The sequence below is a fragment of the Streptomyces sp. NPDC050528 genome (assembly GCF_044457795.1).
GTDB lineage: Bacteria > Actinomycetota > Actinomycetes > Streptomycetales > Streptomycetaceae > Streptomyces.
This window is the reverse complement of sequence record NZ_JBITHH010000007.1, coordinates 547892-605396: the sequence shown is the minus strand read 5'-3', so window position 1 is coordinate 605396 and position 57505 is coordinate 547892. Positions and strand designations below refer to the sequence as shown.

Below are 57505 nucleotides of genomic sequence, written 5' to 3'. Positions count from 1 at the left end.
CGGTCAGACGCAGATGCCCACGCTCTCCCCGGAGGCGCAGGCCGCCGTCGACGCGCTGCCGTTGGGCTCGGCGCTGCTGGTGGTGCGGCGTGGTCCGAACTCGGGCAGCCGCTTCCTGTTGGACGGCGAGCTGACCACGGCCGGTCGTCATCCGCAGAGCGACATCTTCCTGGACGACGTGACGGTCTCGCGCCGCCATGTGGAGTTCCGGCGCTCTCCCGATGGTTCGTTCACGGTCGCCGACGTCGGCAGCCTGAACGGCACGTACGTCAACCGCGAGCGCATCGACTCGGTCTCGCTGGCCAACGGTGACGAGGTACAGATCGGCAAGTACCGGCTGGTGTTCTACGCGAGCCAGCGGGGTTACTGACCCTCCCTCGGACTGGGTCCGGGGGATTCCCCCAGGAAGGTCCATGCTTCAAACACCGAGCGGCGGTGCCGGGCACGGTACCGCCGCCGCGGACAGTGGGTTGATGAGCATCGGCACGGTGCTGACCGTGCTGCGCGACGAGTTCCCCGAAGTCACCATCTCCAAGATCCGTTTCCTGGAGTCGGAGGGCCTCGTCGAGCCACAGCGGACCCCTTCCGGGTACCGCAAGTTCAGCCCTGCCGACGTCGAGCGCCTCGGCCATGTCCTGAGGATGCAGCGGGACCACTATCTGCCGCTCAAGGTGATCCGTGAGCATCTCGACGCCATGGAGCGCGGCGAGGCGGCGCCCCTGCCCACCGTGGGGCGTCAGCGGGACGGCGAGGTCGTCCTGGAGCCCGTGGAGGGGCCCACGGCGGCCCGGATCGGGCGGGCCGAGCTGCTGGCCGCCGTAGGCATCGGTGAGCAGGAGCTCGACGAGTGGGAGTCGTACGGACTCATCGCGCCGCTTCCCGACGGGGTTTACGACGCGGAAGCCGTCACCGTGGCCGGACTTGTCCTCGAACTCGGGCGGTTCGGGATCGAGCCGCGGCATCTGCGCGCCATGAAGGCGGCCGCGGACCGTGAGGCCGGGCTCGTCGACCAGGTGGTGGCCCCGCTCAAGCGCCACCGCAATCCGCAGACCAGGGCCCACGCGGAGGCCCGTACGAAGGAACTGGCGGGGCTCACGGTGAAGCTGCACGCGGCTCTGGTGCAGACCGCGCTCGGCGTGCGCCTGCCCTGAGACGGGCGGTCCCGGGGCTGCCTGATCGGTCACCCGTTCTCGGCCCGACTACCCAAACGTCCCGGGCACGGCCTAGGGTTGCTGTGTGAACGAGCTCGATGTCGTAGGTGTCCGGGTCGAAATGCCCTCCAACCAACCGATCGTGCTCCTGCGTGAAGTGGGAGGCGACCGCTACCTCCCCATCTGGATCGGGCCCGGGGAGGCGACGGCGATCGCCTTCGCGCAGCAGGGCATGGCCCCCGCACGACCGCTGACCCACGACCTGTTCAAGGACGTGCTGGAGGCCGTCGGCCAGGAGCTGACCGAAGTGCGCATCACGGATCTGCGGGAGGGCGTCTTCTACGCGGAGCTGGTCTTCGCCAGCGGCGTCGAGGTGAGCGCCCGGCCGTCCGACGCCATAGCGCTGGCACTGCGCACCGGGACGCCGATCTACGGCAGTGACGGTGTCCTCGACGACGCGGGCATCGCGATCCCCGACGAGCAGGAGGACGAGGTGGAGAAGTTCCGCGAGTTCCTCGACCAGATCTCGCCCGAGGACTTCGGCACCAACAGCCAGTGAGTCGACGGACGGCGAGAAAATGCTGGCATTTGCCACCGGCGAGTGAGAGCGTCCTGCGGCTCTTCACGAGCGCATTCGGCTAGCCTTTCCCCGCGGTGGGGCACGGGAAACCACTCCTGGGGTGATTATCACTCGGCGTGCCGAGTGTGGCGATCGTTGACGCACCCCTGGTGACTGCCTACCGTCGAGAAGGCAGGTCAAGGACGGAGGTCGGCGTGAGAAGCAGCGGCGACGGTACGGCTGGGGGTGCCCCGGAACGCAGTTTCGGGGACAGAGGTCCGTACCCGCTTCACGGCAGTACGGCCGATCGCATTCCGCAGCGGCCGGCGGCAGTGCCGAGCAGCGGAGGGGCGACGTCCATGGCGTCCGAGGAGATCGGCTACCGGGGGCCTACGGCCTGTGCGGCGGCCGGCATCACCTATCGGCAACTGGACTACTGGGCGCGCACCGGGCTCGTCGAGCCCAGCGTGCGGCCCGCACACGGGTCGGGGACACAGCGGCTCTACAGCTTCCGGGACGTGGTCGTCCTGAAGATCGTCAAGCGGTTCCTCGACACGGGGGTGTCGCTGCAGAACATCCGTAGCGCCGTCCTGCACCTGAGGGAGTGCGGTTTCCGCGATCTGGAGCGCATGACGCTGATGAGCGACGGCGCCACGGTCTACGAGTGCACCTCGCCGGACGAGGTCCACGCGCTGCTCCAGGGCGGCCAGGGCGTCTTCGGGATCGCCGTGGGAGTCGTGTGGCGGGACGTGGAGAGCGCCCTGTCGCAGCTGCACGGGGAGCGCATCGACACCGGCGAGACGCTCGTCGGGGTCAACCCCGCCGACGAACTGGCCAGGCGGCGCAACCGGGCCGTCTGAGGCCCTCGTAGGAGCCGTAGCGGGGCATTGTCAGTGGCGTAGGGCAGCATCGGAGATGTGAGAACCGCGCCCACGATCCTGCATCTCGACATGGATGCCTTCTTCGCCTCGGCGGAGCAGGCGTCCAAGCCGAGCCTGCGCGGGAAGGCCGTCGTCGTGGGCGGGCTCGGGCCGCGTGGGGTGGTGGCCACCGCGTCGTACGAGGCGCGGGTCTTCGGGGTGAATTCGGCGATGCCCATGGCCCAGGCGCGCCGGCTCGCTCCGAACGCCGCGTATCTCGTGCCGCGCTTCGGGTTCTACCGGTCGATCAGCGAGCAGGTGATGGGGCTGCTGCGGGCGTTGTCGCCGCTGGTGGAACCGCTCAGCCTGGACGAGGCGTTCGTCGACCTGGAGGCCGGGGGAGCGGCCTGGGACGCCGAGTCCGCGCAGCTGACCGGGGCGCGGCTGCGGGCCGACATACGGGCGGTCACGGGGCTCACGGGGTCGGTGGGTCTCGCCGCCTCCAAGATGATCGCGAAGATCGCCTCCGAGCGCGCCAAACCGGACGGGCTCGTGATGATCGAGCCCGGGACCGAGCGGACACTGCTGGGGCCGTTGTCGGTGCGCACGCTGCCGGGGGTCGGGCCGGCTACGGGTGACCATCTGCGGCGGGCCGGGATCACCACGGTCGACGAGATCGCCGAGGCGGGCGAGGACGAACTCGTACGACTGGTCGGCAAGGCGCACGGGCACGCCCTGTACGCGATGGCACTGGCGCACGACGAGCGGCCCGTGGTCGCCGAGCGGGAGACCAAGTCGGTGTCGGTCGAGGACACGTACGACGTGGACATCCACGACCGGATCCGGGTGGGGCTGGAGGTGCAGCGGCTGGCCGACCGGTGTGTACGGCGGCTGCGCGCTGCCGGGCTGTCGGGGCGGACCATCGTGCTGAAGGTGCGGCGGTACGACTTCTCGACGCTGACCCGGTCCGAGACGCTGCGTGGGCCCACGGACGATCCGGGGGTGGTGCGGGAGGCGGCGGCACGGTTGCTGGACTCCGTGGACACGACGGGTGGCGTACGGCTGCTCGGGGTGGGGGTCTCGGGGCTGGCCGACTACACACAGGAGGATCTGTTCGCGCAGGCCGCGGGAGAGCCCGTCCTTCTTGACGAGGAGCACACGGAGGAGGAGCCGGGTGAGGAGCCGGCGGCGCCCGTGGAGCGGCGCTGGCCCGCGGGGCACGATGTGCGTCATGCCGGGTTCGGGCATGGGTGGGTGCAGGGGAGCGGGCTGGGGCGGGTCACCGTCCGGTTTGAGACGCCGGAGGACGTCGGGCCGGGGCGGGTGCGGACGTTCCGGACCGACGATCCGGAGTTGGAGCCGGCGGAACCGTTGCCGTTGGTGACACGGGGGGCGGGGGGCTTGCCTGGGGCGCCTGTGCCGTTGGTGGCGCCGGGCTTCGGTGTTCCGTCGGGTGAGTCGCCGGTGTTGGTGGAGTCGAGTCCCGGTGTTCCACAGGCCGAGCCGCCGTCATCCGACGCGTCCCGTAACGGCCTCACGCCTACTGCGCCCACGCCGTTGGTGGCGACTCACCCCGATGCCCCGTCTGCCGCCTACTCGCCGTCGGAGGCTCGAAGACCCGGCGATGACGAGGGCCCCAGTGACGACCCGGATCAGGTGTCGTCCGATCCCGCCAGTTTGCCGAAGTCGTGGTCCGGGAGGGACGGGGGTGGGGCCACGTCGAGGCCGTAGTGGTGGTAGAGCTGGAGTTCCTGGTCGGGGGAGAGGTGGCGGCCCACTCCGAAGTCGGGGGCGTCCTTGATCAGGGAGCGGTCGAAGGGGATGTGCAGGGTGCCTTCGATCAGTTCGCTGGGCTCCAGGGGGACGAAGGCGTCTCTGGAGAACAGGCCGGTGCGTATGGCCGCCCACTCCGGTACGCCGGTCGCGTCGTCGAGGTAGACCTCGTCGATCGTGCCGATCTTGGCGCCGGTGCGGTCGAACGCCTTGCGGCCGATCAGGTTGCGCGGATCGATATCGGTCTGCACGGGCCCTCCTCCTGGTCGCAACTCATCCGTAGACACTACAAAAGAGCACATTCAGGCCGGTGGCCACTCGAAAGCCCGGCTCCAGTGCTCGCTGGTAGGCTGGCCAGCGGCTGCTGACCCCGCGCGGGAGAGTCCTCCAGACTTCATCGGAGGCGCCGAAGGAGCAACTCCTCCCCGGAATCTCTCAGGCTCACGTACCGCACGGACGAGGTCACTCTGGAAAGCAGGGCGGGTACCGACGAAGGCACTCGCTCTCACCGACGGTGAAAACCGGGTTCCTTCGGGATGCCCGGTGAAGCTCTCAGGTTGAGATGACAGAGGGGGAGGCCGTCCGGGCACCCCACAGCCGTGGTGTCCCTCGAAGGTCGTGTCTGACCAGGAGGCCTCCGCAATGACCGCCCCTCGCATTCCGCTCTCCGAGCTCGAACAGGGCATTCCGTTCGAGCAGCGTCACATCGGCCCCGACCAGGAGGCGCGGGCCAAGATGCTCGCGCAGGTCGGCTACGGCTCGCTCGACGAGCTCACGGCCGCCGCCGTCCCGGACGTGATCAAGAACGCCGACTCCCTCGACCTGCCGGGCGCCCGCACCGAGGCCGAGGTGCTGGCCGAACTGCGCTCCCTCGCGGACCGCAACGAGGTCCTCGGTTCCATGATCGGCCTCGGGTACTACGGGACCTTCACCCCGCCCGTCATCCTGCGCAACGTGATGGAGAACCCGGCTTGGTACACGGCCTACACGCCGTATCAGCCGGAGATCTCCCAGGGGCGGCTCGAAGCGCTGCTGAACTTCCAGACCATGGTCGCCGACCTCACCGGGCTGCCCACCTCCGGTGCCTCCCTGCTCGACGAGGGCACGGCCGCCGCGGAGGCCGTGGCGCTGTCGCGGCGTATGGGCAAGAACAAGAAGGGGCTGTTCCTGGTCGACGCGGACGCGCTGCCGCAGACCATCGCCGTGATCGAGACCCGTGCCGAGCCGGCCGGTGTCGAGGTCGTCGTCGCCGACCTCAGCGAGGGTATCCCGGCGGACATCGCCGAGCGCGAGATCAACGGCGTGCTCGTGCAGTACCCGGGTGCCTCCGGCGCCGTACGCGACATCAAGCCGTTGATCGAGCAGGCGCACGGGCTGGGCGCGCTGGTGACCGTCGCCGCCGATCTGCTCGCGCTGACGCTGCTGAAGTCGCCGGGTGAGTTGGGGGCGGACATCGCGGTCGGTACGACGCAGCGGTTCGGGGTGCCGATGGGCTTCGGCGGGCCGCACGCCGGATACATGGCCGTGCACGAGAAGTTCGCGCGCAGCCTGCCGGGGCGGCTCGTGGGCGTGTCCGTGGATGCCGACGGGCACAAGGCCTACCGGCTTGCTCTGCAGACGCGTGAGCAGCACATCCGTCGGGAGAAGGCCACCAGCAACATCTGTACCGCCCAGGTGCTTCTCGCGGTGATGGCCGGGATGTACGCCGTTTATCACGGGCCCGAGGGGCTCAAGGGCATCGCGCGGCGGACGCATCGGTACGCCACGATCCTTGCTGCCGGGCTCGCTGGTGGTGGTGTCGAGGTCGTGCACGGGGGCTACTTCGACACGCTGACTGTGCGGGTTCCGGGACGGGCCGCCGAGGTTGTCGCCGCCGCACGCGAGGACGGGGTCAACCTGCATCTCGTGGATGCCGACCAGGTGTCCATCGCCTGCGACGAGACCACGACCCGTGACCAACTGGCCGCCGTATGGACCGCGTTCGGGGTCGACGGGGACATCGAGGCGCTGGACGTGTCGGCCGAGGACACGTTGCCCGCCGGGTTGCTGCGTAGCGATGCCTTCCTTACGCACCCTGTCTTCCGGGACCACCGTTCCGAGACCGCGATGCTGCGGTATCTGCGGCGGCTCGCCGACCGGGACTACGCGCTCGACCGGGGCATGATTCCGCTGGGTTCCTGCACGATGAAGCTCAACGCGACCACCGAGATGGAGCCGGTGACCTGGCCCGAGTTCGGGCAGTTGCACCCGTTCGCGCCGGCCGAGCAGGCGCAGGGGTACCTCACGCTCATCCGGGAGTTGGAGGAGCGGCTTGCCGAGGTCACCGGGTACGACAAGGTGTCGTTGCAGCCGAATGCGGGTTCGCAGGGCGAGTTGGCCGGGTTGCTTGCTGTTCGTGGGTATCACCGGGCCAATGGGGACGAGCAGCGGACTGTGTGTCTGATTCCGTCGTCCGCGCATGGGACCAACGCCGCGAGCGCTGTGATGGCCGGGATGAAGGTCGTCGTCGTGAAGACCGCCGAGGACGGTGAGATCGACGTCGAGGATCTGCGGGCGAAGATCGAGCAGTACCGTGACGAGTTGTCGGTGCTGATGATCACGTACCCGTCCACGCACGGTGTGTTCGAGGAGCATGTCGCCGACATCTGTGCGCAGGTGCACGAGGCGGGTGGGCAGGTCTACGTCGACGGGGCCAACCTCAACGCCCTTGTGGGGCTTGCGAAGCCGGGGCATTTCGGTGGGGACGTCTCGCATCTGAATCTGCACAAGACGTTCTGCATTCCGCATGGTGGTGGCGGGCCGGGGGTCGGGCCTGTGGGTGTGCGGGCGCATCTGGCGCCGTATCTGCCCAACCATCCGTTGCAGCCTGCGGCTGGGCCGGAGACGGGAGTTGGGCCTATCTCGGCGGCGCCCTGGGGTTCCGCGGGGATTCTGCCGATCTCTTGGGCTTACGTTCGGCTCATGGGTGGGGAGGGGTTGAAGCGGGCTACGCAGGTGGCTGTGCTCAGCGCCAACTACATTGCCAAGCGGCTTGAGCCTCACTACCCCGTGCTCTACACCGGGCCGGGTGGGCTTGTCGCGCACGAGTGCATCATCGATCTGCGGCCGATCAGCAAGGCGACGGGTGTCAGTGTTGACGACATCGCGAAGCGGCTCATCGACTACGGGTTCCATGCGCCGACGATGTCGTTCCCGGTGGCCGGGACGTTGATGATCGAGCCGACGGAGTCCGAGGACCTGATCGAGCTGGATCGGTTCTGCGAGGCGATGATTGCGATTCGGGGGGAGATCGAGAAGGTCGGGGTGGGGGAGTGGCCGAGCGAGGACAACCCGTTGCGGAACGCTCCGCATACGGCGGCTGCGCTTGGTGGGGAGTGGGAGCACGCGTATACGCGTGAGGAGGCGGTGTTCCCGGCGGGGGTTTCCGTTGCCGATAAGTACTGGCCGCCGGTTCGTCGGATTGACCAGGCGTTTGGGGACCGGAATCTGGTGTGTTCTTGCCCGCCGTTGGATGCTTACGAGGACTGAGTGGTCCGCTGGTAGGTCGGACTTTGGGCGCGGGTGCGTTGTGGCTGGTCGCGCCCCGCGGCGGAGCCGCTAATCGATACAGCCCCGCGCCGCTTTGGGGGCGCTCCAGCTCAGGCCGGATAGGCGTGTGTCTGGGTTGCCTTTACCGTTGCCCAGATCAACGCGCCCTGGTGTAGGTCCAGTTCGGCGGCTGCGACTGTCGTTAGGTCGGCGGTCAGGGGGAGTTCGCCGGTTAGGGCTGCGCGGATCTGGTCGCCGTGGGATTCGAGGCCCGCTACCTCGCAGTGCCAGAGGTTGCGGGCGCTGGGGGTGGTGGGGCGGGCGCCGTAGAGAGTTACGGCGCTTGGTGGGAACGCTACGAAGACCTCGCCCTGGAGGTTCTCCGTGGTGGTGATCGTGGGGCCCGTGTCCAGCGTGACCGTGTGGCCGGCTGCTTGGCCCTTGTAGAGGTTGAGGCCTACCAGTTGGGCGATGTAGTCCGTGCGCGGGTGGCGGGCGATGTCGGCGGGGGTGCCCTCCTGGACGATCGTGCCCTGTTCGATCACGACCAGGCGGTCGGCCAGCACCATGGCGTCCAGGGGGTCGTGGGTGACCAGGACCGCCACCGCCTCGAACTCGGCCAGGTGGCGGCGGAGTTGGGCTCTTACGTCCAGGCGGGTGCGGGCGTCCAGGGCTGCCAGGGGTTCGTCGAGGAGGAGTAGGCGCGGGCGGGTTGCCAACGCCCTTGCCACGGCCACGCGTTGGGCCTGGCCGCCGGAGAGTCTGCGGGGTTTGGCGCTCGCGTGCTCGGCGAGGCCCATCCTGTTCAGCCACTCGGCGGCCACCGCGCGGGACTCCGCCTTTGTCGCGCCCTGGCAGCGTGGGCCGAAGGCGACGTTGTCGAGTGCTGTGAGGTGGGGGAACAGCAAGTAGTCCTGGAAGACGACTCCCACCGGGCGGGACTCCGGTGGTGTTCGGTGCAACTCCTCGCCGTCCAGATGTAGATGACCGTCCGTCAAGTTTGCCAGGCCCGCGAGTGCGCGTAGCGCTGTCGTCTTGCCGGCGCCGTTCGGGCCGAGCAGGGCTACTACGTCTCCCGGGGCGGCCGTCAGTTCCACGTCCAGGCGGAACGTGCCGTGGTCCACGACGAGATGGGCGTCGAGGCCCTGGGTGCCGGGGAGTTCGGGGTCGTAGGGCTCGGTGTCGGTCATGACGGGCGCGTCCAGGGGGCTGATGTGCGGGCGGTCGTACGGGAGTTGGTCATGACGTGGTCATCCAGCGGTCCCGTAGGCCTGCCAGGACCGCGATCGAGACGGCGAGGAGGACCAGGCTCAGGGCGATGGCCGCCTCGGGGTCGTTCTGGAGGGCCAAGTAGACCGCGAGCGGCATGGTTTGGGTGCGGCCCGGGAAGTTGCCGGCGAAAGTGATCGTCGCGCCGAACTCGCCCAGTGCGCGGGCCCAGGCCAGGACCGAGCCCGCCGCGATGCCCGGGGCGATCAGGGGGAGCGTGACCCGGCGGAACGCCGTGAAGCGGGAGGCGCCGAGAGTTTGGGCCGCCTCCTCGTAGCGGGGGTCCGCGGCGCGCAGGGTGCCCTCCACGCTGATGACCAGGAACGGCATCGCCACGAACGCCTCAGCCACCACCACGCCCGTCGTCGTGAAGGGGAGGGTGATGCCGAACCAGGAGTCCAGCCATTGGCCTACGACGCCGTTGCGGCCGAGGGCCAGGAGCAAGGCCACGCCTCCTACCACCGGGGGCAGGACCAGGGGAAGTGTCACCAGGGCGCGGAGGAAGCCTCGGCCGGGGAACTCCGTGCGGGCCAGGACCCAGGCCAGTGGGACGCCCAGGACCAGGCTCACGATCGTCGCCGCCGTCGCACTGAACAGGGAGAGTTGGAGTGCTTGCCAGACCTCTGTGCTCGTCAGCTGGGACGGGAGGGAGCGCCACGGGGCTCGTACCAGCAAGGCGATCAGGGGGAGGAGCAGGAACGCCAGCCCTACCAGCGCGGGGACCAGGAGGGGGAGCGGCACCCCGCGCCCCGTCATCCGGACACGGCGACGCCGCGGACCGCCCTTGAGGGTTTCGGCCGCGGCGTCGGAGGTGTCTGGCTGGGTCACGGCTTGAGGAAGCCTGCCGCGGACAGCACCTTCTGGCCCTCTGCGGACTGCACCAGCGCGATGAACGCCTTGGCGGCGACGGCGTTGGGCGCGTTCTTGAGGAGGACGATCGGGTAGTCGTTGATGGCGTTGGCGGACTCGGGGAACTCCACGCCCTGGACCTTGCTGCCGGCGGCGTTCACATCGGTCTTGTAGACAACCGCCGCGTCGGCCTCCTTCAGCTCCACCTTCGTCAGAGCGCTCTTGACATCCGCCTCGTACGACACCGGGGTGAGCTTCAACTTGCTTGCCGTCAGCGCCTTTTGGGCCGCCGCACCGCACGGCACCGTCTTGTCGCAGAGCACGACCTTCAGGGAGGACTTCGTGAGGTCCTTCAGGGAGGTCACCTTGTCGGGGTTGCCCGGCAGGGTGGCGATCTCCAGCTGGTTGCGGACGAACGTGGCCGGTGTGCCGACCGCGTCCTTCTTGTCCGTCACGATCGCCATGGTCTTCGGGCTCGCGGCGGCGAACACGTCGGCCGGGGCGCCGCCGGTGATGCTCGCGGCGAGGGTGTCGCTGCCGCCGAAGTTGAAGGTGACCTTGGTGCCCGGGTGCGCCGACTCGAACTCCTTGCCCAGGGTCGTGAACGACTCCTGGAGCGAGGCGGCGGCGAACACGGTGACGGTGCCGGACATCTTCGGGGACGCGGACGCCGAGGAGTCGGACTTCGAGGAGGACGAGTCGTCGCTGGAGGAGCAGGCGCTCAGGGCCAGCAGCGCGGCGGCTCCCGCACCGGCCACCTGCAGGGTCCGGCGGGTCCGACGCGCGGAACGGGTCATCACGGTTCTACTCCTCTGGTCTCTTCATGAAAGGGGCTCATGAAAGGGGTTGTCGCGCCCTGGGACGACCGCAACGGCCGTGCCGCGATGATACTGCCGCATTTGCAAGGCATAAGTCTCCTGTCGCATCGCATGAGCTGCACTATTCGCTTGCGGTCCGCGCATGTGCGTTTGTACGGGAGTGCCGTCCGGGTACCACATTCCGGGAGGTGATGGCTCGTGACGCTCGCGCAGCTCGACCTGACCGGGGACCTGGCCCGCCCCGCCCGGCTGACCGTGCCCGACCTGTTCGACTGGCCGCTGCACCGGGTGCGGGTCAGCTTCGAGTGCGCCACCAGCGGCACCCAGGTGCACCGCTTCGCCGGCCCTCGTCTCTACGACGTCCTGTCTTCGGCCGGTCCCGGCTTCGACCCCGTCCGCCGCAAGGACCGGCTGCGTTTCCTCATCGCGGTCAGCGGTGCGGACGGGCACCACGCGCTGCTGTCCTGGGCCGAGATCGACCCCGACTTCGCTCATGCCCCTGTTCTGCTCGCTGTCAGCATCGACGACACCCCGCTCGACCGTGCCGGTCCGCAACTGGTGCTTCCGCAGGACCGTTGCGGGGCCCGGCACATCAGCGGGATCAGGGCGATACGCGTGGACGGGGGGTATGCGGCGAGTCGGCCAGTGCCCGCCACACCCGGTCTCGGGTCAGCGGAAGTTCGGTGAAGCGGACGCCCGTCGCATCCCGCAGCGCGTTGGCGAAGGCGGGCGCGACCGGGTTGAAGGGGCTCTCGCTCATCGACTTGGCGCCCAACGGCCCGATGGCGTCCGCCGTTTCCATGAAATGGACCTCGGTGCGCGGCACGTCCGCGTACTGCGGGAGCCGGTAGCGGCGGAAGGCCGCTGTTTCCACCGCGCCCCGCTCGTCGATACGGACGTTCTCGAAGAGCGTCGCGCCGAGCGCCTGGGCGACCCCGCCCTCGACCTGTCCCCGGCACTGCATCGGGTTCATCACCTTGCCCGCGTCGGCCGCGTGCACGCTGCGCAGGATGCGGATCTCGCCCGTGTCCGGGTCCACGGCGACCCGGAACCACTGCGCGTTGAAGGCGACCGAGCGGGGCGTCCCGCCGAAGTGTCCGTCGGCGGTGAACTCCACCCCGACCGCCGCACCCGCCGCGTGCAGCTCCTTCAGGGTGAGACGGCCGCCCGGGTGCAATACGGCTTCCTCGGCCAACGTGCACTCGGTGCGCGGGAGTTGGAGGTGGACGGCGGCGAAGTCCAGCAGCTGGTCGGCGAGGGCGCGGGAGGCGCGGAGGGTGGCCTTGCCCGCCACGACTGTGCCCGTGGAGGCGAAGGCGCCCGTGTCGTGCCGTACGACATCCGTGTCGGACTGGCGGATGGTGATGCGGTCGACGGTGGTGGCGAGTTCGCCGGCCGCTATCTGGCGGTGGACCGTGGTGGTTCCGTTGCCGAACTCGGCTGTGCCTACGGCGAGATCGAAGCCGCCGTCGGGCAGGAGGCTCGCCTTCGCGTCGGCGATGTGGCCGCCGGGCGGGCCGGTCGCGATCATCGCCAACGCCGTGCCCTCGCCCACCAGCCAGCCGTCCGGGGGGAGTTGGGTCACCGGCTCCGCCTGCGCTCGGCGGACGATGGCGAGGCACTGGTCGAGGCCGTAGCTCGCGATGTGCAGGTCCTCCTCCTCGCCGCCGGGGGAGAGCATCGGCTCGCCGGGGCCGATGATGTTCTTCGCCTTGAACTCCAAGGGGTCCAGGTTGAGTTGCCGGGCGAGTTCGTCGAGGGCCGACTCCACGGCGAACATCACCTGGCCGAGGCCGTAGCCCCGGAAGGCGCCCGCCGGGACGGTGTGCGTGTAGACGGAGAAGGCGTCGACCTTCTTGTGCGGGGCGCGGTAGACGGCCATCGACTCGCCGACGCTGTGGAAGATGACGGCGGGGCCGTGGTTGCCGTAGGCGCCGGTGTAGGAGACAACTCGTAGTTGGAGTGCGGTGAGTTGGCCGTCTCGGTGGGCGCCCGCCTTCACGTTGATCGTGAAGGGGTGGCGAGTCGTCGCGCCGTAGAACTGTTCCGCGCGGGTGTACTCCAGTTTCACCGGGCGGCGCAGGCGCAGGACTGCCAGGGCGACGATGTCCTCGACGAGCATCTCCTGCTTGCCGCCGAAGCCGCCGCCGACCCGGCCGGCGACGACCCGGACCTGTTCCTCGGGGAGGTCGTAGAGCGCGCAGAGGGCGCGGCGGGTGAGGAACGGGGTCTGTGAACTGGTGCGTACCGTCAGCCTGTTGTCCTCGTCGAACCATGCCACAGCGCCGTGGGTCTCCAGGCTCGCGTGCTGGACGCGCTGGGTGCGGTACGTGTCCTCGTAGATCGCGTCGGCCTCCGCGAAGCCCGTCTCCACGCTGCCGATCTCGCCGTGTGCCTCGCCCACGACGTTGCTCTGCGGGCGTGAAATGCGGGCCGTCGCAGCGTCTTTGTCGTGGACGACCGGGGCGCCGGGGCGCATCGCCTCCTCCGGGTCGAGGACCGACGGGAGGATCTTGTACGTCATCTCGATGCGTCGGCAGCCCTCCTCGGCGGCCGCCTCGCTGTCGGCGACGACGGCGGCTACGCGTTGGCCGATGTAGCGGACCGTGTCGTCGAGGACGCGGGTGTCGTCCGGGTCCTCGGTGGGGTGTTCGTGGCGGGCCGTGGAGAAGTGGCGTTCCGGGGCGTCGTAGTGGGTGAACACTGCTTGTACGCCCGGGACTTGGAGGGCCGCCGTAGTGTCGATCGCGGTGATACGGGCGTGGGCGTGCGGGGAGCGGAGGAGCTTCATGTGGAGCAGGCCCGGCACGTCGATGTCGAAGGTGTAGCGGGCCGTGCCCGTCACCACCTGGGGGCCTGCCGGGGCGGGGAGGTTGCGGCCCACTGCCTCGCCCGCGCCCGGTGCCTCGGCGTGGCAGACGCCTCGTACCGCGTCCTCGATGGCGCGGTAGCCGGTGCAGCGGCAGAGGTTGCCCTTGAACGCCCTGGGGAGGTCGGTGAGTTGGTCCTCGTTCAGGGCGGCTGTCGTCATCAGGAAGCCGGCTGTGCAGAAGCCGCACTGGAAGCCCTGCGCGTCCAGGAACTTCCTTTGGACCGGGTGGAGTTCACCGTCCTCGGCGGCCAACCCCTCGACTGTCGTGACGGATCGGCCGTCGGCGCGGAAGGCCGGGTAGAGGCAGCTGTGCACCGGTTCGCCGTCCACGTGGACCGTGCAGGCGCCGCAGTCGCCCGCGTCGCAGCCCTTCTTCACGCCGAACCAGCCGCGCTCGCGGAGGTACGTGCGCAGACACTGACCCGGGCGGGGTTCCTCGGCGAAGGACCGGCCGTTGACCTCGATCTTCATGCTGCCGTCTCTCCCAGCTCCCGGCGGATCTCCTCCGCGTAGTGGAACGTCATGTGCGCCCGCCATTCCGGCAGCCCGTGGATGTCGTCGAACCAGTCGTCGTCCGCTACGGCGGAGGCGATCGCCGTGCGGAGTTCCTCGGCCGTCGGTGGGAGCGGGAACCACAGGCGGAACGGACGGACCGTCGACGCCGTGATCCCCAGCGCGAGTGAGCCGTCCAGTGGGTCCAGGGTGCCGATGACCAGGACTCCGGAGCGGCCGAGGCCGTAGAGGGAAGCCTGGCGGAACGCCGTACGGGAGGTGAGTGCGCGGGTCGGGACCGTGATCGAGCGGAGGAGTTCGCCGTCGGCCAGGTCTTTGCGGCCTGCGCCGGTCACGAAGTCGGCGATGCGGATTCGGCGTCGTACGCCGTCCTGGGACAGGAGGAGGCACTCGGCGTCCAGGGCGGCCGTCAGGGAGATCATCGGGCCCGCGGGGAGGGCGTTGCAGAGGTTGCCGCCGACCGTCGCCATGTTCCAGATCTTGAAGGAGGCGAGGAAGGCGCGGCAGCACTGCTCGAAGAGTGGGGCCGCGGGCGTCGTCAACTCCTTCGTGAAACGGGAGAGTTGGGCGATCGTGCAGGTCGCGGCGATCTCCAGGGAACCGTCCGGGTGGTGCTCGACGGGGGTCCAGCCGGTGCGGCTCAGGTCCACCAGGCGGCGCAGGTGCGGTTGCGGCTCGGAGAAGAGATACGTGCCGCCGCCGAGCCAGGCGTCGCCCGGCCGCCAGGGTGTCGGCTGCCGGGCGTCGAGGATCTCGGCCACCGCGTTCAGGTCCATGACCGCCAGTGAAGCAACGCGGAGCCGGTCGGGACGACTGGTTCACAGCACGGAAACGCCGATGTTCCCGGGCCTGATCCTGGAGGATCAACCAAGAGGCGTTTCGGGCGATTGGTCTTGCACTTACCATGCAATCACTCGCATTCACCTGGCGAATGCGAGATACGAGGAGCCGGAACCATGCACGTCGAACACCTTCTTCAGGACGAGTCACTCGGCCTGCGCCTGCTGTGGGCCGAGGACGCCCAGCTGGCCCGGGAGATCAGCGGAGTGACCGTGACCGACCTGGAGGACCCCGCGCGTTTTGTGCGGCGGGACGAGGTCGTGCTGAGCGGGCTCGTGTGGTGGTCGGCCGAGGACGGGCCCGCGCGGGCCGAGCGGTTCGTGTCCGCGCTGCGTGGTGCGGGGGCCGCCGCGCTGCTCGCCGGGGAGGAGACGCACGGCTCGGTGCCGGACGATCTCGTCGAGGCGTGTGTGCGGCACGGGGTGCCGGTGGCCGCCGTGCCGGCGCACATCATGTTCCGCGCGATCACCGACACGGTGTACCTCGGGCGGTGGGGCGAGTTGAGCCGTCGGCACCCGCTGCCGGAGAACGTGCGGGGGCGGCTGAGCCGGATGGCCGCGCAGGGGGCGGGGCCGGAAGCCATCGTCGCGACCGCTTTCGCTCACCTCGAACGGGCCGTCGCGTATGTCCTCACGCCCTCCGGGCGGATGGTCGCGGCGACGCCGGTGGCCTCCGCGATACCGGTGGAGAAGGCGGCCGGGCTGCTGGGGGAGGCCGTGCCCGTGGATGCCGACGGGGTCTCGCCGTACGAGCGTTGGCACCTCTACCTTCCCGACCCCGACGACGCGCCGCCGCGCATGGTGCACGAGTTGGCCTCCGTTCTCGGGCGTTGTCAGGAGGCGCGGGTGCGGGCGCGGGCCGAAGAGCGGCAGACGGCCGATGAGTTGGGGGCGTTGCTCGCTGTGCCGGGTGTCGATGGTGCGGCTGTGGTGGCTGCGCTACGGGCCTGTGGGTTGCCGGACGACGGGCCGTACCGGGTGCTTGTCGCGGAGACCGGGGCGCGGCGGGCGGGGCTGGGGGAGGGGGCGTTGGCGGAGGTCGTCGCGCATGCGGTGCCGGGCGGTACGGCGGTCGCGGGTGCTGTGGGGAGGTTGCCGGACGGGGTCGCGTTCGCGGTTGTGGCCGGAGGCGCCGAGGCCGACGCGCTGCACGAGGTGTGGCCGCTCGTCGCCGGGGCCGAACCGGCCGTGCCGCTCTACGGCGGGACCGGCGCACCCGTCGACACCGCTCAGGCGCTCAACGGGGCGTTGGCGGAGGCGCGTTACGCGCTCGCCTCGGCGCGGAGCACCGCTGCTGCGGGTGGCTCCGTGCTCACCGATGCCGCGACGCTCACGGGACTCGACGCGCTGCTCACCGGTGTTCCGGCCGAGGTCCGTACCGCCTACAGCCGGACCGTGCTGGGTGAACTGCGGTCCAACGCCGTGCTGTTGGAGACCCTGGAGACCTTCCTCGCCTGTGACGGTTCCTGGGCGCGGACGGCGGAGGCGCTGCATCTGCACGTCAACTCCGTGCACTACCGCATCGGGCGCATCGAGCACTTCACCGGCCGTGACCTCTCCCGCCTCTACGACCGCCTCGACCTGTGGGCGGCCCTGTTGTGCCGGACGGACAGCGCCTAACCTGCACGTTCAGTGGTCCAACATGCCAGGTTCCGCCATGCCAGGTTCCACCATTCCAGGGGAGGTCGGGCGTGCTGCTGCGTCAGCTGGAGTACCTGGTCGCGCTCGCCCGTGAGCGGCACTTCGCGCGCGCCGCGGCGGCCTGCTACGTCTCGCAGCCCTCGCTGTCGGCGGCGATCCGGCGCCTGGAGCACGAGTTGGACGTGCCGATCGTGCGACGCGGCAGACGGTACGAGGGGCTGACCCCGGAGGGTGAGGTGGTGCTGGCCTGGGCGCACCGCATCCTGGCCGAACGGGACGCGCTGCACCAGGAGTTGTCCGCGTTGCGGGGTGGACTGACCGGCACGCTGCGGCTCGGTGTGGTGCCGACCGCGCTGCCCGCCGCCTCCCTCCTCACCACCCCGTTCTGCGTACGGCATCCCCGGGCCAAGGTCGCCCTGGAGTCGCTGTCGTCCGTCGGCATCACGCAGGGGCTCGCCGAGTTCGAGCTGGACGCGGCGATGACGTACCTGGACGACGACACCCTGCGCAACGTCCGCCGCCTCCCGCTCTACGAGGAGCGGTATGTCCTCCTCACGCCCGTCGACGGGCCACTTGCCGGTGTCTCCAAGGCCAGTTGGGCCCAGGCGGCGACCCTTCCCCTCTGCCTGCTCAACTCGCGGATGCGCAACCGCCGGATCATCGACGAGTGCTTCGCCGCCGAGGGCGCGACGGCCTCCCCGGCGATCGAGTCGGACAGCGTCGCCGGGCTCTACACCCTGTTGCCCGGGGGCCGTTGGTCGAGCGTGATCTCGCATGCGTGGCTGCACATGTTCGACGTACCGGAGGGGATGAGGGTCGTACCGCTGAAGGGGCCGGCGCACGGTCCCCGGGTCGGACTGGTCGTCGCCCGCAGTGAGCCCCAATCGGTGCTGGCGGAGGCGCTGTTGAAGGTGGCCAGGGAGGCGGGCGTACGGGACGCGCTCGACGAACTGCTGCACACCTACCTGGGCGGCGACGGACGCTGACAGTCGCTCATAGCCGCGGGCTATCCGGACATAGCAACGTTCGCTTTGACCAGGGCGATCGACCCCGAGGATCGTGAAGTTCACCTTCCGACAACGGAGTTGAGGAGCCGCGACATGGCCAAGGTTCTCTGTGTCCTGTACGACGACCCCACCGACGGTTACCCGACCTCGTACGCCCGCGACGACCTGCCGGTGATCGACCACTATCCGGGCGGCCAGACCACCCCCACCCCCGAGGCGGTCGACTTCACCCCGGGGCATCTCCTCGGCAGCGTTTCCGGTGAACTCGGCCTGCGCGCCTACCTGGAGGCGGCCGGGCACACCCTTGTCGTCACCTCTGACAAGGACGGCGAGGGCTCGGTCTTCGACCGGGAACTGGTCGACGCCGACATCGTGATCTCGCAGCCGTTCTGGCCCGCGTACCTCACCCCGGAGCGCATCGCCGCCGCCAAGAACCTCAAGCTCGCGGTCACCGCCGGCATCGGCTCCGACCACGTCGACCTCGACTCGGCGATCTCGCACGGCGTGACGGTCGCCGAAGTGACGTACTGCAACAGCATCAGCGTCGCCGAGCACGTCGTGATGATGACGCTGTCCCTCGTGCGCAACTACCTGCCGTCCCACCAGGTCGTGCTCGACGGCGGCTGGAACATCGCGGACTGCGTGGCCCGTTCGTACGACCTCGAAGGCATGCACGTCGGGACGGTCGCCGCCGGGCGGATCGGGCTCGCGGTGCTGCGGCGGCTCGCGCCCTTCGACGTCAAGCTGCACTACACCGACCGGCACCGGCTTCCCGAGGACGTGGAACGGGAGTTGGGGCTCACTTGGCACGAGAGCGCCGAGGACATGGTCCCGCACTGCGACGTCGTGACCATCAACGCGCCGCTGCACCCGGAGACCGAGGGGCTGTTCGGGGACAAGCTGCTCGCGCAGATGAAGCGCGGGGCGTATCTCATCAACACCGCGCGGGCGAAGATCGTGGACCGGGATGCCGTCGAACGGGCCCTGCGCAGTGGGCAGTTGGCGGGGTACGCCGGTGACGTGTGGTTCCCGCAGCCCGCTCCGGCGGACCACCCGTGGCGCACCATGCCGCACCACGGGATGACCCCGCACATCTCCGGTTCGTCGCTGTCGGCGCAGGCCCGGTACGCGGCGGGGACGCGGGAGATCCTGGAGGCGTTCTTCGCGGGGCGGCCGATCCGGGACGAGTATCTGATCGTGGACGGGGGCGCGTTGGCGGGGACCGGCGCGCACTCCTACTCGGTCAACAAGTGACGCGGTGACGGACGGAGGTCGCCGCCCGCCTCACACCCGGTCGATGTGCACGTTCGTCGACTTCACGCGGGCCGTGGCCTCCATGCCCACCTCCAGGCCGAGTTCCTCGACGGCCTCGCGGGTCAGCAGGGAGACGAGTCGGTGCGGGCCCGCCTGGATCTCGACCTGGGCGGCGACGTCGCCGAGCTTGATCGCGGTGACGATGCCGGGGAACGCGTTGCGCACCGAGGTGTAGGAGGGGTCCTCCTCGACACCGCCCGCCTTCGCCAACTCGACCGAGAACGCGGCGAGATCGACCCCGTCGATGAGGCGACGGCCGCCCTCGTCGCGGTGGGTCGTCACCCGGCCCGCGTCCGCCCACCGGCGCGCGGTGTCCGGGCTCACGCCGAGCAGCCGCGCCGCCTGGCCGATTGTGTAGGACTGCATAGGCGTCACCCTAGGGCCAGAAACGCGATGCGGTGGACGGGGGGTTGGCTCTGGGGTATAACGCGATATAGCGTCAGTCCGTCGATCGGGGTGAGGGTATGTCGGGTGAGCTGGTGAGCACGACCGGGTTGCGGGCCTCGCATGCGGACCGGGACCGCGTCGTGGAGGCGCTGACCGGGGCGGCGGGTGACGGCAGGCTGACCGCCGAGGAGCTCGACGAGCGCGTCGAGGCGGCGCTGACCGCCCGCACGATGGGGGAGTTGGCGGTGCTCACGGCCGACCTGCCGGTGGTGGCGGGCTCGATCCCAGTCGAGGTGAAGGATGTCGCCCGCATCGAGCAGAACGGCGGCTCTACGCGACGCGGTGACGGCTGGGTGGTGCCGCGCCGGCTGGAGATCCAGTCGCGCCTGGGCGATGTGACCCTCGACTTCACGCAGGCGGTGATCACCCAGCCCACGCTCCGCATCGACCTGGACATGCACCTCGGTGCGCTGCGGCTGGTGCTGCCGCCGGGCATCGCGGTCGACACCGAATCCCTGGTGCTCAACTACAGCAAGGTCAAGATGCGCGGGCCGGGTGATGTCGGGGCTCCGGTCGAGCTGCGGATCGAGGTCGCCGGGCAACTGGGCTTCGGCAAGGTCGTGATCCGCCGGACGCGGCGCGCGGTCAGGAAATCCCCGACGCCCTGAGGACCGACCGGGCGGTCTCGTCGTCGATCAGATGACCCAGGTGACGCCGGACATCGGTGCCCTGGCGCAGCGTGCCGCGCTCCATCGAACGCCGCATGCCCGTGTCCAGCTCGTGCCAGAGCAGGGGGTTGGCGACCAGGACACGGGGGTCCAGTTCGAGCCATTGTCCGTACGTGTCCCGGAGGACCAGGCGCGCGGAGACATCGCCGTACTGCCGTACGACGGTCAGCGCGTCCGTGTGCACCGTGCGTCGCAGGAGCGGGCTGTCCACGGTGAGCCAGCCGGGGCCCGCGGTGACGCGGTGCGGCAACAGGACGACGAAGAGCGTCGCCGACAGGGCGAACCACAGCAGCGCGCGGGTCAGGGTGAGGGTTCCGGCTTCCCCGTCGACCAGCAGGGTCAGGACGAGGAAGCCGAGCGCGCAGCCCGTCGCCAGCCGGGCGTCGCCACGCCAGTGGCGGTCGCCGGCCGGGTCCGGTGGGAGGGTGCTGTGCCGCATGACGCCGACGCTAGGCCGCGGACAGCGCGCCGCGGGGGCCGCTGACGGGGCTCTTACACACCGGGACCGGATTTTGTCGCGCCTCTTACGGTGAGGTCGGCTCGGGCGGTCCCGAACGGTCGCCGGTGTGCATCCCCGGGCGCGGTGTGCCGGTCAGCCGGTGTGCACGCGCGGCCGCCGAGCCCGGTCCGGCTCCGCCTCGCGCAGGACCTCTCGGGTGACCGGGGCGACCTCGCCCTGGCCGAAGAGGAAGAAGCGAAGGAAGTTGGCGAACGGATTGCCCTCGGTCCACTCGAAGTACATGTGCGGGATACGGCCCGTCGAGTCGCGGACGTGGAGCATCAGGGCGGCCAGGGCGTTCGGGATGGAGGACGACTCCAGGGTCAGGACGCGGTAGCGGCCGTGCAGGACCTCGCCGCGTACCGTCAGGCCCGCCTCGAACTCGGAGGCGTCCAGGACCGTCACCTCCACGAAGACGAAGTCCTCGCCGGGGATGTCGTTGTCGTTGCGGATCTGCTCGATCTTCTCCCGGTACTCGGCCTTGTCGCGCCGGTCGGGCTCGTTGGCGACGAAGCGGATCTTCCGGCTGGCCATGTCACGGATGAATCGTTCCGCCATGGGATCCAACTGCACGCTCGTCACCCGGAGTTCGAAGGCTCGGGCCAGCCGGGACAGCAGGGAGACCAGGATGATGCCGGCGATGAAGCAGGCGCCGATCTTCACACCGTCGGGGCGTTCGATGACGTTCACGACGGTGACGTAGAGGAGGACCGCGGAGACGATGCCGAAGACGACGGTCCAGTTGCGCTGCTGGGCGCGGCGGGCCGCGATGGTGACCGCGATCGCGGCCGAGGACATGAGGACGAGGACGCCGGTGGCGTAGGCGCCGCCCTGGGCGTCGACGCTGGCGTCGAAGATCCAGGTGACCAGGAACGCGATCAGGGTGAAGACGATCACCATCGGGCGGACCGCGCGGGCCCAGTGCGGGGCCATGCCGTAGCGGGGCAGGTAGCGCGGCATGAGGTTCAGGAGGCCGGCCATCGCGGAGGCGCCGGCGAACCACAGGATGGCGATGGTCGAGAGGTCGTAGACCGTGCCGAAGGCGTTGCCCAGGTACTCGTGCGCGAGATAGGCGAGCGCGCGGCCGTTGGCCTGGCCGCCCGCCTTGAACTCCTTCTCCGGGATCAGCACCGTCGTGATGAAGCTGGTCGCGATCAGGAACACGCTCATGATGAGCGCGGCCGTCGTCAGCAGCTTCTTCGTGTCGCGGATACGGCCCTTGGGGTTCTCGTGGGTGTCGTCCGGGTCGCCCTCGACGTGCGGCATGACGGCCACGCCGGTCTCGAAACCGGAGAGGCCGAGCGCGAGCTTGGGGAAGACCAGCAGGGAGACGCCGATCATCGCGAAGACGTTGCCGTGCTCGGTGGTCAGGGCGCTGCTCCAGTCGGTGACCACGTGCCCGTGGGTGACCACGTGCCACATGCCGACGATCACGACGACGACGTTGAGGCTGAGGTAGGCCGCGACCAGGTACACGGCGACGCCGATCGCCTCCAGGAAGCCCTTGAGGAACACCGCGCCGAGCAGGGCAACCAGGATCAGCGTGATCAGCATCTGCTTGTCGTGCAGCACGCTCGTCAGGTGCGGGTTCTCCACGAGGTGGGTGGAGGCGTCCGCCGCCGACAGGGTGATCGTGATGAGGAAGTCCGTCGCCGCGAACCCGAGCAGGGTCAGGACGAACAGCTTGCCCTTCCAGAACGACAGCAGGCGTTCCAGCATCGCGATGGAGCCCTCGCCGTGCGGGCTCTCCTCGGCGACGCGGCGGTACACGGGGAGGGCGCCGGCCAGGGTGACGATCACGAGCACGATCGTCGCGACGGGGGAGAGCAGGCCGGCGGCGAGGGCCGCGATGCCGGGCTGGTAGCCGAGGGTGGAGAAGTAGTCGACGCCAGTCAGGCACATCACCCGCCACCAGCGTTGGCCCTGGTGGACGTGCTGCTCCGGTTCCGGGGCGGCCTGTGTGGTGCGGTGGCCGCCCTTGCCCATGTCGGCCAGGCCCTCCAGCATCCAGGCGCGCATACGACTGGGAGGGTGTTCGGTGGTGGCCATCGGCGTGCTCCTGGAGTGCGGGTCAGCGTGTGGGCTTTGGCCATCACGCGGACGGCGGCACCAGCGTAAGCGGAGAGTGACGCGTGGGCCCATGGATGTTGGGGCGATGGGCGTCAATCTTGCGTTAAGACTGGACGGGTTGGTGGAGGGGGCGCATCAGGAAAGGGGGGATGGGGCTGGTTGGGGGCGCGTTGGGCTGTATGGGGGGTGCGGGGGGATGGGCGGGGGTGGTGGATACCCAGCGTTACGGGGGGCTGGGGGTTTTGTCGCACAGGGGGGTGGGGGGTCTGTTGAGGGGCGGGTGCGGGCTCGTTGTGGCTGGTCGCGCAGTTCCCCGCGCCCCTGGATGTTGGCGGGGGCCGGGGTGGGGTCGTGCGGGCCCGTTTGGCTTTGACGGCGGCGAGCTGTTGCCTTTCGCGCTCGGAACCTTCCCGCGGCAGCCGCGCTCACCGTCCTCGGGTTGCCGGCGCGGCTCGCGGAGTTCCGGTGACTCACGCGTCCGCCAGCCGCGCCTCCTCCAGGTCCAATGACCGCTGGAGTCGTCGACGTGTCGTGTCGCTGATGGCGTGGTCGTCGTAGAGGCGCTGTAGTTCGACTGTTTCTACGGCGATGAGGTCGCGGCGGAGTTGGCGGTAGACCAGGTCGGCCGACTCCGCGTGGGCCGCTTGGGTGGTGTTGTCGGAGAGGCGGTCTCGGGCGTCGTCGAGGCGGGCGTTGAGGCCGCGGCGGAGGCGGTCGAGGACGACGTCAGGGACCGCTTCCAGCTCGGCGAGTTCGTCGAGGCGGCGGATGCCCGCGTCGGCCAACCGGCAGCGGGCGGAGGCCTCTTCGCGTTCCGTGTGGTCGGGTTCGAGGGCGATTCCGGAGCGGCGGACGACCGGCGCGAGCGTGAAGCCCTGGACGACCAAGGTGACGACCACGACCGATGTGGTGAGGACCAGGACCAGGGGGCGGTCGGGCAGGGTGGTGCCGGTCTTGGTGACCTCGGGGATCGACAGGGCCGCCGCCAGTGGGAGGACGCCTCGGGTGCCCGCCCAGGTCAGGACCATCGGGACTCGCCAATTCACCCTGTGTACCCCGCCCTTGCGCTGGACCACCGCCGACAGCGGCGCCAGCCACAGCAGGCGTACGGCGATCAGGGTGCCCGCCACCGCGAGCGCGTACAGGGGCCATGCGCGGTCGCCGTCGGACAGGGCCCGGACCTGCGCGGGGAGCGCGAGGCCGATCAACGAGAACACCACGCTCTCCAGCAGGAACACCACCGTGCCGTAGACGGCGTGCAGTTGGAGCCGGATGCGGGCGTTGGTGAGGCGGTCGCCGCGGCCGCCCAGGACAACTCCCGCCACTACGACCGACGTTACGCCGGACGTGTGGGCGCCCTCTGCCAAGACGTAGGCCGCGTACGGGGTGACCAGGGAGATCACCGTCTCCAGGACCGGGTCCTCGGTGCGTCGGCGGATCAGGGTGACGACGTAGGCCACGGCCGCTCCGATGACCGTGCCGCCGCCCGCGAGGACGACGAACTCCCCGCCCGCCGAACCCCAGTTGGCCGCCGCCGACGTCACGGCGATGGTCACCGCGACCCGGAACAGGACGAGTGAGGTGGCGTCGTTGAAGAGGGACTCCGCCTGGACGAGGACCTGTACCCGGGGCGGCAGCGCGAGCCGGCGGCCGAGCGCGGTGACGGCGACCGGGTCGGTGCTGGCGAGGACCGCGCCGAGTACGAACGCCATCTGCCAGGAGAGGGGGGTGACCGTCGACGCCACCCAGCCGACCGCCGCCGCGGACGCGAGGACCAGGCCGATCGCGAGGATCCCGACCGGCTTCCACACCGCCTTCAGCTCGCGCCACGACATGTCCTCGGCGCTGGCGTAGAGGAGGGGTGGGAGGACGACCAGGCCGATCACGTCCGGGCTGATCTCGATCGACGGAGTGCCCGGCAGCAGCGCCACGGCGAGACCGGCGACCACGAGGAGGGAGGGTGCGGGGATCCGCCAGCGGCGGGCGAACGTCGCCACCAGCGTCGCGAGTACCACGAGTGCCAGAACCGTACCGACGCCGCGCATGCCGTCCCCTTGTGGTCTTGGACGAGCCCATGCGGACTCCCCGCCGACCAGACTTCCCGGCACACCGCGCTCACCCTAACCCGGCCGGATGCCGTCAAGACAGTGTCAACGTCCTCGCGGGCGGCGCCAGAGACGCGTCAAGAAGCCTGCCTGACGCGCTGCGGGGCGCTTGTCTGGGAGGCGATGAACGACGTACGACGCGGGCGACTGAAGGTCTACCTCGGGGCGGCCCCGGGTGTCGGCAAGACCTACCGCATGCTCGACGAGGCACGGCGCCGGGCCGCTCGCGGCGCCGATGTGGTGGTGGGGTTCGCCGAGTGCCACGGGCGACCGCTGACCGAGGCGATGCTCGACGGCCTGGAGGTGGTGCCCCGGGCCCAATGTGCTTACCGGGGTGGGTACTTCGAGGAAATGGACCTCCCCGCGGTGCTCGCGCGCCGTCCCGAGGTCGCCGTCGTCGACGAGTTCGCGCACAGCAACGTCCCGGGCGGCGGACGCAACGCCAAGCGCTGGCAGGACATCGACGTGCTGCTCGCCGCCGGCATCGACGTCGTCACCGCCGTCAACGTGCAGCACCTGGCCTCCCTCAAGGACGTCGTCGAGAAGATCACCGGGGTCCCGCAGCACGAGACGGTGCCCGACGACGTCGTACGACGGGCCCGGGAGATCGAGTTGATCGACATGCCGCCCGAGGGACTGCGGCGGCGCATGGCGCACGGCAACATCTACACACCGGAGAAGATCGACGCGGCCCTCGCCAACTACTTCCGGCCCGGAAACCTCACCGCCCTACGGCAGTTGGCGCTGCTGTGGGTCGCCGACCGGGTCGACGAGGCCCTGCACACGTACCGCGCCGAGCATGCGATCGGCGGGGTGTGGGAGACCCGCGAGCGGGTGGTCGTCGCCCTCACCGGCGGCCCGGAGGGCGACACGCTGATCCGGCGCGCGGCCCGCATCGCCGACCGGTCCGCCGGCGGCGATCTGCTTGCCGTGCACGTGGCCCGCAGCGATGGACTAGCCGCCGGGGTGTCCCACGCCTCGCTCGCCCGGCAGCGGCGCCTCGTCGAGGACCTCGGCGGCAGCTACCACTCGGTGGTCGGCGACGGCGTCGCCACCGCCCTGGTCGACTTCGCCCGCACCGAGAACGCGACCCAACTCGTCCTGGGCACCAGCCGCAGAGGCCGACTTGAGCGGTTCCTGACCGGTCCCGGCACGGGCGAGACGGTCACGGAACTGAGCGGTGACATCGACGTCCATCGGGTCACGCACGAGCGGGCGGGCCGCGGCACCCTCCTGCCCTCCCGCCGCCGTACGCTCTCGACCGCACGCCTAATTGCCGGTCCCGTGGCGGGACTTGTGCTGCCGGTGCTGCTCACCGTCGGCCTCGCCCAGGTGCGCGGCACGGTCAACCTCACCAGCGAGGCCCTGCTGTTCCTGCTCGCCGTGGTCGGGGTCGCGTGCATAGGCGGCGTGGCCTCGGCGGTCATCGCGTCCGTGACGGCCTCGCTGCTGCTCAACTACTGGTTCATCCCGCCCATCGGCCAGTTCACCCTGGACGACCCCAACGCCCTTTTGGCGCTAGGGGTGTTCACGGTGGTCGCGGCGACCGTGGCCGCCGTCGTCGACCGTTCGCTACGACTGTCCCGGCGCTCGGCGCGTGCCACCGCCGAGGCCGAGACGATGTCCTCCCTCGCGGGCAGCATCGTGCGCGGCGGCCAGACGATCCCGGCGCTGCTGGAACGCACGCGGGAGACCTTCGGCACGGACTCGGCGGAGCTCGTCGACGAGCCACCGGATCATGAAGTCGGGGTCGGTGTCACCACCGTTCCCGCCGGCCCCGGCGCCTATCTGGTCCTGCGCGGACGCACCCTGTCATCCTCGGAACGGCGGGTGCTCGCCGCCTTCGCCGCGCATGTCGGCTCCGCCGTCGAACGGGCCCAACTCGCCGAAGCCGCCGCCGAGATCGAGCCGGTGAAGGCCGCCGACCGCTTGCGTACGGCACTGCTGCGGGCCGTTGGGCACGACTTGCGGACGCCGCTCGCGGCGGGGTGGGCGGCCGTGACCTCGTTGCGCGGGCGGGATGTCGAGTTCTCCGCGGAGGACCGGGACGAACTCCTTGCCACCGCAGACGAGTCCATGGCCAAGCTCAACCGACTGCTGGAAAATCTCCTCGACTTGAGCCGCCTCGAAGCGGGCGTCCTGCCGCTGAGCCTGCGGGCCACGAGCCTGGAGGAGGTGTTGCCCATGGCCCTCGCCGATGTACCCGATGTGGATCTGCGTGATGTGGAGTCGATTCCGCCGGTGCTCGTCGATCCGCCGTTGCTGGAACGCGTGATCGCCAACCTCGCCGGCAACGCGGCGCGGCACACCCCGGCCGGGCGGCGGGTCATGGTCACCGCGAGTGCGCTGGGCGGGCGGGTGGAGCTGAGGGTCGTGGACCGCGGGCCCGGTCTCCCAACTACCGGACGCGAGCGCCTCTTTGAGCCCTTCCAGCGGCTCGGCGACACGGACAACACCACCGGGCTCGGGCTGGGCCTGGCCCTCGCGCGCGGCCTCACCGAGGCGATGAACGGGACGCTCACTCCCGAGGACACCCCGGGTGGCGGGCTGACGATGGTCGTGTCTTTGCCGCTGGCCGAAGGGGTGAGTCAAGCGGACGCGGCGACGGTCGCCTCAACTCCGAACCGGGCCTCGTGAATTCACCGGGGGCCGTTGTTCCGGGTCGGGCGGTCTGGGGGCGGCTCGGCCGTGGTCGTGTCTTTGCCGGCGGCCGAAGGGGCGAGTCCTCCGGACGCGGCGACGGCCGTCCCAGCCCCCAGGTCGGCACCGCAACTCCCCACCGGGCACTGTGAATTCCGACGGCGGCGACTACGCCAACTCGGGACCGGACACCGTGAATCCAGCCCGCGGCCGCTACTCCAGGCCGGACACCTTGAACACGGTTTCCGCGGTCTCGCGCTCGACGCGTTCCGCGACCCGGCGCAGCGCGGTCGCCCCGCAGGTGAGCGAGCCGGAGGCCACCGACTTGCGGGAGCCCTCGGAGACGCGGTGCCACAGGTCGGGGTTGTGCACCAGCACATCGGGGTCGATCTCGACCCGGCCGCCCAACTCGTCGCGCAGGACCAGCCGTTGAGAGACCCCGTCCAGACAGCGGACGGACACCAGCCGGTCCGTGCGGACGCGGCGCTCGCGCAGCAGCCCGCGTGAGGAGAGCCAGCCCTCGCCCGCGCGGACCCGGGCCGGGTACAGCACGACGAAGAGCAGCACGGCGAGGGTCAGCCACAGCGCGCCGCGCCACAGGGTGAGACGGCCGCTCAAGTGGTCGACGAGCAGCAGGAGTCCGAGCAGCGCGCCCGCGCAGCGCGACGTGTCGCGCAGGTCGCGTCTCCATCGGCGGTCGTGCGCGGACGCGGGTGCGTCGTCGGGGCGTCCCATGGTGGCGACGGTAGGGACTCCGGGCGTACGGAAGCCGGGCCTTGACGCGACTCTGACGGGCGGGCGGTGCTTCTTGACGCCCTCGCAACGGCGGAGGGCAGTTGCCCTGGTCACACGGTCGTCAAGTTCGCGTCAAAGAACGCGTGTTCGGCGCGAAGAAGACGCAAGGAGAAGAGGAAACCGGCCACGGCGGGACAGAACCTGAAGCGCACTCGCGCGGTCCCGTCACCGCGTCCGTACGTGAAGGAGCCACCAGCATGACCGTTCTCGCTGTCCAGCCGGGCGCCACGCCCGCCGACGAGGAGCCCCCGGATACCGGCGAACGCCACCGGTTGACCGCCCTCGCCGGGTTCGCCGCCCTCTCCCTGGACGCCATGGCGTCGGTGGCCTACGGCCCCGAGGCGATCGTCCTCGTGCTGGCCGCCGCCGGCGCGCACGGGCTCGGCTTCACCCTCCCGGTCACGCTCGCCATCGCCGCTCTGCTCGCGGTGCTCGTCGCCTCGTACCGGCAGGTCATCGCTGCCTTCCCGGACGGCGGCGGCTCCTACGCCGTGGCGAAGACCCACCTCGGCGCGCGGACCAGCCTGGTGGCGGCGGCCTCGCTGGTGCTGGACTACGTACTGAACGTCGCGGTCGCCGTCACGGCCGGTGTCGCCGCTCTGACCTCGGCCTTTCCGGGGCTCTACGACGACCGGCTGTGGCTCTGCCTCGCCGTGCTCGTGCTGGTCACGGCGGTGAACCTGCGCGGGATCGTCGAGTCGGCCCGCGCCTTCGTCGTGCCGACCGTCGTCTTCGTCGGCTCCATCCTCGTGCTGATCGCGGTCGGCCTGTTCCGGTCCGCGCCGGTGAGCACCGCGACCGCCGACGGACACGCCTCCGCGCTCGCCGACAACGCGACGAGCGTCGGCACCCTGCTATTGCTGAAAGCTTTCGCCAGCGGCTGCAGCGCCCTCACCGGCGTCGAGGCCATCGCCAACGCCGTGCCCTCCTTCCGCGCACCCCGAGTGAAGCGGGCCCAGCGTGCGGAGGTCGCCCTCGGCGCGGTGCTCGGCGTGATGCTGATCGGCCTCTCGGTGCTGATCTCCCGCTTCCACCTCCAGCCCGTCCAGGGAGTCACCGTCCTCGCCCAGCTCGCGGACGCCTCCCTCGGCCACAACTGGGCTTTCTACGTCATCCAGTTCGCGACGATGATCCTGCTCGCCCTGTCCGCGAACACGTCCTTCGGCGGGCTGCCGGTGCTGCTGAAACTGCTGGCCCGCGACAACTACCTCCCGCACGTCTTCGCCCTCAAGGCCGACCGCCAGGTGCACCGGCACGGCGTGCTCGCGCTGGCCGCGGTCTCGGCCGCCCTGCTGGTGTTCTCCGGCGGCGACACCAACACCCTCGTGCCGCTCTTCGCGATCGGCGTCTTCGTCGGCTTCACGGTCGCCCAGGTCGGCATGGTCCGGCACTGGCGCGGCGAGCGCGGCACCGGCTGGCGCGGAAAAGCCCTGCTGAACGGGTTCGGCGCGCTCCTCACCGGCGTCGCGGCGGTCGTCGTCACCGCGACCAAGTTCGAGGAGGGCGCCTGGCTGATCGTGATCACCCTGCCGCTGCTCGTGCTCGCCTTCGAGACCGTGCACCGCACGTACGCGCACATCGGCGAACGGCTCGGCCTCGGCCGCATCCCGGAGCCCCCGCACCGGGACCGTTCGGTGGTGATCGTGCCGGTCTCGTCGCTCTCCCGCCTCACCTCTGAGGCGCTGACGGCAGCGGCCTCCCTCGGCGACGAGGTACGCGCGGTTACTGTCTGCTACCCGGACCTCGAGGACCGCGCCCACCTCCACGCCCTGGAGCGCGCCTGGGCCCAATGGGACCCCGGCGTCCCTCTGGTCCAACTCCCCTGCGAGCGCCGCACGTTGGGCCGCCCGATCGCCGCGTACGTACGCGAGGTGTCCGCGACGGAACCGGACACCCGGGTCACCGTCCTGATCGCCGAGGTGGAGCCGGTACGGCTGTGGCAGCGGCTGCTGCAGAACCAGCGGGGGGCTGTCGTCGCCCATGCGGTACGACGGGACACGGATGCGGTGATCTGCCGGCTGCGGTTCCGGCTGTTCTGAGCCCCCGCCCCGGCGCACACACCCGGTTCACGGCGGTCGCCGTAAGAGTCCCGTCAAAGCCGTATGCGTCGCCGTAAGGGACCCGTCAACGGCGGCCGAATCCGGTCACGGGCGCGGTTACCTCTAAGCGTCCGTTCCATTCGAACCTCATTCCAGGAGTTCACGATGGCCGATCTGGCCTTCGTCGTCACCACGATCGCGGTCTTCGCGTTGGTGGCCCTCGTCGCCAAGGGGGTGACGAAGCTGTGACCGCCGAGAACATTGTCGGCCTCGTCGTGGCCGTCGCCCTGCTGGGCTATCTCGTCCTCGCCCTGATCTTCCCGGAGAGGTTCTGAGAGCGATATGGGTCCCGTCCTCGCCGGTGTGCTCCAGCTGATCGCGCTCATAGCGGCGCTGGCGCTCGCCTACATCCCCCTCGGCACCTACATGGCCAGGGTCTACTCCTCCGACAAGCACCTGCGCGTCGAGAAGTGGATCTACAAGGGCATCGGTGCCGACCCGAACACCGAGATGCGCTGGCCGGCGTATCTGCGCGGCGTGCTCGCCTTCTCGGCGGTCGGGGTTCTCTTCCTCTATCTGCTTCAGCGGATTCAGGGCATCCTGCCCGGCTCGCTGGGGTTCTCCTCGGTCAATCCGGCGCAGTCGTTCAACACGGCCGCGTCGTTCGTGACGAACACCAACTGGCAGTCGTACTACGGCGAGCAGACCATGGGTCACGTCGTGCAGACCGCCGGTCTGGCCGTGCAGAACTTCGTCTCCGCGGCCGTCGGCATCGCGGTGGCCGTGGCTCTTGTACGCGGCTTCGCGCGCTCGCGTACCGGTGAACTCGGCAACTTCTGGGCCGACTTGGTGCGCGGTGTCATCCGCATCCTGTTGCCGCTGTCCGTAGTCGCCGCGCTCGTGCTCGTCGCCTGCGGTGCCATCCAGAACTTCTCCGGGATCCACGAGGTCGGCCAGTTCATGGGCGGCCACCAGCAGTGGAACGGCGGCGCGGTCGCCTCGCAGGAGGCCATCAAGGAAGTCGGTACCAACGGCGGCGGTTACTTCAACGCCAACTCCGCCCACCCCTTCGAGAACCCGACGCCCTTCACCAACCTCTTCGAGATCTTCCTGCTGTTGGTCATCCCGTTCGCGCTGACCCGCACCTTCGGCGTGATGGTCGGTTCCATCAAGCAGGGCTACGCGATCCTCGCGACCATGGCCACCATCTGGGTCGGCTTCGTCGCCCTGATGATGTGGACCGAGTTCGCCCACCACGGCGCGGCGTTGCAGGCCGCGGGCGGTGCGATGGAGGGCAAGGAACAGCGGATCGGCGTAGGCGCCTCCTCGATCTTCGCGGTGTCGACCACCCTGACCTCGACGGGCGCGGTGGACTCGTTCCACTCCTCGTTCACCGGTCTCGGCGGCGGAATCACCATCCTGGGCATGCAGTTGGGCGAGATCGCACCCGGTGGTACCGGCTCCGGCCTCTACGGAATGCTGATCATGGCGGTCATCGCGGTGTTCATCGCCGGGCTGATGGTCGGCCGTACGCCCGAGTACCTGGGCAAGAAGATCGGCACCCGCGAGATGAAGCTCGCGGCCTGCTACATCCTGATCACCCCGGCCCTGGTACTGATCTTCGCGGCCGCCTCCATGGCGCTGCCGACCCCGCCGCACTCGATGCTGAACTCCGGCGCGCACGGCTTCTCCGAGGTGCTGTACGCCTTCACCTCCGCCGCGAACAACAACGGCTCCGCCTTCGCGGGTCTGAACGCGAACACCGACTGGTTCAACACCATGACCGGGCTCGCGATGGTGCTCGGCCGCTTCCTGCCGATGGTGTTCGTGCTGGCCCTGGCCGGCTCGCTCGCCGAGCAGAAGCCGGTGCCGGTCACGGCAGGCACCCTGCGCACCGAAAAGCCTTTGTTCACCGGCCTGTTGGTGGGCGCGATCCTCATCATCACCGGTCTGACCTACTTCCCGGCGCTGGCACTGGGACCGCTGGCCGAGGGGCTGGCGTCATGACCACCCGCACAGACAACCAAGAAAACCAAGAGGACTCGATGTCCACTGCCACTCCGGCCCGGGCGCCGCACAGCGATGTGCCGACCGGTCACAAGGACGAAGGGCGGGTCGGCGCGGGCCTGTTCGACCCGAAGCAGCTGATCAAGTCCCTGCCCGACGCGTGCCGCAAGCTGGACCCGCGGGTGATGGTCAAGTCGCCCGTGATGTTCGTGGTGTGGATCGGCTCGGTGCTGACCACGATCTTCTCCTTCAAGGACCCGGGTGACTGGTTCGGCTGGGCGATCAGCGTCTGGCTGTGGCTGACCGTGATCTTCGCCAACCTGGCGGAGGCCGTCGCCGAGGGCCGCGGCAAGGCGCAGGCCGACACCCTGCGCAAGGCCAAGACCGACACGGTGGCCCGGCGCCTCACCGGCACGACCGAGGAGCAGATCCCCGGCACCGAGCTGCGCATCGGCGACCTGGTGGTGTGCGAGGCGGGCGACATCATCCCCGGCGACGGTGACGTCGTAGAGGGAGTGGCGAGCGTCGACGAGTCGGCCATCACCGGCGAGTCCGCGCCGGTCATCCGCGAGTCCGGCGGCGACCGCTCGGCCGTCACCGGTGGCACGAAGGTCCTCTCCGACCGCATCGTCATCAAGATCACGACGAAGCCGGGCGAGACCTTCATCGACCGGATGATCGCCCTGGTCGAGGGCGCCGCCCGGCAGAAGACGCCCAACGAGATCGCGCTCAACATCCTGTTGGCGTCCCTCACCATCGTCTTCCTGCTGGCCTGTGCCACGCTGCCGCCGTTCGCGGACTACGCGGGCACCCACCTCACGATGATCGTGCTGGTGGCCCTGCTGGTCTGTCTGATCCCGACGACGATCGGCGCGCTGCTCTCCGCGATCGGCATCGCGGGCATGGACCGGCTGGTGCAGAGGAACGTACTGGCCATGTCCGGCAGGGCAGTTGAGGCCGCGGGTGACGTCTCGACCCTGCTGCTCGACAAGACCGGCACCATCACCCTCGGCAACCGCCAGGCGTCGGAATTCGTGCCGGTCACCGGCACCACCGAGGCCGAACTCGCCGACGCCGCCCAGCTCTCCTCGCTGGCCGACGAGACGCCCGAGGGCCGCTCCATCGTCGTCCTGGCGAAGGAGAAGTACGGCCTGCGGGAGCGCCACCAGGGCGAGTTGGCCCACGCCGAGTGGATCGCGTTCACCGCGCAGACCCGTATGTCCGGCGTGGACGTCGACGGGCGCAAGATCCGCAAGGGCGCGGCCGGTTCGGTCGTCACCTGGGTCCGGGAGCGGGGCGGCGAGGTGTCCGAGGACGCCGGCGCGCTCACCGACCGGATCTCCGCGGCCGGCGGCACCCCGCTGCTCGTGGCGGTCGAAGACACCGACGGCGCCCGGGTGTTGGGCGTCATCCACCTCAAGGACGTCGTCAAGGCGGGCATGCGCGAGCGGTTCGACGAGCTGCGCCGCATGGGCATCAAGACCGTCATGATCACGGGTGACAACCCGCTGACCGCCAAGGCGATCGCCGAAGAAGCGGGCGTCGACGACTTCCTCGCGGAGGCGACTCCCGAGGACAAGATGGCCCTCATCAAGCGGGAGCAGGCCGGCGGCAAGCTGGTCGCGATGACCGGTGACGGAACGAACGACGCGCCCGCGCTGGCCCAGGCGGACGTCGGCGTCGCGATGAACACCGGTACGTCGGCCGCGAAGGAGGCCGGCAACATGGTCGACCTCGACTCGAACCCGACCAAGCTCATCGAGATCGTCGAGATCGGCAAGCAACTCCTCATCACCCGGGGCGCGTTGACGACGTTCTCGATCGCCAATGACGTCGCGAAGTACTTCGCGATCATCCCGGCGCTGTTCGCGGCGGTCTACCCGGGCCTGGACAAGCTCAACATCATGCACCTGGCCTCGCCCGACTCCGCGATCCTCTCCGCGGTCATCTTCAACGCGCTGGTCATCATCGCGCTGGTCCCGCTCTCCCTGCGGGGCGTGCAGTACCGGCCGGTCAGCGCCGACAAGATGCTCCGCCGCAACCTCGGGATCTACGGCATCGGCGGACTGATCGCCCCCTTCATCGGCATCAAGATCATCGACCTCCTCATCTCCCTCATCCCCGGAATCGGCTGATCGGCATGAACAACTCGGTATCCAACACAGCCCGGTTGCTCTGGGCGGGCCTACGCGCCCTGCTCGTGCTGACCCTGGTGACGGGCGTCGTCTACCCGCTGGTCGTCACCGGGATCGCCCAGGGGATCTTCCCCGGCAAGGCGAACGGCTCGGAGATCAAGTCGGAGGGCAAGGTCGTCGGCTCGTCCCTCATCGGGCAGTCGTACAACCTGCCGTTGAAGAAGGGGCAGGAGACCCCGGACCCGGATCTGAAGTGGTTCCAGGGCCGGCCGCAGAACGGTCTCGGCGCCAACAGCATCAACACCCAGTACTCGTTGATCCTCTCCGGTGCCACCAACCTCTCCGCCGACAGCAAGGTCCTCCTCCAGCAGGTGAAGGACGCCAAGGCCGCGGTCATCAAGGACAACTCGGTGCCCGGCTACACGGTCAAGGCGTCCCAGGTGCCCGCCGACGCGGTCACGTCCTCCGGCTCCGGCCTCGACCCGGACATCTCCCCGGCCTACGCGGACCTCCAGGTCCACCGCATCGCCGAGAAGAACGGCCTGTCCGTCGCCCAGGTGCAGAAGCTGGTCGACGAGCACACCGACGGCCGCACCCTCGGCTTCATCGGCGAGCCGACGGTGAACGTGCTGGAGCTCAACATCGCGCTCAAGTCCCTTGTGACGAAGAGCTGATGGCGTTACACGACCGGCAGGGGAGTCGGCGGCCCGGAGGAGATCCCGGTGCCGCCGACTCCCGCCGCCATGCCAGGGACCACACGAAAGGCACACCCCCATGACTCGGGTGCTGGTGGTGGAGGACGACCCGCAGCTCGTACGGGCCCTCGTGATCAACATGCAGGCCCGGCAGTACGGCGTCGACGCCGCCCCGGACGGCGCCACCGCGCTCCGGCTCGCGGCGGCGCGGCAGCCGGACGTCGTGATGCTCGACCTCGGGCTGCCCGACATGGACGGCGTCGACGTCATCAAGGCGCTGCGCGGCTGGACCCGGGTCCCGATCCTGGTGCTGTCGGCCCGGCAGGCCTCCGACGAGAAGGTCGCCGCTCTCGACGCGGGCGCCGACGACTACATCACCAAGCCGTTCAGCATGGACGAACTCCTCGCCCGGCTACGGGCGGCGGTCCGCCGCGTCGAGGACGTGCCGCTCGCCCCGACGACCACCCTCGTGACCACCGACGACTTCACCATCGACCTGCTCGCCAAGAAGGCCACCCGCGACGGACACGACATCCGGCTCACCCCCACCGAGTGGCATCTGCTGGAGATCCTGGTCACCAACCCCGGCCGCCTGATCACCCAGAAGTACCTGCTCCAGGAGGTGTGGGGGGTGACCCAGAGCAACAAGACCAACTATCTCCGGGTCTACATGGCCCAGTTGCGCCGCAAGCTGGAGGGGGACCCGTCGAGCCCCCGCTATCTGATCACCGAGCCCGGCATGGGCTACCGCTTCGAAGGATGACATGGGACGCGGCAAGCTCCGGATCTACCTCGGCGCGGCACCGGGCGTCGGCAAGACGTACGCGATGCTGTCCGAGGCGCACCGGCGGATCGAGCGGGGCACCGACTGCGTGGTCGCCTTCGTGGAACACCACAGCAGACCCCGCACCGAGGTGATGCTGCACGGCCTGGAGGAGATCCCGCGCCGTGAACTCGCCTACCGGGACACGACGTTCACCGAGATGGACGTCGACGCGGTCCTCGCCCGCCACCCCGAGGTCGCCCTCGTCGACGAGCTCCCGCACACCAACATCCCCGGCTCCCGCAACGCCAAGCGCTGGCAGGACATAGAGGAGTTGCTGGCGGCGGGCATCGACGTGATCTCGACCGTCAACATCCAACACCTGGAATCCCTGGGCGACATCGTCGAGTCGATCACCGGGGTTCGGCAGCAGGAGACCGTGCCGGACGAGGTCGTGCGCCGCGCCGACCAGATCGAACTGGTCGACATGTCACCCCCCGCGCTACGACGCCGGATGGCCCACGGCAACATCTACAAACCGGACAAGGTCGACGCGGCCCTCTCCAACTACTTCCGGCCCGGAAACCTCACCGCGCTACGGGAGTTGGCGCTGCTCTGGCTCGCCGACCGGGTCGACGCCTACCTCCAGGAGTACCGCAGCGAACACCGCGTCTCGGCGATCTGGGGTTCCCGTGAGCGGATCGTCGTAGGACTGACCGGCGGCCCCGAGGGACGCACCCTGATCCGCCGGGCCGCCCGCCTCGCCGAAAAGGGCGCGGGCGGTGAGGTGTTGGCCGTCTACATCTCCCGCAGCGACGGGCTGACCTCGGCCTCCCCGAAGGAACTCGCCCAACAGCGCACCCTGGTCGAGGACTTGGGCGGCACCTTCCACCACGTCGTCGGTGAGGACATACCGGCAGCCCTGCTGGACTTCGCGCGCGGGGTCAACGCCACCCAGATCGTCCTCGGTGTCTCCCGCCGCAAGGGCTGGCAGTACGTCTTCGGGCCCGGCGTCGGCTCGACGGTCGCCCGCGAGTCCGGCCCCGATCTCGACGTCCACCTCATCACGCACGACGAGGCGGGCAAGGGACGCGGACTGCCCGTGAACCGGGGCACGCGGCTCGGGCGCGCCCGCATCGTCTGGGGCTGGCTGGCCGGAATCGCCGGACCGCTGCTGCTCACCTGGCTGTTGAGCGGTGTCGCCCCCGAAGTCGGCCTGGCCAACGACATGTTGCTGTTCCTGTCCCTGACGGTGGCGGCGGCCCTGCTCGGCGGACTCTTCCCCGCACTGGCCTCGGCGGCGGTCGGATCGCTGCTCCTGAACTGGTACTTCACCCCGCCCGTCCACACGTTCACCATCGCCGACCCCAAGAACATCGTCGCCATCGCGATCTTCGTCGCCGTCGCGGTGTCGGTCGCGTCGGTGGTGGATCTGGCGGCCCGTCGCACCCATCAAGCGGCCCGCCTGCGCGCCGAGTCGGAGATCCTCTCCTTCCTCGCGGGCAATGTGCTGCGCGGCGAGACCAGCCTGGAGGCGCTCCTGGAACGGGTCCGGGAGACCTTCGGCATGGAGTCCGCCGCCCTGCTGGAGCGCGCGAGCGACGTCGAACCCTGGACCTGCGCGGGCAGCGTGGGCCCCCGCCCCTGCCAGAACCCGGAGGACGCGGACGTCGACGTACCGGTCGGCGACCACATGGCCCTCGCCCTCTCCGGCCGGGTCCTGCCCGCCGAGGACCGCCGCGTCCTGGCCGCCTTCGCCGCGCAGGCAGCCGTAGTCCTGGACCGTCGCCGTCTCCGCGAAGAGGCAGACCAGGCAAGGGCGTTGGCCGAGGGCAACCGCATCCGCACGGCACTCCTCGCCGCCGTGAGCCACGACCTGCGCACACCCCTCGCCGGCATCAAAGCGGCGGTGTCCTCGCTCCGTTCGGAGGACGTCGCCTGGTCGGAGGAGGACCAGGCCGAGCTGCTCGCCGGTATCGAGGACGGCGCCGACCGCCTCGACAACCTCGTCGGGAACCTCCTCGACATGTCCCGCCTCCAGACCGGCACGGTCACCCCGATCATCCGCGAGGCGGACCTCGACGAGGTGATCCCGATGGCGCTGGGCGGGGTCCCCGAGGACAGCGTCGAACTCGACATCCCCGAAAGCCTGCCCATGGTCCCCGTCGACAAGGGTCTGCTGGAACGCGCCGTCGCCAACATCGTCGAGAACGCGGTCAAGTACAGCCCGGAGCGAACTCCCGTCCTGGTCAAGGCAAGTGCCATCGCCGACCGCGTCGAGATCCGGGTGATCGACCGCGGCCCGGGCGTCCCCGACGAGGCCAAGACCCGCATCTTCGAACCCTTCCAGCGCTACGGCGACGCCCCGCGCGGCGCCGGAGTGGGCCTCGGATTGGCGGTCGCGCGCGGCTTCACCGAAGCCCTCGGCGGCACGCTGAGCGCCGAGGACACCCCCGGCGGCGGCCTCACGATGGTGCTCAGCCTCCAACTCACCCCCGCGCGACACCTTGCCGACGCCCCCGGAGCCACCTACAGTCCCGCTCCGTAACGTTCGTCAATCGGCCCGAAACATTCGAACCGGGCCGGACGGAGGGCAGACACGGATGCGGACCTACGACAACCCGGTCATCGGCGGCTTCCACCCCGATCCCAGCGTGTGCCGGGTCGGCGAGGACTACTACCTCGCGTGCTCCAGCTTCGAGTACTTCCCGGGTGTCCCGATCTTCCACAGCCGGGACCTGGTGCACTGGCGTCAGATCGGCAACGTCCTCGACCGGCCGAGCCAGTTGGACCTCCCGGACGACACCCCCGCCTCGGCCGGCATCTACGCCCCGACCCTCCGCCACCACGACGGCCGCTTCCACCTGATCACCACGGAGGTCGGCGGCAAGGGCAACTTCCTCGTCACCGCCGACCGCCCCGAGGGCCCCTGGTCGGACCCGGTACTCGTCGACGTGCCCGGCATCGACCCCGACCTGGCCTGGGACGAGGACGGCAATTGCTGGTGCGCGGTCGCCGGGGTGAAAGTGGCCCGCATCGAACCCACCACCGGCAAGGTCCTGGAGGGCCCGCTCCCGATCTGGTCCGGCACCGGACTCCAGCACCCGGAGGCCCCGCACCTCTACCGCGTCGGCGACTGGTGGTACCTGCTGCTCGCCGAGGGCGGCACGGCACACGGCCACAGCGTCTCGATCGCCCGCGCCCGCTCCCCGCGCGGCCCCTGGGAACCGGCCCCCGCCAACCCGATCCTCACCCACCGCAGCACCGACCTCCCCATCCAGAGCACCGGCCACGCCGACCTGGTCACCGCCCCCGACGGCACCTGGTGGATGGTGCTGCTCGGCACCCGCCCCCGGGGCTGGTTCCCCGGCTTCCACGTCCTGGGCCGCGAGACCTTCCTGACCCCGGTGGAGTGGGTGGACGGCTGGCCCCGAGTCGGCCCGGTACAGGAACAGCACCCGGCACCGGCCGCCTGGCACCCCCTCGAACTCCCGCCGGTACGCGACGACTTCGACGCCCCGACCCTCGCCTTCTCCTGGATCTCTCCGCGCAGCCGACCGGACGACACCTGGTCCCTGACCCGCCGCCCGGGTTGGCTGACCCTGGACGCGACGTCCGGCCCGGTCCTCATCGGCCGCCGCCAACAGCACCTCGACTGCCGAGCGTCGGTCCGGATCGACCCCGGCTCCGGCCGCGCGGGCCTCTCCGTCCGCATCGACGAGGCCCATCGCTACGACATCGAGGTCGCCGGGGGAGCGGCGACCGTGTTCGCCCGGATCGGTCCCGTACGGCAACGGATCGCCGACCAGGCGTTGGAGCCGGGACCGGTCACCCTGACCGTCGCCATCACCGCGACCGGCGCCGCCACGCGCGGCCCCGACACCCTGACGTTCTCGGTGGAGGGACCCGAAGGGGCCGTAGAACTGGCCGAGTTGGACGGAAGGTACCTCTCCACGCAGGTCGCCGGGGGCTTCACCGGGCGCGTGATCGGCATGTACGCCACCGAGGGCGAGGCGGCCTTCGACTGGTTCGACTACCAGCCGCGGTAACACCTCTTCCTGGATCGACTCTTTCTGGATCGGTTCCGAAAGTTTCGAACCTCCACCAGTACGGGCGCGACCTCACACACCGCTCACCCATGGACAGGAGTCGCACCATGCCCAGAAACAGACTGAGACTCGCGGGCGCCCTCGTCGCCGTCCTGATCGCTGCGGGTATCGCCACCGGCACGCCGGCCCAGGCGCACGAGAAACAACCGACCCTCGCCCAACTCGCCGAGCGCCACGGGCGTTACTTCGGCAGTGCCACCGACAACCCCGAGCTGACCGACACCGCGTACACGAAGATCCTCGGCAGCGAGTTCGACATGATCACCCCGGGCAACGGCATGAAGTGGTACGCCACCGAGCCCCAACAGGGCGTCTTCGACTGGACGAACGGCGATCAGATCGTCAACCTCGCCCGGGCGAACCATCAGCGGGTCCGCGCCCACACCCTGGTCTGGCACAGCCAGTTGCCCGACTGGCTCACGTCCCGCACCTGGACGGCGGACGAGTTGAGGGCCGTACTCAAGAAGCACATCACCACCGAAGTGCGGCACTACCGCGGCAAGGTCTACTCCTGGGACGTCGTCAACGAGGCCTTCAACGAGGACGGCACCTACCGCGACACGATCTGGTACCGGACGCTCGGCCCCGGCTACATCGCCGACGCGCTGCGCTGGGCCCACCAGGCCGACCCGCGGGCGAAGTTGTACCTCAACGACTACAACATCGAGGCGACCGGCCCGAAGAGCGACGCCTACTACGCTCTCGCCCAGGAGCTGAAGGCCCGGCACGTGCCGCTGGACGGCATCGGGTTCCAGGCGCACCTGGCGCTCCAGTACGGCTATCCGGCGACCCTGGAGGACAATCTCCGCCGGTTCTCCCGGCTGGGGCTCGACACGGCGCTCACCGAGGTCGACGTACGGATGCAACTCCCGGCGACCGACGCCAAGGTGGCCGAGCAGGCGACCTGGTACCGGGACCTGACGGGGGCGTGCCTCGCGGTGCGCGGGTGTGTGGGGGTGACCGTCTGGGATTACACGGACAAGTATTCGTGGATTCCGGCGGTCTTCCCGGGGGAGGGGGCGGCACTTCCCTGGGACGAGCAATTGAATGCGAAACCGGCTTATTACGCGCTCCGTGAGGCGCTGGGATAACAGCCGACTACGGGGAGTGAACAACTCCGGATATGCGTCGGGGCCGGTGCGCACCGAGTATGTGCGGCCGGCCCCTCATGTTCTTGCGGTACACAGCGACGGGCGGTGCGGCGGAACCGCCCGCGATGGTGTTCAGGCGGCTGTCACCACCTGGCGGTGCGGGGCGATGATCTGGCCGTCGGGCAGGAGCTCACCGGTGTCCTCGAACAGGAGAACGCCGTTGCACAGCAGGCTCCAGCCCTGTTCCGGGTGGTGCGCCATGAGGCGGGCGGACTCCCGGTCGGCGGATTCGGCTGTGGGACACGGTGGCTGGTGCTTGCACATGGGTGGGATCTCTCGCTCTGTTGTGGTCATGTCCGTCCCCCGTGGTGTTGAGTCGGTCCGAACCCAGTGTTGCCCCATGGACGTCAATCCGCAGGGATTTAGCAGCACCGCTTCTCACAGGTTGAAGACGCATCACCCGCGCGGACGGTTCATCCCAATTCCCGGCTCGTACGAGCTATTTCGTGCTCGGACGAGCGTTACGAGCGTGAAAGGGCCGGAAACGCGATCGTACCCCGCTGCCGGGAATTCGGCGGCGGGGTACGGGGGTGACGGCGGGGGAAAGTCAGGCGGGCGAACCGAGCAGTGGAGCGGGAGTCACCCGATGGGTCAGCATCGGCAGCAACTCGGCCACCCGGTGCGGCCGATGGGCCGCGATGCCGGGCGGTGCCGGGGCCAGCGGGACCAGCAGATCGGTCGCGGCGGGGTGGCCGCCGGCGCCGTCCGCGGTGAGGTCGCCGTGCAGCCAGAGCGTGAGCATGTAGAGGCCGGGCACGGAGAGGAGGCGCGGCTGGTGGGCGCCCTTCATGTTCTCGGCCTGGCGCAGCGCCCGCTCGGTGGAGGCGATGTAGGGGCCCTCGAAGAAGTGCGAGAACGCCCAGCCGTCGGGGGTCAGCATGGTCTCGGCCGCGGCGACCGCGCGGTCCCCGCAGCGGATCAGGAAACGCCACCCGGCCAGCCGGGTGACGGCCGTCCCGTCCGCGGACACGCGGTCCAACACATGCAGGGGCAGCGGGAGTTCGGGTGTTGCCGGTCCCTGGGCCGCACGCAGCGACGGGGTCTTGGCCTCGCGGACTGCGGTGGGGGAACCGAGTGCCGTGAGAACGGAGCGCAGGGCGGGCGCGGGAGCCGGGGGGACATGCAGCGGCATGGTGGGTCGCCTCTCATTCGACAGGCACTGGTGGCGCGAGGGCGGGGCGGGGGCGGACGGCGCTGTCAGCTCTCGGGGTCAGGGAGGCCGGGGCGGGTTCTGTGAACATGGGTGCGGCCTGCCGCACGTCACCTCGACGGCAGGTTCCAGGACCGGGGCGCCAACCTTCTGCCTTGTTCGCGGAGTTTATACGACACGGGTTGGGACGATGTTTCGTCTAACCGTTTCCCGTATGAACAACAAGGACCTATTAGGCCAGCGATTCACGGGAATCATCCCGGTTCCGAACGGGCCCTGCGGCGATGACCTCGGGATATGTCACCGATGGGGTCGGCCAATTCTCGTCGGCGTTTTTCACGAGGTTCTCATTGCGCGGGAACTGCTCGCTGCTGCATGCCTCGTGAATGTGCCGCGGGTCACGTTCGACCAGAGTAGCGGGCGCCGGGCCGGTCCGGGGACGTTATCGATCGCCAGGTCTGGGCATCATCCTTCCTGACCCGGGGACGAGTGGGACGAGGAGGTGACGCATCGTGGGGGAGAAGGTCGTTTCGGGAGGATCGTTCGAGCTCGCCGACCGTCAGCGCTACCGCGCCAAGCTGCGGCGCTGTCTGACGGGGCTGGAGCGGCTGCTGGCCGAGAAGCGGTTCGACCGACCCAGGAACCTCATGGGGCTGGAGATCGAACTGAACCTCGTCGGCTCCGACGGCATGCCGAAAATGCTGAATGGCGAGGTGCTGGAACGCATCGCGAGCCGAGATTTCCAAACAGAACTCGCCATGTTCAATCTGGAAGTCAACATTGCCCCACACCGATTGGAGGGCCGGGTATTCGACCGGCTCGCCGAGGAGATCCGTACGTCACTGGCATATGCCCACCGGAAAGCGGGCGAGGTCGACGCCGGAATACTGATGATCGGCATTCTGCCGACGCTGGACCGGGACGACCTGGTCTCCTCGAACCTCTCCGCGGTCGACCGGTACACCCTGCTCAACGATCAGATCGTGGCCGCCCGCGGCGAGGATTTCGTCCTCGACATCGACGGCGTCGAGCACCTCACCTGCACCTCCGGCTCCATCGCGCCCGAGGCCGCCTGCACCTCCGTGCAGTTGCACCTCCAGGTCACCCCGGACCGCTTCGCGGACGTGTGGAACGCGGCTCAGGCCGTCGCCGCCGCACAGGTCGCCGTGGGCGCCAACTCGCCCTTCCTGTTCGGCCGCGAGCTGTGGCACGAGTCCCGGCCCCCGCTCTTCCAGCAGGCCACCGACACCCGCCCGCCCGAACTCCAGGCCCAGGGCGTCCGCCCCCGCACCTGGTTCGGCGAACGCTGGGTCACCTCCGCGTACGACCTCTTCGAGGAGAACCTGCGGTACTTCCCGCCCCTGCTCCCGATCCACGACGACGAGGAACCGCTCGACGTCCTCGACACGGGCGGCATCCCCACCCTCGCCGAACTCGTCCTGCACAACGGCACGGTGTACCGCTGGAACCGCCCGGTCTACGGCATCGCCGACGGCGTCCCGCACCTGCGCGTCGAGAACCGCGTCCTGCCCGCGGGCCCCACGGTCACCGACGTCATCGCCAACACCGCGTTCTACTACGGCGTCGTGCGCGCCCTCGCCGAGGAGTCGCGCCCGGTGTGGACCCGGCTGCCCTTCGAGGCGGCCGCCGCCAACTTCGACACCGCGTGCCGCCACGGCATCGACGCCCGCCTGCTCTGGCCCCGGCGCGGACGCCTCGGCGGCACCACCGAGATCGACGCGGTGACCCTCGTACGCGACGAACTGCTGCCGCTCGCGGAGGCCGGCCTGGACGCGTGGGGGGTCGAACCGGCCGACCGGGACCTGTACTTGGGGGTCATCGACGAGCGCTGCCGCCGCCGGGCGAACGGTGCGACCTGGCAGTCCGCCACGTTCCACCGCGCACTGGAACAGGGGCTGAGCAGGGAAGCGGCGCTGGCCGCGACCACCCGGCGCTACAGCGAGTTGATGCACCTCGGGGAGCCGGTCCACACGTGGCCGGTGGGGTTGCCGGAGCCGGTGCCGCTGGGGTGAACTGCGCCTGATTCAGCGGGCGTTGGCCAGGGTGGCTCAACTCCGGCTGTTTCAGCCCGCGTTGGCCGATGCCCCCTTCGCGCCCGCCGCCACGATGGCCTGGAGGATCACCGACTGGATCTGGGCCGGGTTGCTCACCTCGTGGCCCGAGCCGCCGGTCGCCTCGGCGATCTGCCGGGCCTCCTCCTTGTCGGCGTCCGGGCCCACGGCGATCATGATGAGCGGCACCGGCCGTTCAGGGCTGGCGAGTTGCTGCAACTGCCTGATGAGCGCGGAGCGCGAGATGCTGCCGGGGTCCTGGTTGACCCCGTCGGTCAGAATCACCAGCGCGTTGAACTTCCCCGTCGCATAGGAGGAGGTGGCCGCCTTGTACGCGGCGAGGGTGGTGTCGTAGAGCCCGGTCGCCCCGTTCGGCACCGGCTTCAGCGAGCCGAACGCCGCTGACAGGGCGTCCCGTTGGGTGCCGTCGCCTTTGCGGTCGCCGAGGCGTTCGGTCGGGACCAGGACGCGGTAGTCCTTGTCGCCGTCGAGCTTCGTCGAGAACTCCCACAGCCCGATCTCGTCCTCGGGCGTGAACGTGGCCAGCGCCTGCAGCAGCGAGCCCTTCGTGACGTCCATCCGCGACTGCCCGGTCCCCGGCACCGTCTCCGCCATCGAGCCGGACGCGTCGACGACCGTGGTGATCCGGGCACTCTGCACCGTGATCGTCCAAGTCCCCAGGGCCTCTTGGAGCGCCGTGTCGGAGGCGGGCTCGGGCGCCGCCACGGCGTACGGCTGCGGACTGCTGCCACCGGCCTTCGCGACCACGGCCTTCGGCGCCGCGTCGTCATCCGTCCGGAAGCCGTACTTCTCCATCAGCTTCTGCTGCGCCGGCTGGCTCAGATAGGTCATGAACCGGATCGCTGCCCGGCTCTGGTCCGTGGTCAGCCGCTCCTGGTCGACCAGGTTGTACGGGTAGTCGAGCCGCGGGGAGCCGTCCTTCGGATAGAACAGGTCGAGCTTCCCGTCCCCGGCGGCCGACGCGTTGTACGCGAACGCCGACTGCTCGCTGAGGACCAGCGCCTGGTTGCGCTTCGGATTGCCCTGCTCGGTGCCGGACGAGTTGCGCGGGAGCGTGTCCAGGACCTGGCTGTCGGTGTCCGAGGTCCGCTGCGACAAGGTCTTCATCATCGCCGCCGCCTGCGTGGCCCCGCCCTTGACCTTGGCGGCGGCTGTACTCAACTGCGTGAGCGCCAACAGTCCCGTCGCGCTGCGCGCCGGGTCGGCCGCGCCCAGCCGCAGCGAGTCGTCCGTGAGGGTGGCACCGGCCAGGTCCAGCCAGCCGTACGTCTTCTGCGGCCACCCCAGCGACTTCGCGGCGGCCGGCACCATCGCCACCCCGACCGGCGTGGAGGCCACGTTGCCCGCGGGCGTCACCTCCGTCGCCGCGCTGTCGGCGGCCGACGAGACCTCGCTCACCCACAGCTCCGAGTCGGGCACCCACACCTGGACGTCCGGGTGCTTGCCCGCCTTGAGCGTGTCCGCGAACTTGTACGACTCCTGGGCGGTCACCGAGATGTTCAGACACCGCCCGTCGGACGTGATGCCGTCGTCGCGCGCCTGTCCGGCCGCCGCGCGCAGGGCGGGGGTCATGTCGGGGGAGGCGGCGAGTTTCAGCCGTACGGCGTCCTTGCGGCAGGAGGAACCGAAGGAGAGCAGCCCGCTCTGCACCGCCACGGCGGTACCGCCGGCGACGGTCAACACGAGGACAGTCGCGATGGCGACCGTACGACGGCGCGCGCGAGGACGGGGGTCGCTGCCGCCCGCCCCGTACTGATCGGGCAAGCTGTGACGTCCCATGACGGTGGTGCCCCTCCCTGTTGAACCACGTGCCGGCAAGCGGCCGTATGGCAGACATGGGGGAGGTACGACCCCGAACCGCGTCCGTCCCCCCAACGGCCTGTCGCGCACGATCTTCGTAAGTTCTTTCGAGACCCTAGCGGGGCGAAGATGGGCATGAGGCGGGATTTCCGAACTGAAGGCAGGTGTGCAGGTGGAGGCAGGGCAGGTGGCCGAAACTTTTCCGCTGGAGCGGCCCACACGGCGGATTCTCCGGTCCGAGGCACTGCTCGTTCTGGGGCTTTCGCTCGGTGCGAGTGGTGTGTCCGCCCTGATCAGTTTTGTCGGATCGGTCACGAAACCCGGAGGCCTCAAGGACCAGGCGGCCACCCTCAACGCCTCGGCCGCGCCGGGCCGTCCCTGGCTGGATCTCGCCTGGCAACTGTTCGGGATCGCGTCCGCGCTCGTCCCCGTCGCCCTCGTCGCGCACTTCCTCCTGCGGGAGGGCGAGAGCCTGCGCACGATCGGCTTCGACCGCACCCGGCCCTGGCCCGACCTGGGCCGCGGGGCTGCGATCGCGGCGGTCATCGGCAGCACCGGCATCGCTTTCTACCTGTCCGCCCGCGGCCTCGGCTTCAACCTCACGGTGGTGCCGGAGGCGCTGCCCGACGTCTGGTGGAAGTACCCGGTCCTGATCCTCTCCGCGATGCAGAACGCGATCCTCGAAGAAGTGATCGTCGTCGGCTATCTCCTGCGCAGGCTCGGCCAGTTGGGCTGGACGCCGGGCACCGCGCTGGTGGCCAGTTCCGTACTGCGCGGTAGCTACCACCTCTACCAGGGCATCGGCGGCTTCGTCGGCAACATGGTGATGGGCGTGGTCTTCGTTTACCTGTACCGGCGTTGGGGCCGCGTGGGTCCCCTGGTGGTGGCGCATTCCCTGCTCGACATCGGGGCGTTCGTCGGCTACGCGCTCCTCGCGGGGAAGGTCGGCTGGCTGCCCACGGCGTAACACCCGTGCGGGGCACGCCACTTGAGGCTCAGGCGAGCAGCTCGCCGTCGATGACGGTCACCGCGCGACCGGTCAACAGGGTGCGGTCCCCGCGCAGTTCGGTCCGGACGCGCCCGGAGCGCGAGGAGGCCTGCAGCCCGGTGAGGACCGTGTTCCCGAGCCGCTCCGACCAGTAGGGAGCCAGCGCCGTGTGCGCGCTGCCGGTGACCGGGTCCTCGTCGATCCCGACGTTCGGGAAGAAGCACCGGGACACGAAGTCGTAGCCCCGGGTGGGGTCTTGGGCCCGGGCGGTGGCGATGATGCCGCGCGTGGAGTGGGCCCCGAGCGCCCTGTGGTCCGGGGCGAGTCCTACGACGGTCTTCTCGTCGGCGAGTTCGACGAGGAGGTCGCCGATGTTCGGGCCGGTGTCGAACGCGGCGAGCGGCTCGGCACCCAGCGCCTCGGCTACACCGTCCGGGATCTCGACGGCGGTCAGCGGGGCGGTCGGGAAGTCGAGCGTGATCGACCCGTCGTCGGCCGGCGTGGCACTGAGCACCCCGCTTCGCGTCGCGAACCGCACGGTCCCCTCGTGGGCGCCGGTGGTGTGCAGCACATGGGCCGTGGCGAGGGTCGCGTGCCCGCACATCGCGACCTCGGTCGTCGGCGTGAACCACCGCAACGCCCAGTCGGCGTCCCCGCCTTGGGGCAGCCGGTGCGCGAACGCCGTCTCGGCGTGATTCACCTCCATCGCGACCTGCTGAAGCCAGTCGTCCGCCGGGAAGGCGTCGAGGGTGTCGAGAAGCAGCACCCCGGCAGGGTTGCCGGCGAAGGGCCGGTCGGTGAAGGCGTCGACGATACGAATCCGCATACCCCGACGCTAGCCGCGCCGCGGCCTCCCGGCCCAAGGCCAATTCACGGTCACTGGACCGACTCGCGTACGGCGGGTGAAGTGCGGCGACACGGCGACCCGGTTCGAGGTGAAGCGGCGCACACCTACCGGCGATCGCCCCGGCGCATCGGTAATGTCCGCCCCGACGCACCGGGCCCGCGGCACCGCGGTCCACGAGAAGGAGGAACACCATGGCCGACCGTGGGCACACGGCGGAGGCGGACGAGGCGTCCGCGTCGGGACCGCCCGAAGCGCGACACGGGGGCGCGCGGGACGCCGTACGGCTCGCGGTCGTGATCGGTGCGCTCGGCGTGGTCTTCGGCGACATCGGGACCAGCCCGATCTACACCCTGCAGACCGTGTTCAGCCCGAGCGACCCGCACCCGGTCCCGGTCAGCACGCAGAACGTGTACGGCGTGGTGTCGCTGGTGTTCTGGTCGGTGATGGTCATCGTCACGGTCACGTACGTCCTGCTGGCGATGCGCGCCGACAACGAGGGCGAGGGCGGCATCATGGCGCTCATCACCCTGCTACGGCGCTGGAGTTCACAGCGGGGCGGGCGAACTGCCGTCATTCTGGCGGGACTCGGCATCTTCGGCGCGTCGCTGTTCTTCGGAGACAGCATGATCACCCCGGCGATTTCGGTCCTGTCGGCGGTCGAGGGACTCAAGGTCGTCGAACCGTCGCTGGACAGCGCGGTGGTGCCGATCACCGCCGTGATCATCGTGGTGCTGTTCCTGGTGCAGCGCCGGGGAACGGCCGCGGTGGGCCGGGTGTTCGGGCCGGTGATGATCGCCTGGTTCACGGCGATCGGCGCGTGCGGAGTCGTCGGCATCACCGAACACCCCAACATCCTCCGGGCGTTGTGGCCGAGCTACGCGCTGAGCTTCCTGTTCGGCCACTTCGGTACGGCGTTCTTCGCGCTCGCGGCGGTGGTCCTCGCGGTGACCGGCGCGGAGGCGCTCTACGCGGACATGGGGCACTTCGGCCGCCGTGCCATCACGCGCGGCTGGCTGTTCCTCGTCTTCCCCGCCTGCGTCCTGAGCTACCTCGGCCAGGGCGCGCTGATCCTCGCCGACCCGGCCAACATCAGCAGCCCGTTCTTCCTGCTCGTGCCGCACTGGGGACGGTGGCCGATGGTCCTGCTGGCCACGGCGGCCACCGTGATCGCCTCCCAGGCGGTGATCACCGGCGCGTACTCGGTCGCGTCCCAGGCGGCTCAGCTCGGCTACCTCCCGCGCCTGCGGATCGCCCACACCTCCGAGTCCACGATCGGCCAGATCTATGTCCCTTGGATCAACTGGCTGTTGATGGTCTCCGTCCTCACCCTGGTCTTCGCCTTCCGCAGCTCCGCGGCGCTGGCCTTCGCGTTCGGCATGGCGGTCACCGGCACGATCACCATCACCACCCTGCTGTTCTTCTACGTCGCCCGGGCGAAATGGCACACACCCGTGTGGCTGATCGCGACCGGCGCGACCCTGTTGCTCACCGTCGACCTGCTGTTCGTGGCGGCCAACCTGACCAAGCTCGTCCACGGCGCGTGGCTGCCGCTGCTGATCGGCCTCACCGCGTTCACCGTCATGACGACCTGGCAGCGCGGCCGTGAGGTCGTCACCGCCGAACGCGCCGACCACGAGGGCTCGTTGCGCGAGTTCGTCGACCAACTCCGCAGCGGGGAACGGCCGGTGATCGAGGTCCCCGGCACCGCGGTCTTCCTCAACCGGGGCAAGCAGACAGCCCCCTTGGCCATGCGCGCCAACGTGGAACGCAACCACGTACGGCACGAACAGGTCGTGATCCTCTCCATCGAGACCGAGCCCGTGCCCCGCGTCCCGGCCGACCAGCGGATCGTCGTCGACGGCCTCGGCTACGCGGACGACGGGATCATCCACGTCACCGCCCGCTTCGGCTACATGGAGACAGCGGACGTCCCCGCCACGCTCGCGATGCTCACCCCCGAACAGACCGAGGGCCCGCTCCACCTCGACCAGGCGTCCTACTTCCTCTCGACGATCGAGCTACGGCGAGGACCGGCCCCGACGATGGCCCCCTGGCGCAAACGCCTGTTCATCGCCACCTCGCACATCACCGCCGACGCCGCCGAACACTTCGGCCTGCCCCGCGACCGCACGGTCATCATGGGCTGGCACATCGAGGTGTAACCGCGGCTTCCCCGCACGGTCGCGGCGAACCCGCTCCGGCGCCGCGACCGCGTGCGAGGCTCCGCCCATGGACGTGACGGAACTGGCCCGCACCCTGCTGGAGCCCATCCCGGCCCATCGCACCGCCGGCATCCAGGTGTTGCGGGCCGCCGACGGCGAGGCCGAGATCACCGCGGAGGTCCCGGAGTCGCTGACGAACGTCATCGGTTCCCTCCACTCCAGCGGTCTCGTCGCCCTGCTCGACGCGGCGGGCCTGGGCGCGATCATCGCGGCGAGCGAGACCCGGGGGGACTTCGACGGGATCGTGCCGCTCGGCGCCTCCGCGTCCCTGGAGTTCCTCGCTCCGGCCCGCGGCCACCTGCGCGCCGTCTGCCACCTCGACACCGAGGCCCGCGACGCGCTACGGCCCCTGCTGTCGGGCGCGACCGACCGGGCCCGCTTCTCCACCCACGCCGAGATCACCGACGCGACGGGCACCACGGTGTGCCGGGGCGGCTTCGACTGGAGCGTCAGGCGCCGCCGGGCGTGACGAGCGGGCTACGACGCCGCAGGCCGGTCCGGGTCCGGTTTCCGCGCCAGGAAGGTGGCGTAGGTCCGTTGCGAGCCTTCGGCGGGCTCCTGGATCAGCCGGGCGGTGAGCGTGAACCCGGCCCGGGTCAGCAGTCCGGCGATCCGGTCCGGTGGGATCAGATGGGACTCGTAGGACACGGGATGACCGCCGTACGCCTGTGTCGGGCGCCGGAGTTGATCGTCCCCGACATGGCCGGCCAGCATCAGCCGGCCGCCGGGCGCGAGCGTGCGGTGGAACTCGGCGAAGACCAGGGGCAGTTGGTCGGGCGGCGTGTGGTGCGTGGAGTAGTAGGCGAGGACGCCGCCCAACTCGCCGTCCCCGACCGGCGGTTGGGTCATCGAGCCCACGGTGAAGGTCAGGTCCGGGTAGGCGCGGCGGGCCAGTTCGACCATCCGCGGGGAGATGTCGATACCGAAGACCTCCACCCCGAGCCCCGCCAGATACGCCGTGACCTTCCCGGGCCCGCACCCCATGTCCGCCACCGGCCCGCCCCCGCCCACGTCCTCGGCGAACGCGCCCAGCATCGCGCGTGACAACGGGTCCAACTCGCCCGGCTCCTTGACCAGTTGGACGTAGTCGGCGGCGACGGTGTCGTACGACTCCCGGATCGCGGCGAGGTAGGAGTGCGGGGGCTCGGTCACGCCGGTGACTCTAGGGGAGGTGTCGCACAGCTTCACGTCGGGGCGTGGCCACCAGGGCACGTGCTCGCCGGGCCCGTCGAGCTTCCGGAGCAGCGCCTCGCGTATGCCGCGGAGGTCGCCGTGCAGGTACTCCTTCGCGACATCATCGATCACGGGGCAGGGGCCTGTCATGCGCCGTCGGCGCGCTCGACCTGCGGCCACCGCCGCGCGGTCATGTCGAGCAGGAGCAGGGCGTCGTGGTCGGGGCTGCCGGGTTCGGCGGTGTAGACGCCGATGCGCTGGCCGGGGGTGCCTTCGATGTGCAGCGACTGCGAGGTGAGGGTGACCGTTCCGACTTGTGGGTGCTGGAAGGTCTTGTGGGCGGGCTTGCGCCCGGTCACTTCGTAGCGTTCCCACAGGCCCGCGAAGTCGGGGCTCTTGAGGAGGAGTTCGCCGACGAGGTTGGTGAGGTCGGGGGCGTCGGGAGCGGTGCCGGCGATGGCGCGCAGGCGGGCGACGCATGCGGTGATCTGCCGTTCCCAGTCGGTGAAGAGGTCGCGGGCCGCGGGGTGCAGGAAGATATAGCGGGCGAGGTTGCGCTGTTTGACCGGCCAGTCGTCGAGGCCCGCGTACAGGGCGAGGCCGCCGGGGTTCCAGGCGAGCACGTCCATGCTGCGGCTGATGACGTAGGCCGGGTTCGGCCGCAGCGACTCCAGGAGCAGCTTGAGGTGGGGGCGCACGGTGCGGCTGGGCGCGGGCGGGGGGCCGGAGACGTAACGGGCGGCGCGGGCGGCGAGTTCGCGCAGGTGCTGGTGTTCCTGGTCGTCCATGTGCAGGGCGCGGGCGAGGGAGTCGAGGACGGCGGGGCTGGGGCGGGTCTCCTTGCCGCGTTCCAGCCGTACGTAGTAGTCGATGCTGATGCCGGCGAGGGTGGCCAGTTCCTCGCGGCGCAGGCCGGGGGTGCGGCGGGTGCCGGCGCCGACGGTGAGGCCGACCTGTTCGGGGCGGGTCTGGGTGCGGCGGGCGCGCAGGTAGCGGCCCAGCTCGGCGCCCTCGCTGTGCGCGCTCTGGGATGCCATGGCTCCAGTCTCACCCGACGGGCACCCGCTCCGCAGACGGGAGGGGGGCTCTGTCATTACCCCTGAAGAGCTCGCCCTGCCACACCGGAGCACTCCGGGCGAAGGTTGACGAGGAAAAGACGCCGGCCCCCTCACCACCGTCGTCCAGGCTCCGACCGGCACGACCTGCCGGGCCGGGCGAGAGTGAGGGGACGGGCAACACCACCGACCTGAGAAGGCGAGATGCGGTACATCAAGTTGCGTGACCTGGAGGTTTCCCGGATCGGGCTGGGTGCGATGGGCATGTCCCACGGCTATACCGGCTCGGGCACCGACGACGCGGAGTCGATCAGGACCGTGCACCGGGCGCTGGAGCTGGGCGTCACGCTCATCGACACCGCCGAGATCTACGGCCCCTACACCAACGAGGAGCTGCTCGGGCGGGCACTGAAGGGCCACCGGGACAAGGTGGTGCTGGCCACCAAGTTCGGCCTGGTCTCGCACGCCGGTGAGGGCGCGTGGAACCTGGACTCCGGCCCGGCCAACATCCGCACGGCGGTCGAGGGCTCCCTCAAGCGGCTGGGCACCGACCACATCGACCTGTACTACCAGCACCGCGTCGATCCGAACACCCCGATCGAGGAGACCGCCGGCGCCGTGGGCGAGCTGATCGCCGAGGGCAAGGTGCGTGCCTTCGGCCTCTCGGAGGCCGGCCCGGACACGATCCGCCGCGCCCACGCCGTGCAGCCGGTGACCGCGGTGCAGTCGGAGTACTCGCTGTGGACCCGTGGCGTCGAGGAGCGCGTCCTGCCCGTCCTGCGCGAGCTGAACATCGGGCTGGTGCCGTTCTCCCCGCTCGGCCGCGGCTTCCTGACCGGCACCGTCCGCTCCACCGACCAGTTCGACGAGGGCGACTTCCGCCGCGACAACCCCCGTTTCACCGGCGAGAACTTCCGGCGCAACCTGGCGCTCGCCGACGAGGTCAAGGCCCTGGCCGCCGAGGTCGGCGCCACGCCCGCGCAGGTCGCGCTGGCCTGGCTGCTCGCCCAGGGCGACGACATCGCCCCGATCCCCGGCACCAAGCGCGTCGGCCGGGTCGAGGAGAACACCGCCGCCGACGCGGTCACCCTGACCGCCGAGCAGCTCCACAAGCTCAGCAGCCTGCCGCCCGCCGCCGGCGACACCCACACCGAGGCCCAGGCGCGGATGCTCGAACGCTGATCACCCGTACCACCCTCGGCACACCCCCTGTTTGGAGCAGCACTCCTCATGCGTGCAGCAGTGATGTACGGAGCCGGCGACGTCCGCGTCGAGAACCGGCCCGACCCGAAGATCGTCCGTCCGACCGACGCCGTGGTGCGCACGCTGGCCGCGTGCGTGTGCGGCAGCGATCTCTGGCCCTACGCCTCCATGCCCGCCACCGGCACCGGCCGCCCCATGGGCCACGAGTTCCTCGGCGTCGTGGAGGAGACCGGCGCCGACGTCACCGGGCTGACGCCGGGTGACGTCGTCGTAGCCCCGTTCACCTACAGCGACAACACCTGCGACTACTGCGCCAAGGGCCTGCACATCTCCTGCCGCAACGGCGGCCGCTACGGCTTCCACGGCGTCGACGGCGGCCAGGGCGAAGCCGTCCGCGTCCCCTGCGCCACCGGCACTCTGGTCAAGCTGCCGGTGGCCGCCGACTCCGCGCTGCTGCCGTCCCTGTTGGCGCTCTCCGACGTGATGACCACCGGCCACCACGGGGCCGTCACCGCCGGCGTCACCCACGGGGACGCGGTGCTGGTCGTCGGGGACGGCGCGGTCGGCCTGTGCGCGGTGATCGCCGCCAAGCGGCTCGGCGCCGAACGGATCGTGCTCGCCGGCCGCCACGACGCGCGCACCGACCTGGGCCGCGCCTTCGGCGCCACCGACGTCGTCGCCGAACGCGGCGACGAAGGCATCGCCCGCATCCGCGAGCTGACCGGCGGCGTCGACAAGGTCATTGAGGCCGTCGGCACCCGCCAGGCCCTCGACACCGCGCTCGGCGCGGTCCTGGACGGCGGCACCATCAGCCGCCTGGGCGTCCCCCAGTACGAGCAGGGACCGCTCGGCCCGGCCGGGTTCATGCGCAACCTCACCCTGACCGGCGGCGCCAGTCCGGCCCGCGCCTACATCCCGGAACTGCTGCCCGACGTCCTGGACGGCACCATCACCCCCGGCCGCGTCTTCGACCGGACCTTCCCCCTCGACCGCACACCGGACGCCTACCGGGCCATGGCCGACCGCCAGGTCCTCAAGGCCCTCATCCGCCCCTGACCAGGCGCTCCCACCGCACAGTGAAGGACATCCCGCTCATGCAGACCGTCACCCTCAACAACGGCGTCGAGATGCCGCTCCTCGGGTTCGGCGTCTATCAGATCCCCGCCGAGGACACCGAACGCGCCGTCTCCGACGCGCTCGCCGCCGGCTACCGCCTGTTGGACACCGCCGCCGCCTACGGCAACGAAGAAGCCGTAGGCCGTGCCATCAAGTCCAGCGGCATCGCCCGCGAGGACCTGTTCGTCACCACCAAGCTGTGGGTCCAGGACGCCCCCGCCGAGGACAACACCCGCCGCGCCTTCGAGACGTCGTTGACCAAGCTGGGCCTGGACCATCTCGACCTGTACCTGATGCACCAGCCCTTCGGCGACGTCTACGGACAGTGGCGAGCCATGGAGGCGCTCAACCGCGAGGGCGTGGCCAGGGCGGTCGGGGTCGCCAACTTCTATCCCGACCGGCTGATCGACCTGATCGTCAACAACGAGATCACCCCGCAGGTCAACCAGATCGAGACGCATCCCTTCTTCCAGCGCGCCGACTACCAGGACCTCATGCGCGAGCACGGGGTGCGGATCCAGTCGTGGGGCGGCTTCGCCGAGGGCAGGAACGACCTGTTCACCAACCCGTTGCTCACCGGGATCGGCGAGGAGTACGGCAAGTCCGTCGCCCAGGTCGTACTGCGCTGGCTCACCCAGCGCGGCGTCGTCGTCATCCCCAAGTCCGTGCGCGCCGAGCGCATGGCGGAGAACTTCGACGTCTTCGACTTCCGGCTCACCGACGAGCAGATGGCCCGGATCGCCACGCTCGACACGGGCAGCTCCCTGTTCTTCGACCACCACGACCCCGAGATCGTCACCTGGCTCGCCAAGCGCCGCTTGGACGGCTGACCCGCGCACGCTGCCTCGATCGGATGCCAGCTGCCTCGATCGGATGTCACAGGACAGCCGTCCTGTCTCAACGAAGTTAGTCGTCCACCCTTGCGCTGACCTGCGTGGACTGGAGTGGGTGGGACGCGGAGACTTGGTTCGTCGAGGCAAACCTCGGCCCGCTAACGCAACTGCGTGTTCCGATGCTGGTCGCCCGCCTGCTCCAAGGCGGCCTCGTAGGCGTGCAGGGCGGTGATGACTGTGGCGCGTTCCGCGGGGTCGAGACCGCGCATGACGCGTTCCCAGGCAGAGGCGCTGCCAGAGAGCCATTCGCCGATCGGCGCGGCGTAGGCGGGGGCGATGGCGATGATGCGGCGGCGGCGGTCGGCGGGATCGGCAGTGCGTTGCAGGACGCCCGGCCGTGACAGCTCGCTGACCATGAGGCTGACGGTCGTCGGGGCCACCTCCAGCCGAGCGGCCAGCTCGTTGATGCTGGTGGGGCCGTCGTACTCCAGGTGGGCCAGCAGCGCGAGGTGTCGCGGTGCCAGGTCCAGCCCCTGGAGCGCTGGAGGTATGGGCAGACGCTTGGCGCGGCCCACGAGCCGTGGCATGAGCAACAGCAGGGTGCGGACGGCCTCATTGACGGCTGGACCGTCCGATTCCGTGGACATCAGCGACCTCTTCCAGATACCTTTAAGAGCAAAGGCTTTGGATTCAAAGGGAACGAGGTCCACTATGCCGCATCTGACCGTCCACCTTCCAGAGAACAGGCTGACCGGGAACGAACCCACGCTTGTCGCCGCACTGACCGACGCTGTCGTCGACGTCTATGGCGAATGGGCCCGCGACCTCGTCAGCGTCCGCCTGGCCGGAGTCCCCGCAGGCCGTTTCGCGCAGGGTGGCAAGGCCGTGGACACAAACGCCTCGGTGATCTTGGGCGTCCGCGCTGGCGTCTTCGACCGCCCCGACGCCGCCCAGGTCACCGCGCGCCTCGGCGCCGCGCTCACCGACGCGATCACGCGCGTCGTCGGCGATGACCTCCGCGCCGGCACCATGGTCGAACTCGTGGCGTCACCGCCGGAACGTACCTTCGTCGGCGGCGCCCTCACCGTGTGACCCCGCATCTGGGCCACCTCACGACCCGACTGTACTCAGGCTCGGCAGCGGTAGTAGGGGGGAACGGACTCCACCGTGATTCCGGGTCGGCTTCACCGGGCCCCATCCAGCACCCCGAGCACACTCAACCGCGCGACTGGGTTCGCTGAGACAGAAGCCCGAACGACTCGGTTCGTTGAGAAACGACTCGATTGAGTGGGACGGGACAGACAGTCATCTCGAAGGGGGCTTGCCAGCCGAACAGTTCCGATATATCGTTGACGCATCGCGACAGATCAACGATGGAATGGAGTGATTGCGATGCGTACCCACGGATACGAGCGTGGACATGGACAGGACGGCCCCTCCCGGCGCGGCCGGGGTGGCCCTGACGGGCGGCGTGGGGCCTTTGGTCCCTTCGGGCCCGGTGGACCTGGTGGGCCCGGTGGCCCCGGATTCGGACCGGGCTTCGGTCCCGGCCCCTGGGGCGGACGAGGGCGCGGCGGCCCGAGGGGCGGCAGGGCGCGGCGCGGCGACGTACGCGCGTCGATCCTGGCCCTCCTCAAGGACCGGCCGATGCACGGCTACGAGATGATCCAGGAGATCGCCGAGCGCAGCGGCGGCGCGTGGAAGCCGAGCCCCGGCTCGGTCTACCCGACCTTGCAGCTGCTGGAGGACGAGGGCCTGATCGCCAGTGAGTCGGAGGGCGGCAAGAAGCTCTTCGCCCTCACCGAGGCCGGCCGTACCGCGGCCGAAGAGGGGCCGGACGCACCCTGGGAAGAGGCTTCCCGCGGTGTCGACTGGGAGGCCCTCAGCGAGATCCGCCAGGCCGGCTTCG

48 protein-coding genes and 1 riboswitch (2 of these 49 cut by a window edge) are annotated in these 57505 nt (G+C 69.9%); of the genes, 30 read left to right on the top strand and 18 right to left on the bottom strand.

Annotated elements, in window-relative coordinates; genetic code table 11:
- From ACIBK4_RS26660 to ACIBK4_RS26640, 5 genes are all read left to right on the top strand, one after another.
- Positions 1-370, top strand: the 3' end of a protein-coding gene (locus ACIBK4_RS26660; RefSeq protein WP_327405539.1) for an FHA domain-containing protein. It extends 512 nt beyond the left edge of the window; 370 of the gene's 882 nt are visible here — the last part of the coding sequence; the start codon falls outside the window, past its left edge; the stop codon is at positions 368-370.
- Between the two features lie 43 nt (positions 371-413).
- A complete protein-coding gene (locus ACIBK4_RS26655) occupies positions 414-1151 on the top strand; it encodes a MerR family transcriptional regulator (protein WP_398998236.1) in 738 nt (245 codons plus the stop codon).
- Between the two features lie 85 nt (positions 1152-1236).
- Positions 1237-1710 carry a bifunctional nuclease family protein gene (locus ACIBK4_RS26650; RefSeq protein WP_006123076.1) on the top strand — a complete coding sequence of 158 codons (474 nt, stop codon included), beginning with the start codon at positions 1237-1239 and terminating at the stop codon, positions 1708-1710.
- A 215-nt stretch (positions 1711-1925) separates the two neighbouring features.
- The gene (locus ACIBK4_RS26645; RefSeq protein WP_398998234.1) at positions 1926-2570 is read left to right on the top strand and encodes a MerR family transcriptional regulator; all 645 of its coding nucleotides are present in this window, start codon (positions 1926-1928) and stop codon (positions 2568-2570) included.
- Between the two features lie 57 nt (positions 2571-2627).
- Positions 2628-4301 (top strand): DNA polymerase IV, encoded by a 1674-nt coding sequence (locus ACIBK4_RS26640; RefSeq protein ID WP_398998232.1) that lies wholly within the window; start codon positions 2628-2630, stop codon positions 4299-4301.
- On the opposite strand, the gene ACIBK4_RS26635 is transcribed toward ACIBK4_RS26640, so the two are convergent.
- Positions 4223-4594: a PRC-barrel domain-containing protein gene (locus ACIBK4_RS26635; protein WP_366435406.1), complete on the bottom strand. Its 372-nt coding sequence runs from the start codon at positions 4592-4594 to the stop codon at positions 4223-4225. The two genes, ACIBK4_RS26640 and ACIBK4_RS26635, sit on opposite strands and share 79 nt — an antisense overlap.
- A gap of 114 nt (positions 4595-4708) precedes the next feature.
- A riboswitch (glycine riboswitch) is annotated at positions 4709-4804 on the top strand.
- 181 nt (positions 4805-4985) lie between these two features.
- On the opposite strand from ACIBK4_RS26635, the gene gcvP reads away from it, so the two are divergent.
- A complete protein-coding gene (gene gcvP, locus ACIBK4_RS26630) occupies positions 4986-7871 on the top strand; it encodes an aminomethyl-transferring glycine dehydrogenase (protein WP_398998229.1) in 2886 nt (961 codons plus the stop codon).
- 110 nt (positions 7872-7981) lie between these two features.
- On the opposite strand, the gene ACIBK4_RS26625 is transcribed toward gcvP, so the two are convergent.
- From ACIBK4_RS26625 to modA, 3 genes are read right to left on the bottom strand one after another with little or no spacing between them, the layout of a single operon-like run.
- Positions 7982-9061, bottom strand: coding sequence for an ABC transporter ATP-binding protein (locus tag ACIBK4_RS26625; RefSeq protein ID WP_398998227.1), 1080 nt, complete (start codon positions 9059-9061; stop codon positions 7982-7984).
- Between the two features lie 49 nt (positions 9062-9110).
- Positions 9111-9968 carry a molybdate ABC transporter permease subunit gene (modB, locus tag ACIBK4_RS26620; RefSeq protein WP_398998225.1) on the bottom strand — a complete coding sequence of 286 codons (858 nt, stop codon included), beginning with the start codon at positions 9966-9968 and terminating at the stop codon, positions 9111-9113.
- Entirely contained in the window at positions 9965-10786 is an 822-nt protein-coding gene (modA, locus tag ACIBK4_RS26615) for a molybdate ABC transporter substrate-binding protein (protein WP_398998223.1), read from the bottom strand. Before modA ends, modB begins: the two co-directional genes overlap by 4 nt.
- A 219-nt stretch (positions 10787-11005) precedes the next feature.
- On the opposite strand from modA, the gene ACIBK4_RS26610 reads away from it, so the two are divergent.
- The gene (locus ACIBK4_RS26610) at positions 11006-11494 is read left to right on the top strand and encodes a molybdopterin-dependent oxidoreductase (RefSeq protein ID WP_398998221.1); all 489 of its coding nucleotides are present in this window, start codon (positions 11006-11008) and stop codon (positions 11492-11494) included.
- Here the strand turns inward: ACIBK4_RS26610 and ACIBK4_RS26605 are convergent.
- On the bottom strand, positions 11409-14150 hold the full coding sequence (locus tag ACIBK4_RS26605; RefSeq protein ID WP_398998219.1) for a molybdopterin-dependent oxidoreductase: 2742 nt from the start codon (positions 14148-14150) through the stop codon (positions 11409-11411). The genes ACIBK4_RS26610 and ACIBK4_RS26605 overlap by 86 nt on opposite strands.
- Positions 14147-14968 carry an FAD binding domain-containing protein gene (locus tag ACIBK4_RS26600; RefSeq protein WP_398998217.1) on the bottom strand — a complete coding sequence of 274 codons (822 nt, stop codon included), beginning with the start codon at positions 14966-14968 and terminating at the stop codon, positions 14147-14149. The genes ACIBK4_RS26605 and ACIBK4_RS26600 overlap by 4 nt, the downstream gene beginning before the upstream one ends.
- 180 nt (positions 14969-15148) lie before the next feature.
- Here ACIBK4_RS26600 and ACIBK4_RS26595 point away from each other — a divergent pair, with 180 nt between their 5' ends.
- The 3 genes from ACIBK4_RS26595 (at position 15149) to ACIBK4_RS26585 (ending at position 18933) form a co-directional block, all read left to right on the top strand.
- Positions 15149-16651 (top strand): helix-turn-helix domain-containing protein, encoded by a 1503-nt coding sequence (locus ACIBK4_RS26595; protein WP_398998215.1) that lies wholly within the window; start codon positions 15149-15151, stop codon positions 16649-16651.
- 71 nt (positions 16652-16722) lie between these two features.
- Positions 16723-17658: a LysR substrate-binding domain-containing protein gene (locus ACIBK4_RS26590; protein WP_398998213.1), complete on the top strand. Its 936-nt coding sequence runs from the start codon at positions 16723-16725 to the stop codon at positions 17656-17658.
- Between the two features lie 114 nt (positions 17659-17772).
- Entirely contained in the window at positions 17773-18933 is a 1161-nt protein-coding gene (locus ACIBK4_RS26585; protein WP_366435415.1) for an NAD-dependent formate dehydrogenase, read from the top strand.
- Between the two features lie 30 nt (positions 18934-18963).
- On the opposite strand, the gene ACIBK4_RS26580 is transcribed toward ACIBK4_RS26585, so the two are convergent.
- Positions 18964-19359, bottom strand: coding sequence for a helix-turn-helix transcriptional regulator (locus ACIBK4_RS26580; RefSeq protein ID WP_318015057.1), 396 nt, complete (start codon positions 19357-19359; stop codon positions 18964-18966).
- A 98-nt stretch (positions 19360-19457) separates the two neighbouring features.
- Here ACIBK4_RS26580 and ACIBK4_RS26575 point away from each other — a divergent pair, with 98 nt between their 5' ends.
- Positions 19458-20048 (top strand): DUF1707 domain-containing protein, encoded by a 591-nt coding sequence (locus ACIBK4_RS26575; RefSeq protein ID WP_398998210.1) that lies wholly within the window; start codon positions 19458-19460, stop codon positions 20046-20048.
- Here ACIBK4_RS26575 and ACIBK4_RS26570 read toward each other — a convergent pair.
- The 3 genes from ACIBK4_RS26570 to ACIBK4_RS26560 all read right to left on the bottom strand — a co-directional run bounded on the left by ACIBK4_RS26570 (position 20026) and on the right by ACIBK4_RS26560 (position 24722).
- Positions 20026-20547, bottom strand: coding sequence for a hypothetical protein (locus ACIBK4_RS26570; protein WP_398998208.1), 522 nt, complete (start codon positions 20545-20547; stop codon positions 20026-20028). The two genes, ACIBK4_RS26575 and ACIBK4_RS26570, sit on opposite strands and share 23 nt — an antisense overlap.
- A gap of 153 nt (positions 20548-20700) precedes the next feature.
- Entirely contained in the window at positions 20701-22656 is a 1956-nt protein-coding gene (locus ACIBK4_RS26565; protein ID WP_398998206.1) for an amino acid transporter, read from the bottom strand.
- Positions 22657-23147: 491 nt separating this feature from the next.
- Complete coding sequence (locus tag ACIBK4_RS26560) at positions 23148-24722, bottom strand: Na+/H+ antiporter (RefSeq protein WP_398998204.1); 1575 nt, start codon at positions 24720-24722, stop codon at positions 23148-23150.
- Between the two features lie 183 nt (positions 24723-24905).
- On the opposite strand from ACIBK4_RS26560, the gene ACIBK4_RS26555 reads away from it, so the two are divergent.
- A complete protein-coding gene (locus ACIBK4_RS26555) occupies positions 24906-27419 on the top strand; it encodes an ATP-binding protein (protein WP_398998201.1) in 2514 nt (837 codons plus the stop codon).
- A 216-nt stretch (positions 27420-27635) separates the two neighbouring features.
- Here ACIBK4_RS26555 and ACIBK4_RS26550 read toward each other — a convergent pair whose 3' ends face one another.
- The gene (locus tag ACIBK4_RS26550; RefSeq protein ID WP_398998199.1) at positions 27636-28157 is read right to left on the bottom strand and encodes a hypothetical protein; all 522 of its coding nucleotides are present in this window, start codon (positions 28155-28157) and stop codon (positions 27636-27638) included.
- Positions 28158-28414: 257 nt separating this feature from the next.
- On the opposite strand from ACIBK4_RS26550, the gene ACIBK4_RS26545 reads away from it, so the two are divergent.
- From ACIBK4_RS26545 to ACIBK4_RS26505, 9 genes are all read left to right on the top strand, one after another.
- Positions 28415-30256 (top strand): APC family permease, encoded by a 1842-nt coding sequence (locus ACIBK4_RS26545; RefSeq protein ID WP_398998197.1) that lies wholly within the window; start codon positions 28415-28417, stop codon positions 30254-30256.
- A gap of 245 nt (positions 30257-30501) precedes the next feature.
- On the top strand, positions 30502-30591 hold the full coding sequence (gene kdpF / locus ACIBK4_RS26540; RefSeq protein WP_016434100.1) for a K(+)-transporting ATPase subunit F: 90 nt from the start codon (positions 30502-30504) through the stop codon (positions 30589-30591).
- Between the two features lie 7 nt (positions 30592-30598).
- Positions 30599-32263: a potassium-transporting ATPase subunit KdpA gene (kdpA, locus tag ACIBK4_RS26535; protein WP_398998195.1), complete on the top strand. Its 1665-nt coding sequence runs from the start codon at positions 30599-30601 to the stop codon at positions 32261-32263.
- Between the two features lie 38 nt (positions 32264-32301).
- Positions 32302-34398: a potassium-transporting ATPase subunit KdpB gene (gene kdpB, locus ACIBK4_RS26530; protein ID WP_398998193.1), complete on the top strand. Its 2097-nt coding sequence runs from the start codon at positions 32302-32304 to the stop codon at positions 34396-34398.
- A 5-nt stretch (positions 34399-34403) separates the two neighbouring features.
- The gene (locus ACIBK4_RS26525; protein WP_398998191.1) at positions 34404-35072 is read left to right on the top strand and encodes a potassium-transporting ATPase subunit C; all 669 of its coding nucleotides are present in this window, start codon (positions 34404-34406) and stop codon (positions 35070-35072) included.
- A gap of 100 nt (positions 35073-35172) precedes the next feature.
- Complete coding sequence (locus ACIBK4_RS26520) at positions 35173-35856, top strand: response regulator (RefSeq protein WP_393753855.1); 684 nt, start codon at positions 35173-35175, stop codon at positions 35854-35856.
- Position 35857: 1 nt separating this feature from the next.
- Positions 35858-38404 carry a DUF4118 domain-containing protein gene (locus ACIBK4_RS26515; RefSeq protein WP_398998189.1) on the top strand — a complete coding sequence of 849 codons (2547 nt, stop codon included), beginning with the start codon at positions 35858-35860 and terminating at the stop codon, positions 38402-38404.
- 55 nt (positions 38405-38459) lie between these two features.
- Entirely contained in the window at positions 38460-39905 is a 1446-nt protein-coding gene (locus ACIBK4_RS26510; RefSeq protein ID WP_398998187.1) for a glycoside hydrolase family 43 protein, read from the top strand.
- A 107-nt stretch (positions 39906-40012) separates the two neighbouring features.
- Positions 40013-41056: an endo-1,4-beta-xylanase gene (locus tag ACIBK4_RS26505; protein WP_398998185.1), complete on the top strand. Its 1044-nt coding sequence runs from the start codon at positions 40013-40015 to the stop codon at positions 41054-41056.
- Positions 41057-41188: 132 nt separating this feature from the next.
- Here ACIBK4_RS26505 and ACIBK4_RS26500 read toward each other — a convergent pair whose 3' ends face one another.
- On the bottom strand, positions 41189-41380 hold the full coding sequence (locus tag ACIBK4_RS26500) for a DUF5999 family protein (RefSeq protein WP_033283380.1): 192 nt from the start codon (positions 41378-41380) through the stop codon (positions 41189-41191).
- Positions 41381-41663: 283 nt separating this feature from the next.
- Positions 41664-42248: a hypothetical protein gene (locus tag ACIBK4_RS26495; protein WP_398998183.1), complete on the bottom strand. Its 585-nt coding sequence runs from the start codon at positions 42246-42248 to the stop codon at positions 41664-41666.
- 530 nt (positions 42249-42778) lie between these two features.
- Between ACIBK4_RS26495 and ACIBK4_RS26490 the strand changes: the two genes are divergently transcribed.
- Entirely contained in the window at positions 42779-44299 is a 1521-nt protein-coding gene (locus tag ACIBK4_RS26490) for a glutamate-cysteine ligase family protein (protein ID WP_398998181.1), read from the top strand.
- Positions 44300-44350: 51 nt separating this feature from the next.
- Here the strand turns inward: ACIBK4_RS26490 and ACIBK4_RS26485 are convergent, their stop codons facing one another.
- Positions 44351-46138, bottom strand: coding sequence for a substrate-binding and VWA domain-containing protein (locus tag ACIBK4_RS26485; RefSeq protein ID WP_398998179.1), 1788 nt, complete (start codon positions 46136-46138; stop codon positions 44351-44353).
- A gap of 187 nt (positions 46139-46325) precedes the next feature.
- Between ACIBK4_RS26485 and ACIBK4_RS26480 the strand changes: the two genes are divergently transcribed.
- On the top strand, positions 46326-47126 hold the full coding sequence (locus ACIBK4_RS26480; protein ID WP_019059387.1) for a CPBP family intramembrane glutamic endopeptidase: 801 nt from the start codon (positions 46326-46328) through the stop codon (positions 47124-47126).
- Between the two features lie 28 nt (positions 47127-47154).
- Here ACIBK4_RS26480 and ACIBK4_RS26475 read toward each other — a convergent pair whose 3' ends face one another.
- On the bottom strand, positions 47155-47973 hold the full coding sequence (locus ACIBK4_RS26475; protein ID WP_398998176.1) for a PhzF family phenazine biosynthesis protein: 819 nt from the start codon (positions 47971-47973) through the stop codon (positions 47155-47157).
- Between the two features lie 212 nt (positions 47974-48185).
- Between ACIBK4_RS26475 and ACIBK4_RS26470 the strand changes: the two genes are divergently transcribed.
- Positions 48186-50156, top strand: coding sequence for a potassium transporter Kup (locus ACIBK4_RS26470; RefSeq protein WP_398998174.1), 1971 nt, complete (start codon positions 48186-48188; stop codon positions 50154-50156).
- Between the two features lie 67 nt (positions 50157-50223).
- Complete coding sequence (locus ACIBK4_RS26465; protein WP_398998172.1) at positions 50224-50685, top strand: PaaI family thioesterase; 462 nt, start codon at positions 50224-50226, stop codon at positions 50683-50685.
- A gap of 8 nt (positions 50686-50693) precedes the next feature.
- Here the strand turns inward: ACIBK4_RS26465 and ACIBK4_RS26460 are convergent, their stop codons facing one another.
- Together ACIBK4_RS26460 and ACIBK4_RS26455 are read right to left on the bottom strand one after the other, a co-directional pair.
- Positions 50694-51368 carry a methyltransferase domain-containing protein gene (locus ACIBK4_RS26460; protein ID WP_398998293.1) on the bottom strand — a complete coding sequence of 225 codons (675 nt, stop codon included), beginning with the start codon at positions 51366-51368 and terminating at the stop codon, positions 50694-50696.
- Positions 51369-51535: 167 nt separating this feature from the next.
- The gene (locus tag ACIBK4_RS26455) at positions 51536-52426 is read right to left on the bottom strand and encodes a helix-turn-helix transcriptional regulator (RefSeq protein WP_398998170.1); all 891 of its coding nucleotides are present in this window, start codon (positions 52424-52426) and stop codon (positions 51536-51538) included.
- A gap of 222 nt (positions 52427-52648) precedes the next feature.
- Between ACIBK4_RS26455 and ACIBK4_RS26450 the strand changes: the two genes are divergently transcribed.
- From ACIBK4_RS26450 to ACIBK4_RS26440, 3 genes are read left to right on the top strand one after another with little or no spacing between them, the layout of a single operon-like run.
- Positions 52649-53626: an aldo/keto reductase gene (locus tag ACIBK4_RS26450; protein WP_398998168.1), complete on the top strand. Its 978-nt coding sequence runs from the start codon at positions 52649-52651 to the stop codon at positions 53624-53626.
- A gap of 48 nt (positions 53627-53674) precedes the next feature.
- Positions 53675-54703, top strand: coding sequence for a zinc-binding dehydrogenase (locus ACIBK4_RS26445; RefSeq protein ID WP_398998165.1), 1029 nt, complete (start codon positions 53675-53677; stop codon positions 54701-54703).
- 38 nt (positions 54704-54741) lie between these two features.
- Positions 54742-55593, top strand: coding sequence for an aldo/keto reductase (locus ACIBK4_RS26440; protein ID WP_398998163.1), 852 nt, complete (start codon positions 54742-54744; stop codon positions 55591-55593).
- A gap of 161 nt (positions 55594-55754) precedes the next feature.
- On the opposite strand, the gene ACIBK4_RS26435 is transcribed toward ACIBK4_RS26440, so the two are convergent.
- On the bottom strand, positions 55755-56243 hold the full coding sequence (locus ACIBK4_RS26435; protein ID WP_398998161.1) for a MarR family winged helix-turn-helix transcriptional regulator: 489 nt from the start codon (positions 56241-56243) through the stop codon (positions 55755-55757).
- A 64-nt stretch (positions 56244-56307) separates the two neighbouring features.
- On the opposite strand from ACIBK4_RS26435, the gene ACIBK4_RS26430 reads away from it, so the two are divergent.
- On the top strand, positions 56308-56688 hold the full coding sequence (locus ACIBK4_RS26430) for a 4-oxalocrotonate tautomerase family protein (RefSeq protein ID WP_398998159.1): 381 nt from the start codon (positions 56308-56310) through the stop codon (positions 56686-56688).
- 300 nt (positions 56689-56988) lie between these two features.
- On the top strand, positions 56989-57505 hold the 5' portion of the coding sequence (locus tag ACIBK4_RS26425) for a PadR family transcriptional regulator (protein WP_078652573.1). The gene runs 122 nt beyond the window's last position; the window shows 517 of its 639 coding nt (coding positions 1-517); its start codon is at positions 56989-56991; the stop codon falls past the right edge of the window.

What these genes read in the sequence shown, in the direction of transcription:
- kdpA (WP_398998195.1), top strand. Translation starts at nt 30,599, where the DNA reads ATGGGTCCCGTCCTCGCCGGTGTGCTCCAGCTGATCGCGCTCATAGCG.
- ACIBK4_RS26585 (WP_366435415.1), top strand. Translation starts at nt 17,773, where the DNA reads ATGGCCAAGGTTCTCTGTGTCCTGTACGACGACCCCACCGACGGTTAC.
- ACIBK4_RS26575 (WP_398998210.1), top strand. Translation starts at nt 19,458, where the DNA reads ATGTCGGGTGAGCTGGTGAGCACGACCGGGTTGCGGGCCTCGCATGCG.
- ACIBK4_RS26520 (WP_393753855.1), top strand. Translation starts at nt 35,173, where the DNA reads ATGACTCGGGTGCTGGTGGTGGAGGACGACCCGCAGCTCGTACGGGCC.
- ACIBK4_RS26470 (WP_398998174.1), top strand. Translation starts at nt 48,186, where the DNA reads ATGGCCGACCGTGGGCACACGGCGGAGGCGGACGAGGCGTCCGCGTCG.
- ACIBK4_RS26440 (WP_398998163.1), top strand. Translation starts at nt 54,742, where the DNA reads ATGCAGACCGTCACCCTCAACAACGGCGTCGAGATGCCGCTCCTCGGG.
- ACIBK4_RS26605 (WP_398998219.1), bottom strand. Translation starts at nt 14,150, where the DNA reads ATGAAGATCGAGGTCAACGGCCGGTCCTTCGCCGAGGAACCCCGCCCG.
- ACIBK4_RS26515 (WP_398998189.1), top strand. Translation starts at nt 35,858, where the DNA reads ATGGGACGCGGCAAGCTCCGGATCTACCTCGGCGCGGCACCGGGCGTC.
- ACIBK4_RS26625 (WP_398998227.1), bottom strand. Translation starts at nt 9,061, where the DNA reads ATGACCGACACCGAGCCCTACGACCCCGAACTCCCCGGCACCCAGGGC.
- ACIBK4_RS26525 (WP_398998191.1), top strand. Translation starts at nt 34,404, where the DNA reads ATGAACAACTCGGTATCCAACACAGCCCGGTTGCTCTGGGCGGGCCTA.
- ACIBK4_RS26455 (WP_398998170.1), bottom strand. Translation starts at nt 52,426, where the DNA reads ATGGCATCCCAGAGCGCGCACAGCGAGGGCGCCGAGCTGGGCCGCTAC.
- ACIBK4_RS26430 (WP_398998159.1), top strand. Translation starts at nt 56,308, where the DNA reads ATGCCGCATCTGACCGTCCACCTTCCAGAGAACAGGCTGACCGGGAAC.
- ACIBK4_RS26510 (WP_398998187.1), top strand. Translation starts at nt 38,460, where the DNA reads ATGCGGACCTACGACAACCCGGTCATCGGCGGCTTCCACCCCGATCCC.
- ACIBK4_RS26595 (WP_398998215.1), top strand. Translation starts at nt 15,149, where the DNA reads ATGCACGTCGAACACCTTCTTCAGGACGAGTCACTCGGCCTGCGCCTG.
- ACIBK4_RS26545 (WP_398998197.1), top strand. Translation starts at nt 28,415, where the DNA reads ATGACCGTTCTCGCTGTCCAGCCGGGCGCCACGCCCGCCGACGAGGAG.
- ACIBK4_RS26435 (WP_398998161.1), bottom strand. Translation starts at nt 56,243, where the DNA reads ATGTCCACGGAATCGGACGGTCCAGCCGTCAATGAGGCCGTCCGCACC.
- ACIBK4_RS26495 (WP_398998183.1), bottom strand. Translation starts at nt 42,248, where the DNA reads ATGCCGCTGCATGTCCCCCCGGCTCCCGCGCCCGCCCTGCGCTCCGTT.
- gcvP (WP_398998229.1), top strand. Translation starts at nt 4,986, where the DNA reads ATGACCGCCCCTCGCATTCCGCTCTCCGAGCTCGAACAGGGCATTCCG.
- ACIBK4_RS26505 (WP_398998185.1), top strand. Translation starts at nt 40,013, where the DNA reads ATGCCCAGAAACAGACTGAGACTCGCGGGCGCCCTCGTCGCCGTCCTG.
- ACIBK4_RS26445 (WP_398998165.1), top strand. Translation starts at nt 53,675, where the DNA reads ATGCGTGCAGCAGTGATGTACGGAGCCGGCGACGTCCGCGTCGAGAAC.
- ACIBK4_RS26465 (WP_398998172.1), top strand. Translation starts at nt 50,224, where the DNA reads ATGGACGTGACGGAACTGGCCCGCACCCTGCTGGAGCCCATCCCGGCC.
- ACIBK4_RS26600 (WP_398998217.1), bottom strand. Translation starts at nt 14,968, where the DNA reads ATGGACCTGAACGCGGTGGCCGAGATCCTCGACGCCCGGCAGCCGACA.
- ACIBK4_RS26580 (WP_318015057.1), bottom strand. Translation starts at nt 19,359, where the DNA reads ATGCAGTCCTACACAATCGGCCAGGCGGCGCGGCTGCTCGGCGTGAGC.
- ACIBK4_RS26570 (WP_398998208.1), bottom strand. Translation starts at nt 20,547, where the DNA reads ATGCGGCACAGCACCCTCCCACCGGACCCGGCCGGCGACCGCCACTGG.
- ACIBK4_RS26550 (WP_398998199.1), bottom strand. Translation starts at nt 28,157, where the DNA reads ATGGGACGCCCCGACGACGCACCCGCGTCCGCGCACGACCGCCGATGG.
- ACIBK4_RS26500 (WP_033283380.1), bottom strand. Translation starts at nt 41,380, where the DNA reads ATGTGCAAGCACCAGCCACCGTGTCCCACAGCCGAATCCGCCGACCGG.
- kdpB (WP_398998193.1), top strand. Translation starts at nt 32,302, where the DNA reads ATGTCCACTGCCACTCCGGCCCGGGCGCCGCACAGCGATGTGCCGACC.
- ACIBK4_RS26450 (WP_398998168.1), top strand. Translation starts at nt 52,649, where the DNA reads ATGCGGTACATCAAGTTGCGTGACCTGGAGGTTTCCCGGATCGGGCTG.
- ACIBK4_RS26655 (WP_398998236.1), top strand. Translation starts at nt 414, where the DNA reads ATGCTTCAAACACCGAGCGGCGGTGCCGGGCACGGTACCGCCGCCGCG.
- ACIBK4_RS26485 (WP_398998179.1), bottom strand. Translation starts at nt 46,138, where the DNA reads ATGGGACGTCACAGCTTGCCCGATCAGTACGGGGCGGGCGGCAGCGAC.
- ACIBK4_RS26555 (WP_398998201.1), top strand. Translation starts at nt 24,906, where the DNA reads ATGAACGACGTACGACGCGGGCGACTGAAGGTCTACCTCGGGGCGGCC.
- ACIBK4_RS26475 (WP_398998176.1), bottom strand. Translation starts at nt 47,973, where the DNA reads ATGCGGATTCGTATCGTCGACGCCTTCACCGACCGGCCCTTCGCCGGC.
- modA (WP_398998223.1), bottom strand. Translation starts at nt 10,786, where the DNA reads ATGACCCGTTCCGCGCGTCGGACCCGCCGGACCCTGCAGGTGGCCGGT.
- ACIBK4_RS26565 (WP_398998206.1), bottom strand. Translation starts at nt 22,656, where the DNA reads ATGGCCACCACCGAACACCCTCCCAGTCGTATGCGCGCCTGGATGCTG.
- ACIBK4_RS26560 (WP_398998204.1), bottom strand. Translation starts at nt 24,722, where the DNA reads ATGCGCGGCGTCGGTACGGTTCTGGCACTCGTGGTACTCGCGACGCTG.